Origin of the sequence: Anaerospora hongkongensis, from assembly GCF_004339805.1 — a bacterium.
Classification (GTDB): Bacteria; Bacillota; Negativicutes; order Sporomusales; family DSM-15969; genus Anaerospora; species Anaerospora hongkongensis.
In genome coordinates, this window is the sequence record NZ_SLUI01000008.1 from 1 (window position 1) to 57671 (window position 57671).

Annotated in this window: 54 protein-coding genes and 1 tRNA gene (1 of these 55 running past the window's edge); 2 read left to right on the forward strand and 53 right to left on the reverse strand. The window is 47.5% G+C overall.

The annotated features are described in order from the left end of the window. Positions 1-238: 238 nt before the first annotated feature. From EV210_RS12450 to gpr, 24 genes are all read right to left on the reverse strand, one after another. A complete protein-coding gene (locus EV210_RS12450) occupies positions 239-1363 on the reverse strand; it encodes an ABC transporter permease (protein WP_132080890.1) in 1125 nt (374 codons plus the stop codon). After that, positions 1360-2262: an ABC transporter ATP-binding protein gene (locus tag EV210_RS12455; RefSeq protein WP_132080893.1), complete on the reverse strand. Its 903-nt coding sequence runs from the start codon at positions 2260-2262 to the stop codon at positions 1360-1362. The genes EV210_RS12450 and EV210_RS12455 overlap by 4 nt, the downstream gene beginning before the upstream one ends. Continuing rightward, positions 2262-3161 (reverse strand): ABC transporter ATP-binding protein, encoded by a 900-nt coding sequence (locus EV210_RS12460; protein ID WP_132080896.1) that lies wholly within the window; start codon positions 3159-3161, stop codon positions 2262-2264. The genes EV210_RS12455 and EV210_RS12460 overlap by 1 nt, the downstream gene beginning before the upstream one ends. Beyond that, positions 3158-4129 carry an HlyD family secretion protein gene (locus EV210_RS12465; RefSeq protein WP_132080899.1) on the reverse strand — a complete coding sequence of 324 codons (972 nt, stop codon included), beginning with the start codon at positions 4127-4129 and terminating at the stop codon, positions 3158-3160. The genes EV210_RS12460 and EV210_RS12465 overlap by 4 nt, the downstream gene beginning before the upstream one ends. Continuing rightward, the gene (locus EV210_RS12470) at positions 4122-4721 is read right to left on the reverse strand and encodes a TetR/AcrR family transcriptional regulator (RefSeq protein ID WP_132080902.1); all 600 of its coding nucleotides are present in this window, start codon (positions 4719-4721) and stop codon (positions 4122-4124) included. The genes EV210_RS12465 and EV210_RS12470 overlap by 8 nt, the downstream gene beginning before the upstream one ends. Before the next feature lie 130 nt (positions 4722-4851). Beyond that, a complete protein-coding gene (locus tag EV210_RS12475) occupies positions 4852-5214 on the reverse strand; it encodes a hypothetical protein (protein ID WP_132080905.1) in 363 nt (120 codons plus the stop codon). 10 nt (positions 5215-5224) lie between these two features. Beyond that, positions 5225-6223: a flotillin-like protein FloA gene (gene floA / locus EV210_RS12480; protein ID WP_132080908.1), complete on the reverse strand. Its 999-nt coding sequence runs from the start codon at positions 6221-6223 to the stop codon at positions 5225-5227. Positions 6224-6241: 18 nt separating this feature from the next. Beyond that, complete coding sequence (locus tag EV210_RS12485) at positions 6242-7540, reverse strand: NfeD family protein (RefSeq protein ID WP_132080911.1); 1299 nt, start codon at positions 7538-7540, stop codon at positions 6242-6244. A 424-nt stretch (positions 7541-7964) separates the two neighbouring features. Beyond that, entirely contained in the window at positions 7965-8417 is a 453-nt protein-coding gene (locus EV210_RS12490) for a GatB/YqeY domain-containing protein (RefSeq protein ID WP_132080914.1), read from the reverse strand. A gap of 57 nt (positions 8418-8474) precedes the next feature. Next, on the reverse strand, positions 8475-8654 hold the full coding sequence (gene rpsU, locus EV210_RS12495; protein WP_132080917.1) for a 30S ribosomal protein S21: 180 nt from the start codon (positions 8652-8654) through the stop codon (positions 8475-8477). Positions 8655-8748: 94 nt separating this feature from the next. Then, on the reverse strand, positions 8749-9096 hold the full coding sequence (locus EV210_RS12500; protein WP_132080920.1) for a histidine triad nucleotide-binding protein: 348 nt from the start codon (positions 9094-9096) through the stop codon (positions 8749-8751). A 103-nt stretch (positions 9097-9199) separates the two neighbouring features. Further along, entirely contained in the window at positions 9200-10498 is a 1299-nt protein-coding gene (gene mtaB / locus EV210_RS12505; RefSeq protein ID WP_132080922.1) for a tRNA (N(6)-L-threonylcarbamoyladenosine(37)-C(2))-methylthiotransferase MtaB, read from the reverse strand. Positions 10499-10501: 3 nt separating this feature from the next. Beyond that, entirely contained in the window at positions 10502-11236 is a 735-nt protein-coding gene (locus EV210_RS12510) for a 16S rRNA (uracil(1498)-N(3))-methyltransferase (RefSeq protein WP_132080925.1), read from the reverse strand. Continuing rightward, a complete protein-coding gene (gene prmA / locus EV210_RS12515; RefSeq protein ID WP_132080928.1) occupies positions 11236-12174 on the reverse strand; it encodes a 50S ribosomal protein L11 methyltransferase in 939 nt (312 codons plus the stop codon). The genes EV210_RS12510 and prmA overlap by 1 nt, the downstream gene beginning before the upstream one ends. Before the next feature lie 25 nt (positions 12175-12199). Beyond that, the gene (gene dnaJ / locus EV210_RS12520) at positions 12200-13327 is read right to left on the reverse strand and encodes a molecular chaperone DnaJ (protein WP_132080931.1); all 1128 of its coding nucleotides are present in this window, start codon (positions 13325-13327) and stop codon (positions 12200-12202) included. 34 nt (positions 13328-13361) lie between these two features. Then, positions 13362-15215 carry a molecular chaperone DnaK gene (gene dnaK / locus EV210_RS12525; RefSeq protein WP_132080934.1) on the reverse strand — a complete coding sequence of 618 codons (1854 nt, stop codon included), beginning with the start codon at positions 15213-15215 and terminating at the stop codon, positions 13362-13364. A gap of 27 nt (positions 15216-15242) precedes the next feature. Beyond that, positions 15243-15806 carry a nucleotide exchange factor GrpE gene (gene grpE / locus EV210_RS12530; protein WP_132080938.1) on the reverse strand — a complete coding sequence of 188 codons (564 nt, stop codon included), beginning with the start codon at positions 15804-15806 and terminating at the stop codon, positions 15243-15245. A 15-nt stretch (positions 15807-15821) separates the two neighbouring features. Continuing rightward, a complete protein-coding gene (locus tag EV210_RS12535) occupies positions 15822-17408 on the reverse strand; it encodes a TCP-1/cpn60 chaperonin family protein (protein WP_132080941.1) in 1587 nt (528 codons plus the stop codon). A 77-nt stretch (positions 17409-17485) separates the two neighbouring features. Beyond that, the gene (hrcA, locus tag EV210_RS12540; protein WP_132080944.1) at positions 17486-18517 is read right to left on the reverse strand and encodes a heat-inducible transcriptional repressor HrcA; all 1032 of its coding nucleotides are present in this window, start codon (positions 18515-18517) and stop codon (positions 17486-17488) included. 102 nt (positions 18518-18619) lie between these two features. Next, the gene (gene hemW, locus EV210_RS12545; RefSeq protein WP_132080947.1) at positions 18620-19753 is read right to left on the reverse strand and encodes a radical SAM family heme chaperone HemW; all 1134 of its coding nucleotides are present in this window, start codon (positions 19751-19753) and stop codon (positions 18620-18622) included. Positions 19754-19755: 2 nt separating this feature from the next. Next, a complete protein-coding gene (lepA, locus tag EV210_RS12550) occupies positions 19756-21552 on the reverse strand; it encodes a translation elongation factor 4 (RefSeq protein ID WP_132080949.1) in 1797 nt (598 codons plus the stop codon). 77 nt (positions 21553-21629) lie between these two features. Further along, positions 21630-22094: a hypothetical protein gene (locus tag EV210_RS12555; RefSeq protein WP_132080952.1), complete on the reverse strand. Its 465-nt coding sequence runs from the start codon at positions 22092-22094 to the stop codon at positions 21630-21632. 26 nt (positions 22095-22120) lie between these two features. Continuing rightward, entirely contained in the window at positions 22121-23173 is a 1053-nt protein-coding gene (spoIIP, locus tag EV210_RS12560) for a stage II sporulation protein P (protein WP_243650538.1), read from the reverse strand. A 91-nt stretch (positions 23174-23264) separates the two neighbouring features. Next, on the reverse strand, positions 23265-24236 hold the full coding sequence (gene gpr / locus EV210_RS12565) for a GPR endopeptidase (protein WP_132080955.1): 972 nt from the start codon (positions 24234-24236) through the stop codon (positions 23265-23267). 179 nt (positions 24237-24415) lie between these two features. Here gpr and rpsT point away from each other — a divergent pair, with 179 nt between their 5' ends. Continuing rightward, the gene (rpsT, locus tag EV210_RS12570; RefSeq protein ID WP_132080958.1) at positions 24416-24682 is read left to right on the forward strand and encodes a 30S ribosomal protein S20; all 267 of its coding nucleotides are present in this window, start codon (positions 24416-24418) and stop codon (positions 24680-24682) included. Positions 24683-24729: 47 nt separating this feature from the next. Here the strand turns inward: rpsT and pta are convergent, their stop codons facing one another. The 5 genes from pta to EV210_RS12595 are packed head-to-tail and all read right to left on the reverse strand — an operon-like array spanning position 24730 to position 30399. Then, a complete protein-coding gene (gene pta / locus EV210_RS12575; protein WP_132080961.1) occupies positions 24730-25725 on the reverse strand; it encodes a phosphate acetyltransferase in 996 nt (331 codons plus the stop codon). An 18-nt stretch (positions 25726-25743) separates the two neighbouring features. Then, positions 25744-26385 (reverse strand): glucosaminidase domain-containing protein, encoded by a 642-nt coding sequence (locus tag EV210_RS12580; protein WP_132080964.1) that lies wholly within the window; start codon positions 26383-26385, stop codon positions 25744-25746. An 18-nt stretch (positions 26386-26403) separates the two neighbouring features. Next, complete coding sequence (gene holA / locus EV210_RS12585) at positions 26404-27450, reverse strand: DNA polymerase III subunit delta (RefSeq protein ID WP_132080967.1); 1047 nt, start codon at positions 27448-27450, stop codon at positions 26404-26406. Position 27451: 1 nt separating this feature from the next. Continuing rightward, a complete protein-coding gene (locus EV210_RS12590; protein ID WP_132080970.1) occupies positions 27452-29818 on the reverse strand; it encodes a DNA internalization-related competence protein ComEC/Rec2 in 2367 nt (788 codons plus the stop codon). 2 nt (positions 29819-29820) lie between these two features. Beyond that, entirely contained in the window at positions 29821-30399 is a 579-nt protein-coding gene (locus tag EV210_RS12595; protein WP_132080973.1) for a ComEA family DNA-binding protein, read from the reverse strand. A 155-nt stretch (positions 30400-30554) separates the two neighbouring features. Between EV210_RS12595 and EV210_RS12600 the strand changes: the two genes are divergently transcribed. Then, entirely contained in the window at positions 30555-31781 is a 1227-nt protein-coding gene (locus EV210_RS12600; RefSeq protein WP_132080976.1) for an aminopeptidase, read from the forward strand. 156 nt (positions 31782-31937) lie between these two features. Here EV210_RS12600 and EV210_RS12605 read toward each other — a convergent pair whose 3' ends face one another. The 24 genes from EV210_RS12605 to EV210_RS12715 all read right to left on the reverse strand — a co-directional run. Further along, positions 31938-32615 carry a GntR family transcriptional regulator gene (locus EV210_RS12605; RefSeq protein WP_132080979.1) on the reverse strand — a complete coding sequence of 226 codons (678 nt, stop codon included), beginning with the start codon at positions 32613-32615 and terminating at the stop codon, positions 31938-31940. Positions 32616-32663: 48 nt separating this feature from the next. Further along, positions 32664-33608 (reverse strand): selenium metabolism-associated LysR family transcriptional regulator, encoded by a 945-nt coding sequence (locus EV210_RS12610; protein WP_132080982.1) that lies wholly within the window; start codon positions 33606-33608, stop codon positions 32664-32666. Positions 33609-33756: 148 nt separating this feature from the next. Next, positions 33757-35076 (reverse strand): betaine reductase selenoprotein B, encoded by a 1320-nt coding sequence (gene grdH / locus EV210_RS12615; protein ID WP_132080985.1) that lies wholly within the window; start codon positions 35074-35076, stop codon positions 33757-33759. A 12-nt stretch (positions 35077-35088) separates the two neighbouring features. Continuing rightward, entirely contained in the window at positions 35089-36414 is a 1326-nt protein-coding gene (locus EV210_RS12620; protein WP_132080988.1) for a glycine/sarcosine/betaine reductase component B subunit, read from the reverse strand. A gap of 21 nt (positions 36415-36435) precedes the next feature. Further along, positions 36436-37827, reverse strand: a complete 1392-nt coding sequence (gene selA, locus EV210_RS12625; protein ID WP_132080991.1) for an L-seryl-tRNA(Sec) selenium transferase — start codon at positions 37825-37827, stop codon at positions 36436-36438. Between the two features lie 25 nt (positions 37828-37852). Next, complete coding sequence (gene grdD / locus EV210_RS12630) at positions 37853-39019, reverse strand: glycine/sarcosine/betaine reductase complex component C subunit alpha (protein WP_132080994.1); 1167 nt, start codon at positions 39017-39019, stop codon at positions 37853-37855. A gap of 4 nt (positions 39020-39023) precedes the next feature. After that, entirely contained in the window at positions 39024-40562 is a 1539-nt protein-coding gene (grdC, locus tag EV210_RS12635) for a glycine/sarcosine/betaine reductase complex component C subunit beta (RefSeq protein WP_132080997.1), read from the reverse strand. Between the two features lie 36 nt (positions 40563-40598). After that, positions 40599-41063 (reverse strand): glycine/sarcosine/betaine reductase complex selenoprotein A, encoded by a 465-nt coding sequence (grdA, locus tag EV210_RS12640; protein WP_243650550.1) that lies wholly within the window; start codon positions 41061-41063, stop codon positions 40599-40601. 58 nt (positions 41064-41121) lie between these two features. Continuing rightward, positions 41122-41439: a thioredoxin TrxA gene (gene trxA, locus EV210_RS12645; protein ID WP_132081003.1), complete on the reverse strand. Its 318-nt coding sequence runs from the start codon at positions 41437-41439 to the stop codon at positions 41122-41124. 35 nt (positions 41440-41474) lie between these two features. Further along, on the reverse strand, positions 41475-42407 hold the full coding sequence (trxB, locus tag EV210_RS12650; RefSeq protein ID WP_132081005.1) for a thioredoxin-disulfide reductase: 933 nt from the start codon (positions 42405-42407) through the stop codon (positions 41475-41477). A 19-nt stretch (positions 42408-42426) separates the two neighbouring features. Next, on the reverse strand, positions 42427-44295 hold the full coding sequence (selB, locus tag EV210_RS12655; protein WP_132081008.1) for a selenocysteine-specific translation elongation factor: 1869 nt from the start codon (positions 44293-44295) through the stop codon (positions 42427-42429). A 7-nt stretch (positions 44296-44302) separates the two neighbouring features. Beyond that, positions 44303-45334, reverse strand: a complete 1032-nt coding sequence (gene selD, locus EV210_RS12660; protein WP_132081011.1) for a selenide, water dikinase SelD — start codon at positions 45332-45334, stop codon at positions 44303-44305. 47 nt (positions 45335-45381) lie between these two features. Further along, positions 45382-46872, reverse strand: a complete 1491-nt coding sequence (locus tag EV210_RS12665; RefSeq protein WP_132081014.1) for a glycine betaine uptake BCCT transporter — start codon at positions 46870-46872, stop codon at positions 45382-45384. Then, a complete protein-coding gene (gene grdA / locus EV210_RS12670) occupies positions 46872-47354 on the reverse strand; it encodes a glycine/sarcosine/betaine reductase complex selenoprotein A (RefSeq protein WP_481157916.1) in 483 nt (160 codons plus the stop codon). Before grdA (EV210_RS12670) ends, EV210_RS12665 begins: the two co-directional genes overlap by 1 nt. Before the next feature lie 628 nt (positions 47355-47982). After that, positions 47983-48076, reverse strand: a tRNA-Sec gene (locus EV210_RS22655). A 321-nt stretch (positions 48077-48397) separates the two neighbouring features. Then, positions 48398-48607 (reverse strand): sulfurtransferase TusA family protein, encoded by a 210-nt coding sequence (locus tag EV210_RS12675; RefSeq protein WP_132081020.1) that lies wholly within the window; start codon positions 48605-48607, stop codon positions 48398-48400. A 3-nt stretch (positions 48608-48610) separates the two neighbouring features. Beyond that, a complete protein-coding gene (yedE, locus tag EV210_RS12680) occupies positions 48611-49678 on the reverse strand; it encodes a YedE family putative selenium transporter (protein ID WP_132081023.1) in 1068 nt (355 codons plus the stop codon). Between the two features lie 65 nt (positions 49679-49743). Continuing rightward, positions 49744-50601, reverse strand: a complete 858-nt coding sequence (locus EV210_RS12685; protein ID WP_132081026.1) for a radical SAM protein — start codon at positions 50599-50601, stop codon at positions 49744-49746. After that, positions 50598-51371, reverse strand: a complete 774-nt coding sequence (locus tag EV210_RS12690; protein WP_243650539.1) for a 4Fe-4S binding protein — start codon at positions 51369-51371, stop codon at positions 50598-50600. The genes EV210_RS12685 and EV210_RS12690 overlap by 4 nt, the downstream gene beginning before the upstream one ends. Continuing rightward, entirely contained in the window at positions 51364-52221 is an 858-nt protein-coding gene (locus EV210_RS12695) for a substrate-binding domain-containing protein (RefSeq protein WP_132081029.1), read from the reverse strand. Before EV210_RS12695 ends, EV210_RS12690 begins: the two co-directional genes overlap by 8 nt. A 698-nt stretch (positions 52222-52919) precedes the next feature. Then, positions 52920-54719, reverse strand: coding sequence for an ASKHA domain-containing protein (locus tag EV210_RS12700; RefSeq protein ID WP_132081032.1), 1800 nt, complete (start codon positions 54717-54719; stop codon positions 52920-52922). Then, the gene (locus EV210_RS12705; protein ID WP_132081035.1) at positions 54712-55743 is read right to left on the reverse strand and encodes a methylcobamide:CoM methyltransferase MtbA; all 1032 of its coding nucleotides are present in this window, start codon (positions 55741-55743) and stop codon (positions 54712-54714) included. Before EV210_RS12705 ends, EV210_RS12700 begins: the two co-directional genes overlap by 8 nt. Positions 55744-55869: 126 nt before the next feature. Beyond that, entirely contained in the window at positions 55870-56739 is an 870-nt protein-coding gene (locus EV210_RS12710; RefSeq protein WP_132081038.1) for a uroporphyrinogen decarboxylase family protein, read from the reverse strand. A 289-nt stretch (positions 56740-57028) separates the two neighbouring features. Then, positions 57029-57671 carry the 3' portion of a corrinoid protein gene (locus tag EV210_RS12715; protein WP_207900729.1) on the reverse strand. Its footprint extends 5 nt past the window's final position, so the window shows 643 of its 648 coding nt (coding positions 6-648); the start codon falls outside the window, past its right edge — the gene reads right to left on this strand; the stop codon is at positions 57029-57031.

Here is a 57671-nt window from a genome sequence, read left to right on the forward strand (position 1 = left end):
GTTTCAGTGAAACACCTAACATCTGGCGTTTATTTCATCTTACATTGTTCAGTTTTCAAGGAACACTTTGTTTTCGTTGTCATCGCTTGTCGCGGTGACAGCTTATTTATGTTAACATAACTGTTTTGTTCTGTCAACATGTTTTTTTCTGAAGCATTTGCTCCCCGAAGAGAGCTTATATAGAATAACACTTTACTTTTATACTGTCAACCTATTTTTGACTAATTCCCTTCAATTTTTATTCCAGCGTTTTTTTGAATCGGAAGATGCTAGCGGTAAAGACAGCAAAGATAAAAGCAATCAGTGCAAACAGCTGAGACCAAAGATATTGCAGGCCGATTCCTTTTAAGATAATTGCTCTGACAATTTCCAGAAAGAAAGTCAACGGAATAACATTGCCAAGTGCATAAAAGAACAGAGGCATTGCCTCACGGGGAAACATAAATCCGGATAATAAAACACTGGGCAGAAAAACAAAAAAGGACATCTGCATTGCCTGCATCTGCGTTTTGGCTAAATTAGAGATAAATACACCTAAGGACAACGAGGCTATAATAAAAACGGAAGCTAAGGCATATAAAAGTCCCAGGCTGCCGCGAACCGGAATATCAAAGACAACAATTCCTACGGCAAGTGCTAATGTAATTTGCACATAGCCGACAAAGATATATGGAATAATTTTGCCAAGCATTAATTCATGCGCTTTTAAAGGAGTAACAATCAATTGTTCAAGTGTCCCTCTTTCCCGCTCCCGTACAATAGCCATAGAAGTTATCATCACCATCGTCATGGTCAGAATGACGCCGATGATACCAGGCACCATATAATAAGCGGAAACAAAGTCCGGATTATACCAAGGACGAATCCGCACATCATAAGGCATTCCTGTTTGGCTGATTCCGCTTGCTTGCAATTTGGCTGCTATGATCTCCTGCGATTTGAGCAGTCCGATCATTTGCGCAGTACTAATTGCCGATGACGCCGACATAGAGTCAGAGGCATCAACAATAACCTGCACTTGAGCTGCTCTCCCATGCTTGCGGTTCTCCGTAAAATCCGGCGGAAAAATAATCCCCACTTTACTCCTTCCACTTTCAATCGCTCTTGTAACATCTTCATAGCTTGCTCCGGTATACTTGATGTCGAAGTAACCGCTTGCCTCAAACGAAGCCAATAAATCACGGCTTTCGTGCTGCAGCGACTGGTCAAATACGATTGTCGGTAAATGCTTGACATCGGTATTGATGGCAAAACCAAAAACAATCAACTGAATAACCGGTAAAGCGATCATCATCGCAAAGGTTATCCGGTCACGTCGCATTTGAATAAATTCTTTTATCAAAATCGCTCGCAAACGCCTCATACCATCAACTCCTTTCTATGAGAGTTAACAAAATACACGAAAACATCTTCTAAGGATGGGGAAATAATTTCATAAGGATATGGGGAGAAAGCTGCCAATTGATCTGCTTGAACCAAAACGTGCACGGCATTGCCTTGCACATAGGCATCGACCACTCCTTCTTTTTCCTGGATTGCCGTCAGCAGCTCCATGGAGTGAGTATCTTCAATGCGAATCAGCGTATCTGTTATTGCTTGCTTTAACCCGGTAGGCGTATTGGACGCAATTAATTTCCCTTCAAAGATAAAGCCAATATCATCACAGCGTTCGGCTTCATCCATAAAATGAGTAGTAACTAGTATGGTCGTGCCGGCATTCGCTAAATCATAAATGATTTCCCAAAATAACCGCCTCGATTTAGGATCAACGCCTCCCGTTGGCTCATCCAGAAAAACAATAGACGGTGAATGCAGGATTGAGCAGCCTAGTGCCAGCCGTTGTTTCCACCCCCCTGACAAATTAACCGTCAACTCGTTTTCCCGGCCATTCAAACCAGCCATCGCAATCATCTGACTGATACGCGCTTGTTTGTTCTTGCCAGACAGGTTATACATGCCTGCATAGAATTCCAGGTTTTCCTTTACGGTTAAGTCCTCATAGAGACTGAATTTTTGGGACATATAACCAATATGCTGTTTGATTTGCTCTCCTTCACGGGCAATATCATAGCCAAGTACCGTTCCTTTTCCGGCTGTTGGCGCCAGTATCCCGCATAGCATTCGAATCGTTGTCGATTTCCCCGAGCCATTAGGACCTAGAAAACCATAGATAGAACCTTTTTTAATCCGCATCGTAACCTTATCCACGGCTGTAAAGCTTTCAAAACGGCGGGTGAGATTTTCTGTTTCAATAATAAACATTAGCTCACCTCATCTGCTAAATATACAAATACATCTTCCAGCGTAGGTTTCACTTCCCGTATAGCAAAAGCGGAAATTCCTGCGTCCTTCAGAGCAGCCTCTATTGCGGTCTTGGCACTGGCCAGCTCTTTTACCACTACATGATAGGCTTCGCCAAAGGTATTAACATCAATAACAGGGCAAGCAGACAAATGCCGCCTGATATCTTTGCTCTCAGTCCGGATTTCCAGTATGCGGTAAGGATAATTTTGTTTGAGCTGCTGCGGAGTATCGCAGGCAACAACCTTGCCGGAATTGAAAAAGGCGATCCGCGTACACAATTCGGCTTCATCCATATATGGTGTCGAAACAACAACAGTCATCCCCGTTTTGTTTAATCCGTAGAGCATCTGCCAAAATTCCCGCCGGGACACTGGATCAACGCCGGTTGTAGGTTCATCAAGAAAAAATAGTTCCGGTTCGTGCATCAAGCCTGCTGCTAAAGCGAGTTTTTGTTTCATTCCCCCTGATAACTTATCTGCTAACCGGTCCTGAAACGGCCATAAGTTAGTAAATTTCAGGATTTCTTCCGCCTGCCGCTTAATCTCTGCCTGTGAAGCACCGTAGAGAGAACCGACCAGGCGAATATTTTCCATTACCGTCAGATCGCCATACAGACTGAATTTCTGCGGCACATAGCCGATATAAGGTTTAATCTGCTCCAGCTTTGTTTTGTTCATGACGGTAATAACACCAGCAGAAGCAGTGAGAATGCCGATAAGCATGCGCATAGTTGTCGTTTTTCCCGCACCGTCAGGACCGACAAAACCAAATATTTCACCTGCTTGAACAGACAGGGAGATATTCTTTACTGCTGCCAGCGAGCCGAATTGCTTGCTTACATTCATCATGTGTATCATGGAATTCTCACATCAGCCGGCATACCCGCTTTTAATATGCCGTCCGGGTTATCGACCCGTACTTTTACACCAAATACCATATTGGCACGTTCACGCTGCGTTAAGCTTTGCCGCGGCGTAAATTCAGCTGTTTGACTTATTTCGCTAATTACTCCGTGAAAAATGCGCTCAGGATACGAATCAACTTTAACCTGAACCTCTTGGTTCAACGAAATTTGACCAAGCTGCGTTGAGGCAATATACACCTTCACCCAGCATTCGGAAAGTTTAACAACCGTAATAATGGGATTACCTGCATTTACATATTCACCGGCTTCTACATTTTTACTTACAACCGTCCCTACTCCGGGGCTAATGACGGTTGTATCATTTACTACCGTCCGGCTTGCTTCGACGATTGCCTTATTACGCTCTACTTCAAGACGCTGTGCATCCACAACATCAATACGGTTGCCTTCCTCTACTATGCCCTGGCGGGATTGAGCGGCCATATAGGTCTGATAAGCAACGTCCCTGCCAGCCTTACTTGATTCTAATTGCTGGGCAGATATTGCCCCTTTCGCAAAAAGCTCGGCATACCTTTGATAATCGCTTTGTGCCTTATTGTATAAAACCCGTGCCGATACAACCGAGGTCAGGGCATCTTCTTTCTCCTGCGGGCGAGAACCTTTTTGCAAATCTGTCAGCTGAATTTCCGCTCGTTTATAAGCGGCTTCATCCCGCAGCAGCTGGGCATCTAAATCAGGCCGGGAAACACGGGCAACTTTTTGCCCCGCCTGGACTGAATCGCCTTCTTTCACCAGCAGTTCAACAAGCTGCCCGCCAACTTTAGGGGAAATATCAACGCGTGTTACCTCAATTGTACCGGTTGCGGTCATCGTTTCTGCTTCGCGATGATACAGTTTATAGGCTGTAGCTGCTGCCAGTACCAAAAGCAGCAGACCAATGGCGACAATTTTTTTATTCATCTTCCTGCCTCCTCTCCAATCCCCGCAGATACAATTCAATAGCCTGGCGAATATATTCGCCACCTTGATTTATCCCTAAGAAACTGTTTGCAACCGGCCGGGCAATAAAATAAAAATTAAGAATACTGGCTAATGCTAATGCCGCATAGCCGGGATTAATATTTGCTTTGAATTGGCCTGCCTGAATACCTTGCTCAACTGTTTGGTACAGGAATTGATAGAGCCTGGCAATATTAGGCCTGACAATTTCCGCAAAACAGTTAGTTGGGTTGGTCATTTCACTTTGGCCCAGTCTCAACAACCAGGGAAGTTCTTGATGAATGTCCGCCATTGTCCAGGCAAACGCTTCCAGTCTTGGCTTAGGCGCCAGCGCTCCGGGAATTGCTTCAATTCGCGCTACCGCTTGCAAGAACTGATTTTGCAGCACTTCTTTATAAAGACCTTCCTTGCCGCCAAAGTAATACGAAACCAAAGCACTATTTACATTAGCAGCCTTAGCCAGCAGCCGAATGGATACCGCAGAATATCCTTTTTCTGCAAAAAGCTGTGTTGCAGCTGATAATAAGCGTTCTTTTGCATCTTGTTCACTCATTAGGCACCTCGTTTAATCAATCGTTTAATTAAACGATAGCACGGATTTTTCTGCAGTGCAAGTTATATTTGCGAATATTCGCTAAAAACCGCACAAAAAAATGCCCTGCTTACTCGCAGGACATTTTCTCTTACTCTTTAGGTCTAGGTGACAATCCGCGGCTTGGCTTGATCGGCCGATAAGCCCGCGGTGGTTGTAAAATCTCAGCAAAGATATAGCCTGTTTGAATGTTGGCCATAGTAAGCTGCCCCTGCCAGGGAGATGGCTCTGCTGCCACCACTGGAATATGTACCTCCGGCGGCATAGCTGCCTTGGGAGTGACGGTATTGGGCTTAACAATGGGCAGCGGCTCAGCTTTTGGCGCATCCGGATATGGCTTATGCGGCATAGATTCCGGAATTGTAGGATACTCATACTTTTTCGGTTTCCGGCGGAAAAGTTCCGGTAAGATATAAAGCAGGGCCATGATAATGAGGAGATATTTCAATTCCACTACAGGTCACCTACTTTTTTTGCTCATCAATTCTGGCTGAAGTGTTAGGACCAGCTTTGGCGATAGTCTCCCTCATCTGGGTATCGGCAAGAACATTATTCATATTATAGTAGTCCATAACACCCATATGGCCTTCTTTTAGTGCCACTGCTAATGCCCGGGGTACTTCTGCCTGCGCTTCCACAACCTTCGCCTGCATCTCCTGGGTAAACGCTTTCATTTCCTGTTCTTTCGCTACAGCCATTGCCCTGCGTTCTTCAGCTCTGGCTTGGGCAATGCGCTTCTCTGCTTCGGCCTGATCTGTCAGCAGCTCAGCACCAATGTTGCGCCCTACATCGACGTCGGCAATATCGATTGACAAAATCTCAAATGCTGTTCCCGCATCTAAGCCTTTTGACAATACCGTACGCGAAATATGATCGGGGTTCTCCAATACATCCTTGTGATCGGTAGATGAACCAACAGTCGTGACAATACCTTCCCCTACCCGGGCAATGATTGTTGCTTCACCGGCGCCCCCTACCAACCGGTCAATGTTAGCCCGCACCGTAACTCTTGCTTTTACCTTTAATTCAATACCATTTTTTGCTACCGCAGAAACGACAGGGGTTTCAATTACTTTCGGATTAACGCTCATTTGTACCGCTTCTAATACATTACGGCCAGCTAAGTCAATAGCGGCAGACCGTTCAAAAGGCAGCGGAATTTGAGCACGATGTGCGGCAATCAAGGCATCTACCACGCGGTCAACATCACCGCCTGCAAGATAATGTGCTTCCAGTTGGTTTACATTGACGTCCAGGCCTGCTTTATTGGCTTTAATTAAGGGCATTACAATTTGAGCGGGGGGAACACGGCGCAGCCGCATACCGACCAACGTAAAAATTCCCACATTTACACCTGCCGCCAAGGCTGAGATCCAAAGACCCAGTGGTACAAAATGAAGAAATACCGCAGCAACAACAAAAAACAGTAACACACCGAGTATCGGGATTAACAGGATTGACATTTACATTCCTCCTTATATCTACTCCACAATGGGATGAACCACAATCCGATTGCCTTTGACACTTACCACTTTGACCGGAATACCAGCAGGAAGAAATCTTCCTTCAGAAACGACATCCAATTGTACACCTTTCAGTTCAATTCTGCCTGCAGGTCTTAATTGCGTGATCGTAATTCCTTCACAGCCCAGATAACAGTCATAGTCCTGGGCACTGGTATAACCGGCCTGCGTCGTCTCGCTGTCTTTCAGGATGAGCTTGGTCCAAAGCTTGCTGGATGGCAGGTATCTGGCAAGTACAGCAAAAGCAATAATGGCAACGACAAGACTGATTGTCATTGTAGTGACAGCCGACAAATTAGCACCTAAGCTGAGGAAAAAGCTTGCCAAAATACTAGCCAGCCCGGCTATACCAAACAAGCCTGTTCCCGGCACATACAGTTCTACGACCAATAAAATGCAGCCCGCCGCAAAAAGCAAGATTTCCAAAAGGCCTGCCACTCCTGTCAGCCACTGACTGCCGAAGAATAACACTGCTGCCACGATTGCGACCAACGCGCCAACTCCGGTTCCAGCAGTCTTAATTTCAGCTAGTACGGCAAGGAAAATCAGCGATAAAAGTCCTGATTTAATAGCTGGGTTGGACAGCCAGCCTGCCAGTCGGTCTGTCCATTGCGGCTGGTACTCCACTACGGTTGCATCACTGAAACCATAATGAGCCAATACAGCAGCACGGTCCACCGCAACAAAATCGGCAAAGCCGACATCTTTTGCCTGATAATCGGTGAGCGCCAGTATCTGCCCTGGTTCTGCATACCCGGGAAGTCCCAGGGATTTATCCACCATAGCTTCGGCAACTCTGGGGTTGCGTCCAGTCTTATTCGCTGTAGCCGCAAACTCCGCTTTCAGTGCAGCTACTGTTTTTTCAGTGGTTGGTATAGGCTCTGCTGCGCCAATACTGCCTCCCGGAGCAACCGCAATACTTTGATGAGCCAGAGCAATTAACGCCCCCGCAGACCAGGCTCTGTTTTTGATATAACAAATCGTCGGTACCGGCGAATCAATAATGACATCCCGCATTTGTACGGCGGCATCAACCAAACCGCCAAATGTGTCCAGTTCAACCAATATAGCCCGGGCATTATTTTTTTGCGCTTCCTGAAACGCACGCTGCAGCAAAGCAGACTGACCACCATCAATTTCACCCTTTATTGTCACAACAGCAACGGATGAAGCCGGTTCAACTGCAGCAGAAACACCGAGAGTTACCCATAGTGCCAGGCAAAGGAAAAGTAAAAAAATACGCCTGATTCGTTCCATATTTCACCTCCAATGGCCTATATACTATATTCGCGGCATAACCCGTCCTTTCCTGTTTTCCAGATAAAAACTGTTGACTTGTCGTTTTCTGTATGTTATTGTCATATTTAGTTCATGTTAGTTATTTATTTACTTTCCTAGCTGTATATGTACGACCTAGTATATTTCCTTGGACATGCAATAACCGACCTGTCTATCTCCGGCAATTTATCCAGTTATTGTCGTATTATCTTAAGCAAATATCGCGCTAATTATCAACTTTTTTTATAATAAAATTCATTTCAACCCTGAGCAATTATCACACTCATTACTGCAGACAATTCATGAACGCTAAAATAAGTCAGGTTTTTACCTGACTTATTTTTTATGCATTTATCCCTAGATAAAAACTAAAACCGGTATCCTGGTCGGATACCGGCATGTGTTAGTTATTGAGCATTTCGCGAACGATTGTATTGACCAGCTTACCATCGGCACGGCCTTTTACTTTCGGCATCAGGGCAGCCATCACCTTGCCCATATCCTTAGCAGTCGAAGCCTGTGTTTCTTGAACTGCGTCGGCAACAAAGACCCGTACTTCCTCTTCCGTTAATTGCTGCGGAAGGTAAGCCATTAAGACAGCAACTTCTTTTTCCAGGTTTTCAACCAGATCAAGGCGGTTTGCTTTCTCAAATTCGGCCATTGCATCCCGGCGTAACTTCAGTTCTTTTGCCAAAACATCAAGAACTTCTTCTTCGGCCAGCTCTTTTTTGCGGTCAATTTCAACATTTTTAATACTTGCTCGAACCATGCGGATAACAGATAGCCGGAGTTTGCCAGCTTCTTTATCTTTCATGGCCTGTTTCATGTCTTCAGTTAAACGTTCCTTAGTAGACATCAGCGATACCTCCGAGACTAGCGAAAAGCCATCAGTGTAGTCCTGCAGAAGAACTGTTTAAGCTTTAAATTTACGTTTGCGAGCCGCTTCGGACTTTTTCTTGCGTTTGACACTAGGTTTTTCGTAGTGTTCGCGTTTTCTCACTTCCGAAAGAACACCAGCCTTTTGGCAAGAGCGTTTAAACCTACGGAGTGCGCTATCAAGTGTTTCGTTTTTACCTACCTTGATTTCTGACATCTGATCTCCCTCCCTCCACACTGACCTTCAGGGAAGTGCAGTTACTTCTACATACACCTAAGTATTATACCTAATATGACAAACATTGTCAACATTAACCTGGAGGCCAGGTCATCGCCCGACCGCCGAGAATATGACAATGCAGATGATGTACAGTTTGTCCGCCGTTCTCTTTTGTGTTCATAACAACGCGAAAACCTTCATCCGCCAAGCCAGCTTGCTCCGCTATCCGCTTTATGGCAGACAGCATCTGTCCCATTACGAATTGATCCTCTGGTTCGATTTCCAAAATGCTGGCAATATGCTTTTTGGGAATAATGAGCACATGAACAGGAGCTGCCGGATTAATATCAGGAAAAGCAATCAGCTGCTCATCCTCGTATATCGGTTGAACGGGTATTTCTTTTGCTGCTATTTTGCAAAAAATACAATCTTGCTGCATACAGCACCTCCTGTCGCATCATAGTACCAATATCCCAGCTATATCCAGAATTATTCGTCCTAGAGTACAATAATCCTGCTGCCTGAGGAGCATTGTTCAAAATTTAATTCGTAATTTGTCCCCAAATACCGTCTTTGTAATCCTTCTCGACGGCTACACGGCATAATTTCCCCTGCAGGGTTTTGTCCCCCGGTGCATAAACGCGAATATAATTGCCAGACAAACCTTCCAGAATACCGTCTTTTTCACCCTCGAAGAGAACATCTATCACGCTTCCGATAAAGCGATTGTTAAAATCTTTCGCAGCCTTATCAGCGATTACTTGCAGTTGATGGGCACGCTCTTTCTTTTCCTGTTCACTGACCTGTCCGGCAAAATTTGCAGCAGGTGTACCTTCGCGCTTTGAATATGGGAAAACGTGAATGCGGGCGAACCGCATCCGCTCAATGAATTCCAGTGATTCTGCAAACATTTCTTCTGTTTCGCCAGGAAAACCAACAATGATATCCGTGGATATAGCAATATCGTCTACCTGACGGCGAATATTTTCAATCAGCTGCTCAAATTCAGCCGTCGTATAATGGCGGTTCATTTTTGACAATATGGTATCATGACCGGATTGCAGCGGCAAATGCAAGTGCGGGCACAGGCGCTTGTCAGTGTGCATAAGGCTGATTAATTGCTCGGATATTTCAATCGATTCTAGAGAACCTAAACGCAGCCTCATAAGGTCCTGTACGTTTAACACGGCCCGGATTGCATCCGTCAACTCAAGTCCATTATCGTGATCGCGTCCATAAGCCCCTAAATGAATACCTGTCAGCACAATTTCCCGGAACCCGGCTGCAATCATTTTTTCAGCTTCACCAACCACACTGCTTAGTGGTCGTGAACGCAGCGGTCCCCGGGCAAAAGGGATAATGCAGTATGTACAAAAATTAGTGCATCCTTCTTGAATTTTCAAGAAAGCTCTCGTCCGCCCCGGTATATGAAACAAAGGAATATCTTCAAATTGCTCGGCAGACATAATATCAGCAACAGCTTTTACTTGCTGCTGCTTTGCTGTTGCTTCTTCAACCAGCTCTACAATTTTCTGGCGATCCTGTGTACCAACAATAACATCAACACCAGGAATAGCTTCCACCTTATCCGGAGCAATTTGTGCGTAACAGCCTGTTACAACGATAGCCGCTTCCGGATTCAGACGCGTTGCCCGGCGAATTAACTGGCGCGATTTCTTTTCTCCCAGATGAGTAACGGAACAGGTATTGATGACATAAATGTCTGCTTTAGCAGAAAAAGGAACTACTTCGTAGCCCCGCTGCTTAAACAGACCCTCTATTACTTCTGTTTCAAACTGATTTACTTTACATCCCAATGTTGTAAATGCTACTTGCGGCACACTCTAGCCTCCTAAATCACCATGCTCGTACATGACAGCGGCAATAGCCGCCAGAGCGGCTGTTTCTGTACGCAATATGCGAGGTCCCATGGTAACAATTGCCGCGCCCCGTTCTTGCGCTAACTGTACTTCCCGGCTGCTTAAGCCGCCTTCTGGTCCAATAATCAGCAGATAATCATTGCCAGGCTTCTCCCGCAGAACCTGCTTTAAGCCTAACGGTACCTGCCCCTCATACAAAACAATAATTTGTGTTTCACCGCCAGTTGCCGCCAATAGCTTGGCCAAATCCTGAACAGCAGCAACGTTTGGCACAATGGTTCGCTGACACTGCTTAGCAGCTTCGGCAGCAATTTTTTGCCAGCGCTCACGGCGATTTTGCTGCTTAGCTGCATCATATCGTACAACACTGGTATCGGCTTCCATAGGAATAATTTCACTAATCCCCAGTTCGACCGCCTTTTGCACAATAAAATCCATTTTATCACTTTTCGGCAGCCCTTGCGCCAGCCGGATTGTAATCGGGGCTTCCCGTTCTTCCTCCAGCATAGTCTCCATCGATAGAAACACTTCTGTATCGCTTGCCTGTGTGATTCTGGCAACAGCAGCTTGTCCCACCGGATCAACAACAACAACCTGATCCCCTGCAGCCAGGCGCAGCACACGCAGCATATGATGAGCTTCGCCACCGGCGACGACCATCTTGTCAGCCAAACGGTCAGAAAGCAAGAACCGGCGCATTATACTTCTCCCTTGCGGGCAACAATAGCCGCCCAGCCGCCTTCTTCCACAACTTTTTCAATCACAAATTGATGATCCAGCATTGCCGCTGTTACGTCACTTAAGCGTTCCGTAATAATTCCGCTTGCAATAAACACACCGTCATCTTTCAAACGAGGCGGCAAATCCTGCAAGATTTGAATAATAATATCGGCTATAATATTCGCTACAATAATATCGGCCTGACCATCAACACCTGTCAACAGATCCCCTTGTACAGCAGTAACCGTTTGTTCCACATCATTCATGGCAACGTTTTCCTGTGCGACTTTCACCGCAACCGGATCAAGATCAATTGCATGTACAGAAGCGGCACCAAGTTTTGCAGCAGCTACAGCTAAGATTCCGGAACCGGTTCCTACATCAAAAACCGTATCGCCTGTTTGCACCAATTCGTCGAGCAAACGGATGCATAACACGGTAGTATGATGCGTGCCTGTACCAAAAGCCATGCCGGGGTCAAGCTCGATAATAATATCATCAACCGCGGGGAAGTATTCTTCCCAGGAGGGCTTTATAACAATATGCTCGCTTACCTTCACCGGGTGGAAGTAATCTTTCCAGGCACTGGACCAATCCTCATCCTGCACTTCCACCCAATTTATCAAGCCGCAGCCTTTATTTAAATTATGCAATTCCAGTTCATTAACTTTTTGCTCAAACAAGCCTAGCTTGTCATCCAGCTGGTCATCAACAGGAAGATAAGCCTTAACCGTTACGATTTCAACGTCGGCAGGCTCCGGTATTTCGCAATAGTCCCAGGCCCCTGAGCTGCGATAGGCATTGATCAGTACAGGGTCCTCAATAATTACGCCGCTGGCACCCAAATCATGAAAAATATTAGCCACCGCTTCGGTGGCCTCATGTGTTGTTTGGATACTAATTTCCGCCCATTTCATTTTAGATCGCCCCTTTTATCAAACGTTATACACCAAAGGCGTCCTTCACTTTTTTAAAAAAGCTTTTTTGCTCTGGATTAGTATCTTCACCGCCATCTTTGGCAAACTCCAGCAACAATTCTTTCTGCTTATCTGTTAATTTCTTAGGCGTAATGACTTTTACCTTTACATGTTGATCGCCACGGCCTGAACCACGCAGATGGGGCACACCTTTGTCTTTCAGTCGGAAAACAGTAGCCGTTTGCGTACCTTCAGGAATTCTGAGCTGTACCTTGCCGTCAAGCGTCGGCACTTCAATTTCATCCCCAAGCGCTGCCTGTACAATGGTAATTGGCACTTCGCAAATGACATCATCGCCTTCTCTAGTGAACAGTTTATGCGATTTAACAAAAATATAAACATACAAGTCCCCTGGCTGACCGCCGCGGTTGCCTGCTTCCCCTTCGTGAGCCACTCGCAAGCAGGAGCCATTATCGACTCCGCCGGGGATTTTAATTTTGATCTTCCTTCTCGCCCGTACTTTTCCTTTGCCATGACATTCTTTGCAAGGCGTTTTTACAATTTTTCCTTCTCCACGGCAGCGATCACAAGGGCGAACATTTACCATCCGCCCGAAAGGAGTGTTTTGCACAACTTGCTGCTGACCGGTACCGCGACATTGCGAGCAAGTTTCAGCCTGAGTTCCTGCAGCCGCACCCGATCCGTGACACACGCCGCAGTCCTCTGTTCGGGGGACCTGAATTTCGGTTTCCATGCCAAAAGCTGCCTGTTCAAAGGTTATCTCCAGATCATAGCGCAAGTCGGCACCGCGTTCAGGTCCTGACTGCCGGCCGCCGCCAAACCCGGATTGACCAAAAAACATATCAAAAATATCACTGAATCCGCCAGCTCCGCCAAAGCCGCCGCCAGGAGCGCCGCCGCCGCCTTCAAAGGCGGCATGACCAAATTGGTCATATTGGGCGCGGCGCTCAGCATTAGACAGCACTTCATAAGCTTCGTTGGCTTCTTTAAATTTCTCCTCGGCCTCACTCGGGTTATCGCGGTTGACGTCAGGATGGTACTTGCGAGCCAATTTACGGAACGCCTTTTTAATTTCATCATCTGACGCCGTTTTGGCCACACCTAGCACTTCATAGTAATCTTTTTTACTCACTGTTACACCATCCCAAACTGATATTTAAAGTTGCTTATTTTTTCTTTTCATCATCGACAACTTTATAATCGGCGTCAACAACGTTGTCATCTTTGCCTGCTCCTTGTGAACCGCCGGCAGCATCAAATCCCGGTGCCCCTGGCTCGCCCTGGGCTCCCTGTTGATTATATACGGCAGACGTCAACTCATAAAGCGGTTTGGTTAATTCTTCAGTGTCAGCCTTGATTTTTTCGATGTCGGTACCTTTGAGGGTTTCTTTCAGTTTTTCAATAGCAGCCTGCACTTTTTCAACCAGCGCTTGGTCTGCTTTATCGCCCATATCTTTAATGGTCTTTTCTGCTTGATAAACAAGGGAGTCGGCGCTGTTGCGGGTTTCGATCTCTTCTTTGCGCTGTTTGTCTTCGGAAGCATGAGCTTCTGCTTCTTTTACCATTCTCTCAATTTCATCTTTGTTCAGTCCGCCGGAAGAAGTAATGGTAATCTTTTGTTCTTTACCAGTTCCCAGATCTTTAGCCGAAACATGAACAATACCGTTGGCATCGATATCGAAGGTTACTTCGATGCGAGGTACACCACGGGGAGCTGGAGGAATGCCGGAAAGTTCGAATCGTCCCAGAGTTTTGTTATAGGAAGCCATTTCGCGTTCCCCTTGCAGCACGTGAATATCAACGGAAGGCTGATTGTCGGCCGCAGTTGAGAACGTTTGGCTCTTGGATGTAGGAATCGTCGTATTTCTATCAATAATTTTAGTGAAAACACCGCCGAGAGTTTCGATACCCAGTGAAAGCGGAGTAACATCAAGCAGCAGTACGTCTTTTACTTCACCAACGAGTACACCGGCTTGAATAGCGGCACCAACTGCAACTGATTCATCAGGATTTACACCACGGTGAGGCTCTTTACCCAGGAACTTCTTGATAGCTTCCTGCACAGCAGGAATACGGGTTGAACCACCGACTAAAATAACTTTATCAATTTCTTTGGAGCTTAAACCGGAATCATTTAATGCCTGGCGGGTAGGTGCCATCGTAGCTTCTACCAGGTCGGCAGTCAGTTCATCAAATTTCGCCCGGGTAAGATTCATATCCATATGTTTCGGGCCGCTGGCATCAGCTGTAATGAACGGCAGATTGATGTTCGTAGTCAGTACGCCGGACAATTCAATTTTGGCTTTTTCCGCCGCTTCTTTTAAGCGCTGTACTGCCATACGGTCCTGGGAAAGATCTACGCCGTTTTCGCGTTTGAATTCAGCAATCATCCAGTTCATAACCCGCTCGTCGAAATCATCTCCGCCAAGACGATTATTACCGTGAGTTGCTTTAACTTCAAATACGCCGTCTCCCAGTTCGAGAATGGAAACGTCGAAAGTACCGCCGCCCAAGTCAAATACCAAAATGGTGTGATCCTCGCCTTTGTCAAGGCCGTAAGCCAGAGCAGCCGCCGTAGGCTCGTTAATAATACGCAATACTTCCAGACCGGCAATCGCACCGGCATCTTTTGTTGCCTGACGCTGGCTGTCAGTAAAATAAGCTGGTACCGTAATAACTGCCTGCGATACCTTTTCCCCTAAGTAAGCTTCTGCTTCTTGTTTTAATTTTTGCAGAATCATGGCAGATATTTCCTGCGGGGTATAATTCTTATCATCGATTTTTACAGTATGATTAGTACCCATATGCCGTTTGATTGAGTGAATCGTACGGTCAGGATTTGATACAGCCTGGCGTTTGGCCAGCTGTCCTACCAAACGTTCACCGGTTTTGGAAAAACCAACAACAGACGGTGTCAGACGTGCGCCTTCCGCATTTGGTATAACTACAGGTTCGCCGCCTTCCATTACAGCGACAACCGAGTTGGTAGTACCTAAGTCTATTCCTATTACTTTTGCCATTATTCTATTCCTCCTTAAATTTGCAAACTAATTATTGCTTACCACTTTTACCATGCTGGGGCGAATTACTTTATTACGGACCATATAGCCCTTTTGAAATTCCTCAACAATCAATCCGTCCGCCTGATCCTCAGCCTCAACCCGCATAACGGCTTCATGCTGCTGGGGATTGAAGGTTTCGCCTACCGCCTGGACAGGCGCAAGGCCCAGCTGCTCAAGCGACTGGAATAATTGTCGATAAATCATTTCAACACCGGAACGAAAAGAAACAACATCCGCGTTATCTGTTGCAGTAGATAATGCACGGTCAAAATTGTCAATAACCGGCAGGAGCTTTAGCAGAATTTCCTCGGTAACAATACCGGAAAGCTCTTCTTTTTCCTGACGCGTGCGACGGCGGAAATTATCAAAATCAGCTTGTAAACGCTTAAGGCGCTCTGCCATTTCCTCATGAAGGCGATTTTTTTCCGCTATTGCAGCCAGCATTCGTTCTACATCAGACGACTGAAAGCAAACTTCCTCAGCCGGTGTTTCCCCCTCGGCTTCCGGGTTTACCTTCTTCACTTCTTCTTGCTCTAATTTCTCAGTCATTCACTTCACCTCTATTTAAAAATCAGGCATCCCGGCCGTTGCGGCGTTGCTTTGCCCACTATTAGCACCATCTTCTTTTTTCTTTATAATGGTATCGATTCTAAGAATTGCTACAGCGACTTCACCTGCTGCCTTTATGGCATGCAGCTTAACAGGTACCGGGTCGACAACCCCTAAGGCAAGCATATTGGTTACAGCACCCGTGTCACAGTCAATGCCCAGATAATCGGCCTGCTCAGCCAGCTGGGCGGCGACCGCCTCTTCCACTTTTTCCAGTGGGTTGAAGCCGGCATTCTCCACGATCTGCGACAGCGGCCTTTTTAAAGCATTAACCACACAATCAACGCCATACGCCGCCATCCCCTTTAAATTCTCCCGTGATTTTTCAACTTTACGGGCCAGGGCAATCTCAATTGAGCCGCCCCCCGGAACATAACCGCCCTTTACCGCTGCCTGCACACTTGAGGCCGCATCTTTTGCAATGCGCATCCTTTCACCGACTACTTCCTCGGTGGCGGCACCGACTAAAATCGTTGCCATTGGCTTGCCTTGACCGCCTAGTATACGGATGTGTTCCAATTTTTCATCTTCATAAACCCGTTCGGCAAAGCCCAGATATTTTTCCAGGTCTGCCGTGTCTTTCTTAAGCCCCGTACGCTTAATCATACGAGCTCCGGTATGCTCAGCCGCCCTGCGAAGATCTTTAGCCGCTACCCGCTGAACAACTACAATACCGGCATCCGCTAAAATTTCTTCGGCATCGCTATGTACACCGCGGTCCACTAAAACGACATTAACTCCGAGATCAACAATCTTTCTGCTGTTTGCCTTGAATTCATTTTGCAGCTCTATATACCGCTTAAATCCGGCTTCAGTGCTTAAAGCTTCGTCACCTATTTCCTCCGGTTCCAAAGCATCATCAATTAAAAGCACTTTGGCATTTTGTACCGATTCGGGCATTTCTTTATTCATGCGCTCTTTATCGACAATAACGCCTAAAAATACTTCATTGGCAGCCCCTTCCTGGGCTGTGATGATATCCGCCAGCTTGAAATTATTTTCTGCCAGCTTTTCCACACCAATCAGCCGGGCAGCTTTTACGACCAAATCGGCAATATCCTGGTGTTCGCGTCCTGCTATCATGGCAATATTGGACAAAATCGGATCCTGTAAATCCTCTACACGCCGGCAGTTAGCCGCTACGTGCTCCAGTGCCTGCGCAATGCCAAATTTCACACCTTCAATCACCCTGGCAACAGGCACTCCCCGCAGCACCTGATTAACACCTTCCGCTACCAGACCACCGGCCATAATCGTCGCAGTTGTCGTTCCATCGCCAACCTCGGCTTGCTGTGCCTTAGCCGTATTAATCAGCATTTTGGCTGCAGGATGATTGACATCCATTTTATCAAGAATCGTCACGCCATCATTTGTAATAATAACTTCACCAAAGCGGTCCACCAGCATGGTGTCCAGACCTTTGGGACCAATTGTTCCTTCTACGGCTGCAGTAATCGCCCTTACAGCATTGGCATTAGTAATCAGCGCCGCTAAGCGCTCATCAACTTCTGCTCCGCTGCCGGCCGCCTGCTTGAGATTCATGTCGGATCCTCCCATACCTAGATATGTATTCTCTTTTCGGGCAGACTATACCGTCTGCCCGTTTTTGCTAATCCACTTTAAACACCGTATTTTTTCAATACATCACCCAAGTGACGCTGCATAAAGCCAAGCACACCAATAATCTTACCATACTCCATACGGGTAGGCCCTAAAACTGCGACCGTTCCGACTATCTGACCGTCAACCCGGTAAGTCGCCTGAATTACACTGCAATCCTGTATACCGGAAAACTTGTTTTCCTGACCGATCGTAACGAGTAAGTGATCAGTTTCCTGCCTATGCAGAATATCACTCAGCAGTTGTTCTTCTTCCAGCATGGAAAGCAAGGCTTTTACTTTATCAACATCGCGGAATTCCGGCTGCTCCAGCAATTGGGTAGTACCACCGGTATATACACGATCTTTCCTGTCGCCAGCAATGGCACTTCCCAGTACCTCTAAAGCCGCTTTATAGATGAGGGAATCAGACACAACTTCCTGCTTGATTTCTCGTAAAAGTGATAATCTTATGCGATCCAGCGGTAAGCCCGCCAACCTGTTATTGATCCGCTCTGCAATGCTTTGCAAATCTGTTAGCGATGTTCCTTCGGGAATATCAATTACCTTATTATCGACAAAACCCGTATCGGTAACAATGATGACAATTGCCCTGCGCTCATCAAGCGGCAGAAATTGCATGTATTTGAAAACACATTGTGACATTTGCGGCGCCAGCACCAGCGACACATTGCGGGTCATGCGGGATAGTATCTTGGCAGTTTCCTGAAAAACCCCCTCAATCCGCCTGGCCTTTGCCTCATACCAGCGATCAATCAACAGAATTTCCTGGTCACTGATCGTCGGTGGAGCCAATAAACAGTCTACATAGAAACGATAGCCCTTGGCCGAAGGAATCCGCCCTGCCGACGTATGGGGCTGCTCAAGATAACCCAGCACCTCCAAATCGGACATTTCGTTGCGTATGGTAGCCGGACTAATCCCTAAATCATATTTTCGGGCAATGGTTCTTGAACCAATCGGTTCCGCGGTTGAAATATAGTCGTCAATGATCGCCTGCAGAATTTTACGTTTTCTCTCGTCCAAAAGCATTCACCTCCTATTGTTAGCACTCTATCGCAGGGAGTGCTAACACCTAATTAAAACATATCACTCCTTGCCGCACATGTCAAGATGCCTTCCTACCTTTATCTGTTAAGGTAAGAAGGCTTGAAAGGCCAAGTTGCCGTATTTCATCCCCAGAGGGGTCAATTTTACTGATTCTTTACCTACATCAATCAATTTTTTAGCAGCCAGCTCCGCCACCTGCCTGGAAAAATGCTGCGGAAATTGTTTCTCAAAGTATTGATAAAAAGCTTCGTACGATATCCCGGCTGCTGTACGAAGCCCTAAAAAGCAGAACTCAGCCATTTGCTCTGCCACATCGGGTTTTTCCTGATATTCAACAGGCGAACCTCCGCTATTAATCTGTTCGATATACGTACGGACATCACGGGTATTTGCCAGGCGCTCACGGTTAAGGAAGGAATGTGCGGCCGCACCCAGGCCAAGATACGAAGAGTAGTTCCAGTATTTTAGATTATGCCGGCATAACTGCCCCTGTGCGGCATAATTGGATATTTCATACCGTTTATAGCCGCACTGGGGCAGGAAACGGACCGCTTCTTCATACATAGCCTCCTCCTCCTCTTCAGCGGGCAGCAGTAAACGCTCTGCGGCCAGACGATGGGCAAAAGGGGTTCCTTCTTCTACTTTTAAACCATAAACGGAAATATGCGGAACAGCCAGATCAACGGCCTGCCGGAGGCTGTCTTGAAAGTTTTTTAATGTCTGCAGCGGCAGCCCATACATTAAATCAATATTAATATTGGAAAAACCAGCCTGCTGTGCTGCCCGTACGGCAGCAATCCCTTCTTCGGCGCTGTGAATCCGGCCTGCTTCCTGCAGCAGAATATCGGTAAACGACTGTACCCCGAAGCTCATGCGGTTTATTCCATGCGCCCGCAAGTCCGCCAGGATGCCGCCATCCACCGTTCCAGGATTTGCTTCCATAGAAACCTCTGCATCAGGAGTAACGTGAAAATTTGTCTGTACTGCTGTAATCACTTGCAGCAGCAAAGGCAGCGGCAACAGCGTCGGTGTCCCGCCGCCAATATAGATGGTATCAACCTCATGACCGGAAAAAAGAACACCTTGGCCGATGATTTCCCGGCACAAGGCGTTGGTATAGCTTTCGTATAGACTCTCCATATGAGAGTAAGAAGGGAAATCACAATATAAACATTTTTGCTGACAAAACGGGATGTGTATATATAGCCCTAATTGCATGGCTAATCCATTTTCAAGATCGCCATGAATGCTTCTTGCGGGACTTCAACACTTCCCACTTGTTTCATGCGTTTCTTACCTTCTTTTTGTTTTTCCAGCAGTTTGCGTTTCCGGGTGATATCACCGCCGTAGCATTTTGCCAGCACGTCCTTGCGCATCGCTCGCACGGTTTCCCGGGCAATTACCTTATTGCCGATAGCTGCCTGGATAGGAATCTCAAACATTTGCTTCGGAATAATTTCCTTCAGTTTTTCAGCAAGTAATCTTCCCCGGAAAGTGGCCTTATCTCGATGGACGATCACACTTAATGCGTCAACAGCCTCACCATTAAGCAGAATATCCAGCTTAACCAGTTCCGACTCCTGATAACCGATCAATTCGTAATCCAAAGAAGCATACCCGCGGGTAGAGGATTTCAGACGGTCAAAATAGTCGTAAATAATTTCGCTTAACGGCAAATGATACGTAATGGTAACCCGGGTGACATCCAGGTATTTCATATCTTTGTATTCGCCCCGTTTCTCCTGGGAAAGCTCCATAACTGCGCCAACAAGGTCATTGGGAACGATAATGGTAGCTTTCACATAGGGCTCTTCAATATGATCAATTTCCTGAACTACCGGCAACTTTGACGGATTATCAATTTCCAGCATTTCGCCGTCTGTTTTATAGACCTTAAAAATAACGCTCGGTGCGGTTGTAATTAAAGTAAGATTGTACTCCCGTTCCAGCCGCTCCTGAATTACATCCATATGTAATAGTCCGAGAAAACCGCAGCGGAAGCCAAAGCCAAGCGCAATGGACGTTTCCGGTTCATACGCCAAAGAGGCATCATTTAGCTTAAGCTTATCCAACGCATCACGGAGCGAATCATAATCAGCGCTGTCTACCGGATACAGGCCGCAATATACCATAGGCGTTACTTTACGATAACCAGGCAGCGGTTCGCTTGCAGGATTGTCAAGCTCTGTAACCGTATCACCGACACGGGTATCTTTCACATTTTTAATACTAGCGGCAATAAAGCCCACTTCTCCTGGACCAAGTTCGGTAACATTGGTCATGGAAGGCCTGAAAACACCGACTTCCGTTATTTCGAATTTTTTCTCCGTCGCCATCATCAGTACTTTCGTACCGGGGCGTATATACCCATCCATTACGCGGACATAGGCAATTACTCCTTTATAGGAGTCAAAATGCGAATCAAAAATCAGTGCCTTAAGCGGTTTATTCCGCTCACTTTTCGGGGGCGGGATTTTCGCAACAATTGCTTCCAGTACTTCCTCAATACCAAAGCCGGTTTTAGCACTAATCAAAACCGCATCCGAAGTATCCAGTCCGATTACATCTTCAATTTCTTGTTTTACCCGCTCCGGTTCCGCGCTCGGCAAGTCAATTTTATTGATAATCGGAATAATTTCCAGATCATGCTCCAATGCCAGATACACATTGGCCAGCGTTTGAGCTTCAATTCCCTGTGCCGCATCGACAATCAGAAGCGCGCCTTCACAGGCTGCCAAGCTGCGGGAAACTTCATATGTAAAGTCTACGTGTCCTGGCGTATCAATCAAATTCAGCATATAGGTCTGCCCATTCTTAGCCGTATAAGACAAGCGGACCGATTGTGCCTTAATTGTAATTCCACGCTCACGTTCTAACTCCATCTGGTCCAATACTTGGTTTTCCATCTCACGAGCAGAGAGAGCACCGGTAAATTCCAGCAGCCGGTCAGCTAATGTGGATTTACCATGGTCAATATGAGCAATGATGGAGAAGTTTCGAATATGGGATGTATTCATAGCGGGGCTCCTCTCAGACTACAATAGCAATTTTCAGTGATTTATTATAGCATTTCCCCCCTATTACCTGCAAGCATTTACCTGAATTGCTCTTTAAGCCAGTGTAATTGGCTTTCTTCAAGCGGTCTGATTTCCCGCAGATATCCGCTTAAATTCTCTTTGGTCTGGAACGCCTTCTCCGTAAACTGTCCATACCATACATTCAGCCAATAGATGGGACGTTCAATATTAAAGTATAAGACCGTAGGTATGGTTACACGGCTGCCGCTAACCTGAAGGGTTATATCCTTGGAGGAATTGCGGATTGCCGCTACGGGAATCTGCCCGCTGATCCTGATACCGTTTCCCAGGACGTGAGCAGAGTAGCCGCCATTCTCACGCCGTACATTAAAGGAGCGCACATAGGGACTCTGCATCGTCATATCATTCAGCTGATGTTCCGCGGCGGCAACACCTAACATAATAAACACAAGCATGGCGATAATGCCTCTGGACAATATCACAACTTCTTCTGCGGGCATGCGATTCAGAATAACTATCACCTCTAAGCTCGGTAACCTATTTTTCTTTATTCTTTGTTTTCGGCCATAATTTCCGCTAAAATATCACCAAGCAGTTCCACTGTCCGCATTGCTTCTTCTTTTGAGTTCTCCTGGCAGCCTACTTCCAGCAGCAAGGCACGGGGATGCAGATGCTGATTAAAACGCCAGTCAACTAACTGAATTCCCTTTGAGACACCGGGAAAGTACTGATTCATCTTTGCATCAATCAGCTTGGCAAAGGCATGATTCTGCTGCCAGTGAGGCTGCACCAGATCCGGCTGCCCTTTCGCTACCACAATAGACATACGGGCAACAGTTACACCGGCCACCGTTGCAATGGAATTTTCCCGTTTATCGGCATCACGATGGATATCAAAAATCATTTGCATCGAAGGATTCTCCGCCAGCATTTCCTTTGCAGTAATTTCCGACGGTCCATAAGCCTTCATAAAACTGGGGTAGTCATGAATATTCTTACTTACGACCGCTTTATAACCACGTTCATCCAAGCGTTTAGCCAGCGCATCGCCAACTTCAACTATTTCGCCGCGCTGTCCGCCAGGACGATGCGTTACGCCTGAGCTTGGAATAAAAGACTCGGCCGTATGCGTAAAATAAATGCCCACAACCGGTTTTCCTGTCGTTAAGTTGCTCTTAAAATCAAACTTAGGAAAATTAGGAACCGTCATCGCACTTACCGTTGACTCCGGCTTGATTGCCGCCAATAAGGGGATTTCGACCCGAAACAAAGAGCGAGTATCTTTAATATCCACATTGGCAAGAAACATTACGATGCCTCTAATGACACTTTGAGCTGTTACCTCTGTCTTAATGGTAACAGGCGGCACACTGGAAGAGCCTGCTAGTCCAGGTATTCCCGAGAATAGCACGTCCTTCCAGTTCGGCCATAATTGCTCCCAATTCCGCTTGCTGCCGACAGCATCGTTTACGTTGTCGCTCGAGAGCGCTCCTGCGCTTTTGATTCCATACATCCCCGAGATGACTATTATCATTGCCATAACAACAACTGTTACGGCAATCATTTTTGATTTTTGGTTATATCTGCGCCGTTTTCTCAAGTTCTTTCCCCCTGCCCTATTGTTTACATACAATGTATATGCTTTCGGGCAGAAGGATATTACCACAAGAGAAACAGTTTACGGTCAGGACTTAGTGCAAGTATAAATGAATATTTTCATAATCAATATTCGGATGCAGCGCCTGATTAATACCACCGGCAATAATGTTGGCAATATCTTGAATCAAACGGTCAATTTCTTTAGGGGTAACCATCAGATCTCCCAGTGCATCGGGAAGTACTTGCCGTACAATCATGCCCCGGTCTTGATCAGACAAATCTGCCATGCTTTTAAAATAGCGGGCAAAAGCGGCATGTTCCTGCATAGTATCAATCGTATCCATGGCGATTGTGGATGCATGAACAACAGTCGGTACGCCGATTGCAATAACCGGCACGCCAAGCGTCTCCTGGCTTAAGCCGAAACGCTTATTGCCTACGCCTGACCCTGGATGAATTCCCGTGTTGGCGAGCTGTACTGTAGTCAGAACCCGGTGGCTGGAGGCCGCCGCCAAAGCGTCAATCGCAATTACCGCATTGGGCTTTACTTTATCTACGATGCCATGAATAATTTCTGCTGTTTCCATACCCGTAATTCCCAGTACTCCAGGAGCAATCGCACAGACGGAACGGACACCATTTTTCAGTTCCGGTGACAGCATTTCCTGCAAATGCCTGGTAACAACCACTTTATCTACCGCACGCGGTCCCAGAGCATCCGGTGTCACATTCCAGTTGCCCAGCCCGACAATCAGCACGGTAGCATTGCGCGGCAGCTCGGCCATGCTTACCAATTCTTGCGCAAGATGCTTCATGATTTGGTCTTCAAGCGGTGTATTTTTATATCGCAGCCCTTGTGCTTCGACCGTTACATAACGTCCTTGTTTTTTTCCCATCATTCTTTCCGCTTCCGGAGTGGTGATATTAACACGGGTAATCAAAACATCATCATTTTCGGCTGTTTCCACAACAACACCGGGAACATCTTCCCGAACCTTCCGGCTAAGCATTTCTCTTGCTTCCAGCGCAAGATCCGTCCGGGGCGTAAATATTTCGTTATTCATGAATTTCCTCCTAAAATAACAATATTTCTGTAGGCTATCGTTACCAAAATAACACCTTCCTATACCATAATGAAGCATAAATAACCAGTTCCATAAATAAGTGGTAATTGTTGCTTGCATTTTTTAAAGGCCCATGCTAAAATATTTTAGGTATAATGGTCACAAGGGAGGTGAAACAATTGCCGAATATCAAATCCAGTGAACGCAGTGTAAAAACTGATGCTGAGCGTCGGGCAAACAACTTTGCTGTAAAATCCACCATCAAAACCGTTACCCGTAAAACGGTGGAAGCCGTTGGGGCCGGCAAAGCAGACGATGCTAGCGCCCTCCTGACCAAAGCCAGCAGTGTTATTGACAAAGCAGTCGCCAAAGGCGTTATCCATAAAAATGCCGCGGCCCGTAAAAAGTCCCGCTTGGCTCGTAAGCTAAACGCGATCGCCAAATAAGCAACAAACAAATACCCCTTGTCCAAAAATTTGGACAAGGGGTATTTTTATTTGCCGCTTTGTGCCTGAACGGCGGTAATAGCGACTACACCGACAATATCTTCCGCCTTGCAGCCTCTGGATAAATCATTAATCGGTTTTGCCAGTCCCTGAGTTATCGGCCCGTAGGCTTGTGCCTTCGCCAGTCTTTCCGTTAGCTTATAGCCGATGTTCCCCGCATTCAAATCGGGAAATATCAGTACATTGGCCTGACCGGCAGCTTTGCTGCCAGGCGCTTTTAACCGGGCGACCCGCTGTACCAGTGCGGCATCGACCTGCATTTCTCCATCAAGCAGCAGCTCAGGCGCCTTTTGCCGGGCTAATGCTGCGGCCCGAATCACTTTTTCGGTAAGCTCGCTTTTCGCACTGCCAAAGGTTGAGTACGATAACATGGCCACCACCGGTGTTAAATCAAGCAGACTATTCATACTGTGCGCTGAAGCAATAGCGATTTCAGAGAGTTCCTCTGCATTAGGATTCTCATTTAAGGCGCAGTCAGCAAACAATAATGTACCATTATGTCCATATTCACTGTCAGGAACAACCATAACGAAGAAAGTGGAAACAAGTTTTGCCTCCGGTGCGGTCTTGATGATCTGCAGTGCCGGCCGCACCGTATCTGCCGTTGAATGAATTGCCCCGGAAACCAAGCCGTCCGCATCATTTTGCTTAAGCATCATCATCCCAAAGTAAACCGGGTCTTTCACTTGTTCTGCTGCCTGTTCCAATGTTATCCCCTTGGATTTACGCAGCTCATAGAAAGCTTGGGCATATTCCTGTCCTTTTTCCGCATGCTCACTATCAATAATAATTGCTTCGGCCAGGTCCAGGTCTCCCGCTGCCTTACGTATTTCATCCTTGTTTCCTATTAAAATAACATTGGCAATCTGCTCTTGCAAAATGATGCTCGCCGCCTGCAGCACCCGCAAATCAGTCGCTTCAGGCAAAACAATATTCTGTTTGTCGGACCTGGCTTTTTGCTTCATCTGCTCAATAAAACTCATAACCTTACCGCCGCCTTTTTATTTATCTTCTTCCAGAATACGCGCGTGAATTTTTAATATCTTCTGCCCATAGGTTTTACCCGGCACTGCCCACCTGCCATTTAAATCCGTCCAGGTTATAGCCTGGCCGAAATACTTCCCGGTCTTCACCAATTGGTAACGGGGGTCAACAATTGGTCCTTGCGGTTCTGCCGTCGAAGCGTATGCCAACAAATGCTGTATTTGAGCCGTCACACCCTCTTGAGCTGAGCCAAACCAATGTCCCCGCACTTTATTGCCGGTAGTACCTATACCGGCATAATTATTCTGCAGGGGCACTACATCACCGCCATAACGAAAATGACCAGTTTCATGAATAGCCTGGGCAAAAGCAACATCGGGACGGATATTTTCCAGTACGCCTTGCTGCCAGTAATACTCTACCAGCGTTTCAATGGGAACAGTAATGAGGGGAAACGGGTTGACCCGCTGCATGTAGCGGATACATTGTTCCTTGGTAGCCAGCGGCTCTCCTAGTATCGACAGATCAAAACTGCCTTCACTCTGAATCAATTCCGTTTTTGCCATAGCAGGCACCTTTGCTGCAGGTGTCAAGCTTGGCAACAACAAGCCGGCAGCAGCCAACAGTACCCAGGCAATCCGGTTGCTTAGATTAATCATGCCAGCCTCCTCTCCTTATTATAGACATAACTCAATAACAAACTGCTCAAGCACTTGTCCATTTGTTTTTCCCGTTTTTAAATCGCGGTCAGCAGCAGCTAAGCGGAGAATACCTGCCTTAAGCTGTTCTGCCGAAAAGCTCCGGCTCTGGCGAACCAGTTTTTCACCGATAAACAGGGGAACCTTAAATTCATTAGCAACATCCTGCTGCGAAAAACCCTGTTCGACCATCAGCTTAGCCTGCCATAACTGGCGGACCTGCCTTGCCAGTAAAGCCAGCAGGCGAAAGGGAAACTCACCTGTAGAAAGCTGTTCGCCCAGCAGCTGCAGCGCCCTTGCCGCTTGCTTCTGGCTTAAGGCTTCCAGCATAACAAACACAGAAACCTCGGGCACTACGGACAGGATTTTGATAAGATCATCGCGGGTAATCGACGGCTTTGCCTTTGTGTACAAACTTGCTTTTTCCAGCTCACCTGCTAAAAAGCCCAATGATACCTGCGGCATAATGCTGACAATATTCAGCAAGTGCTCCATGGCATCAGCTGTTAGTCTTTTATTATGTTCCGCTACTTTTGCTGCAATCCAGGGCTTTACATCCTTGACCTTCAAGGGGGCAAACTCAGCAACTGCGCCGTGTTTTTCAATTGCCTTAACAAGCTTCTTACGCTTATCAATTTTATCGCCGCCAAGAAAAATTATGTGACTATACTCCGGCATATTGGCAAAAAGCTGGATTAACTTCTCTGAGGCGGCATCTGAACCTTCTTCGCCTGCTGGCTCTGTCTGACCGGAGGTTTTACGGGCCCGGAATAGCGCAGTGCTGCGCACTAAAATAACATTTTTACTGCCGAAAAACGGAACCGATTCGCTTAAGCGAATCAGTTCTTCGCTTGAAGGTTCATTTTCAAAAACCATTAACCCAGTCTCCCACTCATCCGGTGGCAGCAGCGCATGAATAAGTTTTTGTTCTACTTCCTTGATTAGATAAGCTTCTTCCCCATACAACAAATATATCGAAGCGATTTGATTGCGATTAATTTGTTCCATAATTGCCGAATAATTCATCTTAGGGCCTCCGATACGTCACTGATTGTACATAAGGCTCAATAAACAGGTCTGTCCCATTAGTTTTCATCAGAACAGCTCCACTTACATCGGTCCGGTATGTACGTACGTTTGCTTGCTCCAATTTATGCAAAATCTCTTTATGAGGATGACCAAAACGGTTCTGGTAGCCTACGGAAATAACGGCATAGCTGGGTGCCGCCTTTTGTAAAAATGCGTCGGAAGTCGAAGTTCGTGACCCATGGTGTGCTACTTTGAGCACCGTACACGGGGTCAAGCCGTTTGCAACCACTTCTTCTTCCTGCCGGTTCTCGATATCGCCGGTAATTAAAAAACTGTGCTGCCCATAAGATACACGAATAACACTTGATGACTCATTGCCGCCATGGCCTGTTCCAGCGCCGGCATGAACCACTTCAATTCCCAGTCCGTCTAACTTTATCGTTTGTCCCCGTGCGGCAGGAATAAGGACACCATGACCTTTTTTTCGCAACAAGGCCTGAAGACTGTCAGAGAAAGCTTCGGGAGCAACGATACAATTGCTGACCGGAATAGCTGCCGCTATCGCTGCGGCACCACCGGCATGATCCCGGTGGCCATGCGTAAGGATGAGAAAATCAAGCTTCGTTATCCCTTGGTGCTTTAGGTAGGGAACAACAACCCGTTCCCCTATATCAAAGCTGCTGTTTTCGCCGGTTGTGCCGCCTGTATCCACAAGGATTGCTTTCCCGTGAGGACTGATAAACAGGGTCGCATCCCCCTGGCCGACATCAATGAAGTGGACCGCCGCCGTTTGTGTATGCCATAGGACACTAATCAGCAAGCAAACCGTCAGTATAACACTCGCCGCCCGGTAAGGCCATCGTACAAGCACAGCTGCCGGTGGCGGCAGACCGCTGGGAAGATAACCGTAGCACCAGGTCAGAAAAAGATAATACAGTATGCCTTCCATTAGTCCAAAGGGCGGCAAATAGAGCTGTAAACCCGCAGCGACAGCAATGGTTCTATTTAACTGCACTGCCAAACCAGTCCCCAGGCTGCAAACAACCAGCAGCACTTTGGCAGCCAATGGCAGTACCGGGCTGCAGACGCAAGCCAGCAAACCAAGGATAATCACCAGCTCAATTACGGGAATCACCAGGATATTCGCAATAAAAGAGCTTAGCGAAAAGCTGTGAAAATACCAGGCCAAAAAAGGGATAATACCAGCCTGAGCTGCAAATGTCACGGCCAGCGCAGAAGCCAGCCACCGGGGCAGAAAGTTTAACTTTGCTGCGGTTTTAGGGTAGAAAAATACCAACCCGGCCGTGGCGCCAAAGGAAAGTTGAAAGCTGATGTCATAAAGCAAAGCCGGCTGCCAGGCAAGCATAATGAGCGCCGCCAGAGCCAGCACATTAGGACCGGATGATTCCCGTCCCGCCAGCACTCCAAACAGTCCGGCAACTCCCATAATCGCCGAGCGGATAACCGGTGGTGTCAAGCCTGCCAAAAAGGCATACAGTAAAATCATACTGCCTGTTAACAGCATGGCCAGCTCCGAACGTATACGGCCTCTTTCTCCTAACCATAACATAACAGCTGCCACCAGAGCAATATGCGAACCGGATACGGATAATATGTGAATAATCCCGGTAGCAGAAAACTCCTGCAGCACCTGCGCGTCAATCGTATCATAACCACCGCCGAATAAGACTCCGGTAAGGATTGCCGCATCGCTCGCAGGCATCGTTTGCTGAAATATTTCGCTTAAACGGCTTCGCCAGCGGTCTGCCAGTTTTTTTGCCGTTAGTTTCAGAGCAGGTTGAATACGGATGCTGTCACTGCTGACCGTCATACGGGCGGTAATACCTTGTCTCTTTAGCGCAGCCACCGAATCAACAGCTCCGGGATTATTATAGCCATGCAAGCCATCGATTGTCCCTGTTACCTCTATCTGATCGCCAATCGTGCCTGTATCCGCCGCCTGACGCACGGAAACCATAAGCTTACCGGTCCCGTTTATCACCTGTCCGGAGGTTTGCAGCTGCTCGACAGCTATAATATAGCGGATCTTTTTTACGCCATCAGTCAGTGTGATTTTCGGTGTATCAGCTATCTGCCCGCTCAAGCTGACATGCTGGCCGATATACTGGCTGCAGTCCGTTGGCGGCAGCTCGTCATCCTGCGTAAAGCGAACCATGCCCAAAAGGCAGAAAAGCAGCACCAGGCACATAACAGATCGTTTGCCATTCATCCAGAGCTGGAAAATCACTGCCCCTAACACAAGAGCAGTCACGATATATAGATAACCGATATTCCAGGAAACCAGACCAGCCAGACCTATTCCCATCATAAAGGCTGCCGTAAGCAGCAGAAGCGAGAGTTTCATCGTTACAAACTAATTTTATTCACAAGCTTATTAAATTTAGCTTCGCCAATACCCGGGATCTTCTTCAACTCTTCCAGGTTCCTAAAAGCTCCATTAGCCTGGCGGTATTCAATAATTCGTTCTGCCATTGCCGGTCCAATGCCCGGCAGCTTATCCAGTTCATTTTTATCGGCTGTGTTAATACTAATTTTTTCCTGCCTGGTGCCTGTACCATCACCAGCTTTAGAACCGGCAGCCGCAATGGGAACAGCAACATGGCTGCCGTCCTTTACCACCTCTGCCATGTTTATGCGGTTTGCATCCGCATCAGGAGTCAAGCCTCCGGCCAGATTAACTGCATCGAGTACCCGTAGCCCTTTATTCAGTTCATACATCCCTGGTTTGTTAATCCCGCCGCTGATATAAACGATCACCGTATCGGCTTTCCCTGCAGCTGCCAATTCATTTTGGCCTGCTGCCTGACTGCTAAATTGCCCTGCCGTAACTATGGTGTTTTTCTGCCACCAGCTGTACAGTCCCGCCCCTGTAATGACCAGTGCAATTACCAGTGCGGCTAGTAATTTCTTCTTTGCTCCGTCCACTAGTTTTCACCCGCCCAAATACGCTCTTTTTTCCTTTTTCTCCAATATTATCCAAATTCCTCTATTTTTCGTGAGAATCCTTTCATATATCTGCGGTCCGCCGGGTAAAATAATATGATAAAATAAGACTATAAAATAAATGGGATGGTGGCCTCATGAATCATGCCGATTTAGAAAAATATGCACGCCTCGTCATTAAGACCGGCGTCAATCTCCAAAGCAATCAAACCTTGGTTCTTTCTTCACCGATCGAATGTGCCCCATTTGCCCGTCTGATTACAGCAGCAGCCTATTCAGCAGGTGCCCGCGATGTTGTCATCAACTGGGTTGATGAACTTTCCGCCAAAATCCGCTATCTTCAGGCTCCGGAAGAGATTTTTGATGAGTTCCCGGAATGGCGCAAAGATTTTTATTTATCGTATCTGCGAGGCGGAGCCGCTTTCGTCAGTATATCCGCGGCAGATCCGGAGCTCTTGAAAGATGTTAACCCCGAAAGAATCGTCAGGTCCCAAAAAGCCAGTAATACTGCGTTAAAGGAATACCGCGAAAAAATTATGAGCCATGAAAATTCATGGTGTATTGTTTCCGTTCCCACTGCTGCCTGGGCCAAAAAGGTGTTTCCTGCAGTCTCCGAGGAGCAGGCAGTAGACTTATTATGGGATGCTATTTTAAAAGCGGTTCGGGTTCCTGCCGCAGATCCCGTAAAAGAATGGGATAGCCATAAGGCTAAGCTTAGAGAGCGCCGGGATTTTATGAATAAGAGTAAATTTAAGTCCTTACATTATCAAAACCGCCTTGGCACCGATCTTACAATCGAACTGCCGGACAATCACATATGGATGGGTGGATCGAAAAACAATGCCAAAGGGATTGATTTTGTTGCCAACATCCCGACAGAAGAAGTATTTACCCTGCCGAAAAAAACAGGTGTAAACGGTACTGTCTTCAGTTCGAAGCCATTAGTTTACAATGGCAACTTAATTGATCAGTTCAGTTTAACGTTTAAAGAGGGAAAAGTAATCGACTATAAGGCAGAAAAAGGTCAGGAAATACTGAAAAAACTGTTAGAAACAGATAAAGGTTCCTGTTATCTGGGAGAAGTAGCCTTAGTTCCTTATGATTCGCCTATTTCCAATGCACAAATTCTCTTTTATAATACTTTGTTTGATGAAAATGCGTCATGCCATCTGGCCTTTGGCAAGGCCTATCCAACCTGCATAAAAGACGGGAATAGTTTATCAGGAGAGCAATTAGAAAAACTGGGTGTTAATGATTCGTTAGTCCATGTTGACTTTATGATTGGCACGAAAGATCTTACCATTACAGGAATTACCGCCGAGGGAAAACAAATCCCCGTATTTGCGAACGGAAATTTTGCGTAACTGTATAATAAAACAGGTTAATTGATCTGCTTAGCTCTCAAAGCAAGGCAGTCAAACAGAAAAGATGGCACCCGGCAATAGCGGGAAGCCATCTTTTTATTATATATGAGAATGTTATATCGATAGGCAGCCTGTTACGGCTGCGTAGTTGCTGGCCTATTTATTGCCGGTGAACGTTGCATCAACATAATTGCGCATATGCTGCATAAACTCTTCTAAAATCAGCGGTGACTGATTTGTTTTCAAGGCATTCAAAATCCGCAAATGTTCCTGTGCTTTCTCCTCAAACGTGCCTAACGACACAATGTCCTGATTCATTACAATCAGCAGCTGATAAAACAGCCCCTCCAAAATCTGGGCCCGGCGGCTGCTTTCCGAGACAGTCCATAAGTAACGGTGAAAAGATAGATCCAATGTATTTAACAAAAAAACCTTGTCTTCATCTTTACTGCATTGGTGCTCACCATTTTTCATCTGCTGCGTTAAATTGTGCAGTTCCTGAAAGTCTTTCTCCTGCAGGATGTGTTGAGTGGCAAGCTGATGCAAGATTTGCAGCTCCAATGTGATACGAATCTCAAATACTTCTAAAACCTCTTTCGGGCTCATTTCCAGGACCTGATTCCCTCGCCTCGGTGAAAAAGAGACAATTCCTTGCTCATTCAGAATGCGCATCGCTTCGCGCACAGGAGCCCGGCTAGTATTTAAGGCGCTGGAAATATCGGCTTCAATCAACTTATCGCCGCTTTTCAATACGCCAGACAAGATTCTATTCTTGACATAAGAAACAACAATATCGCTCAGGCTTTGCTTCTCGTAGGTGGGCAGCATCATCATGCCATGGGTTCACCACTTTTCACCAGATTTGCTATTAATTATACCGCACTAAATCTGCTGTGTACAGAGCGACTCCGGCGGCGTTTTCCACAATCCGGAGGAGTATCCCTCCAAGTAAGCAACAAAAAGCTTTTGCACCGGCGACAAAACCATTTCTTTTTTGAAAACAACATGCAGTTCCCGGGAAAAGGCCTGCTGATCAAGATCATAGACCTTGATTTGTCCACTCTTTTCATACGCGCTGGCAGCGACTTTGGAAACAAAGGATACTCCCATACCATGGGACACGGCGGACAGAATACTCTGGGTATCATGGAGGTAAGCCACAATATTTAGATTTTGTACGCAAACACCCTGCTTATGCAGCAGCTGCTCCATTTCCACGCGCGTACCAGAGCCGTCCCCGCGCATCACAAATGGTTTATTTCGCAAAAATGCCGGCAGATCGCGATACATTTCGCCTTTATTTACAATCATCGACCGGGGAGTGATCATAACCAGTGTATCCCGGTAGAAAGGTATTGTCAGCAGACGGCGGGAGTTGACGCTTGTGCCTACAATGCCAAAATCATAGCGGTATCCTAAAATTCCTTCGATGACCTGCAGGCTGTCTGCCTGATGAACATCAAACACAATGTGGGGGTAATCTTTTTGAAATACTGTAATAATCTCCGGCAAAAGAAACTGGGCAGGTACGGAAGAAGCTAAAATACTAATTTCGCCACTCATTTCAGGATCGACTCGATTGACACTGTTGATCGCCTCATCGCGCAGGGCAAGAATGTTTTTTGCACGGTGAAACAAATCTTTGCCGATTTGCGTCGGATAAACTGCCTTAGTCGAGCGGATCAGCAGCTGAGCGCCGATTTCACTCTCCAAAGAACTGATATGCGCACTAATCGTCGGCTGCGACAAGTAAATCATGTCAGCTGCCTTGGAAAAGCTGTTATGCTGAACTACTGCCACAAATACTTCCAGTTGTTTCATCTCCATATTGGCTACCTCCCGCTCAATTACCCGCTAATACAAAGCATTCCGCTTTCTGTTCCATATTCCTGCCGACGGGAACGAATTGGCTTGTTCTCCAGTATGCCATGCACTCCGCCAGGTTTAATACCCGACGGAGTGCAATGACCATCCGTTAGATTTTAACCTCAAAAAGTCTCGGCTCTTCAAGGTGCGTAGTTAAGGCATCCAAAGCAACACCTACCCGGTGGCGGCGCAGCTTATGCTGCTCATCCTTAGGAGTAGCTGGGTTGCCAAGCGGATAAGGAATGGAAATAGTCGGAACCAAACGGTTTACGCCTACCGTTTTAGCAACAGGAATCAAGTTCGCCATTTGCACGATGGTAATCCCTGCACGTTCGATTTCTTTGGTCATCGTTGCACCGCAACGTGTACAAGTCCCTCAGGTGGAGGTTAATATTGCGGCTTGTATACCGTCATTAATCAGCTCCTGCGCAATTTCCCTCCCCATGCGGGCGGCCTCGGCCTGAGTAGTTCCAGTGCCGACTGTGCTGTAAAAGTATTTATACACGCCGCCGATCTTGCCTTCTTTGGCATACTCTTGCATTACATCCAGTGGAACAATGACGTTAGGATCATTATTGGCGGCAGCAGGGTCAAAACCGGCATGAATTGTCATATACTGGCCCTTTTGCAAAGCATCCAGTTCCTCAATATTATACTTACCCCACTTGGTGGCAGAAGCGGATTGAATGCGGTCAGGATTGCCCACAGGCACGATGCCCCCTGAGGTGATGAGCGCGACTTTCCTATTTGCCAGCTCCTGCGCCGAAAGAGCGGGAGCGATGGGTGCACGGTCCGATTTCGGAATCGGCAGTTCCGTTTGGTATGGTTCACCGTTTACCTTTTTCAGCAGCATATCGATTACCCGGTCGACAGCTTTAACCGGAGGATTCAGCCAGACCTGCTCCCGAATGCCACGGCCAAAATAGCCTTCTTCCGCAGCTGAACGGAGGGGTTCCTTCGCCAAAAGACGTTTCGCAAAATTGGCCATTGCGGCTACGTCCTTTCTCATTGCAGCGGCGCTGGCACCGCCCTTAAAAATGTACATTTCCTTTTTATACATTTCCACGCCGGGATTTTCATCGTTCATAGAGGTAATAGCGGGAACGCCAAATCTCTTTTGCACAGCTGCGCAGATATGACCGCAGGCTGCCCCGTAGCGTCCAGCCCGGAAAGCGGGACCGGCAAAAAAGACATCGAATTCCTTACCCTCTAAAAAGGCCAGGATGCGCTTGATTGCTTCTTCTGTGTTGGAACCAATGAAATTATCACCGCAGATAATCGTATGCGTCAGCTTCATTTTATCGCCCAGGGCGGCTTGTAGAGCAAGACCCGGCCCAACAGCACCCTCACGCAGTTCCGGCTCATGATCGGCAAATTCTTCGCCGCCGATCTGTCCGAAGAACTGGTTAATATACAGGATCGTTTTCACACTTTTCCCTCCTTAAAATTCCATCATAGTTTTGGAAGACCAGCCAACAACCTGATCACCACAGAACATGGCATTATTCTCCATAATAATGGAACCATCAGGGCGTACCGAAGGCCCTAGCACCTCGTCGTTGCTCCAGCCGCCGGAAAGTCCATCCCGTCCGAGGGCTTCCAGTTCACCCAGCACCGTTTTCATTGGCGGCAATTTGATTAAACTGGATACATTACCGCAGGAAACAATGGCGTCAGCCTTTTCGTCCAGCGATACCAGCGGCTGGCTGGCACCGTCCCGTCCGGTGCATTCATTGGTCAGGCCGACCGTTTTGACACCGGCATCCTCCAGAGCGACAATGCAGGCAGTAAAGTCGGCATCCGGGTTACCATACCCCTCTTCGACGACAATCGCGCTGTCGGCTCCTATACTTTTTGCCATTTGCGCAACGAACAGAGCAGAGCGTTCTTTCTGTTCCAGCGCCACATTCAGGTTGGACATAATTATGCCCAGGAAATTCAGTGTCTTGCCATGCTCCTGATACAATCTTTTAATCATCGGGAAATTCTGAAAATCATAGGTAGACCATTTGGAGGAACAAGGCATAAAGGAACCGGAAATCATCGCGCCATCCAGCACTTCATTGGGATGCATAAAGGTAGGCAGCATATGATTGCAATCCCAGCCGTAATTAAGATCGTTATAGCCCATTTCCTCCATTTGCGATTGCGGCTGCAGCACCAGTACAACACTGGGCAGACTGCTTACTGCACTATCGCGCTTGGTAATCGGAGCAAGCTCATAAACCTCTGTCTCTACCGGCTGTAAATCCTTCGTGCACGTACCCAGATATTCTGCCAAACGCATACCGGCCCAGCGCAGTGCCCGGTTTTTCTTTTGCTGCTCGTTTTGTTCAAATGTTTCGTCCGTATCAGCCACCAGCACAAGGTTTTTTAGTTGGGAATAAAATGTGTACTTGGCTCCTTCGCCACTCATATCAATTAAGCCGTCCTGAAAGCCGCCCCAGTGCTTCCCTACCACCAGCACACTCATGTCCTTCAGAGCATGGGTAGTGCCATTTCCAGCCGGCATCAGCTTTCCGGTTACTCCGGGAAAGACCGGGCCGCCGCCAACACGGTACCTGGGCTCAATGGCTTCTTTTACCGGCACCAGGCGAACCTCATCTCCCGGTTTTACAATATGCAGTTCGGCCTCAGTGATATGGCTGTCTTCTTTCACCACCGCCAGCGCTTCCTGTTTATTAACTGTCAGGATGCCGTCGACGTACTCTGTTTTATCGCCGAACTGTATGTCCCTGACATGAAAATTCACGATATCGAGTTTCATTTCAACAGTCCTTTCGTGTTATCATTTATCCCTAAGTTCGCTGATAATCGTTTCTAGACAAAGAACAATATCCGCAAATTCCTCAGTTGCTACCGTACACAAATCCAATTGCAGGCAGTCATCCGTTATCCGGGCAATAATTGGAATACCATTTTCCCTTAGCTTGCTTTCCAGCCTGTTCGGAGACAGCTCCTCTATCTGAATAGCTACCGCATATGACGTTAGTTCCACAGCCGGCAGGGAACCGCCGCCTATTCGGGCCGCGCTCTTCACCACACTGCAGCTGCATCCCACTTTAGAAAGTAACCCTGCGAGTTGTTCCGCCTTTTCCCGGATAACCTCCGGTGGCTGCGTCATCATCCGTAACGTCGGAATGGATGTGACCGCCCGGGCAGGATCAAGATACTGGCGCAGTGTGACTTCTAATGCAGCTAATGTCAGCTTATCGATGCGCAGTGCCCTAAGCAGATGATTCTTTTTCATAGCATCAATAAAAACTGATTTACCTATGATAATTCCCGCCTGTGGACCACCCAGCAGCTTATCGCCGCTAAAACAGATAAGATCGGCGCCTTGTCTGACACACTGTTGTACGGTTATCTCTCCGGTTATGCCGTAAGGAGCCAAATCTACCATTAGGCCGCTGCCCAGATCGTAGATAGAGGGCAGCTGGTTTTGCCGGGCGATTTCTGCAAGCTCCCGCATTGCTACCTCTTCCGTAAAACCAATAATTTTATAATTACTGGTATGTACTTTCAGTAAGGCGCCGGTATGCTCAGAAATTGCCGACCTATAATCGGAAGAATGGGTTTTGTTCGTCGTCCCCACTTCCACAAGCTTACAGCCGCTGGCAGCCATAATATTGGGTACGCGGAAGGAGCCGCCGATTTCGACCAGTTCCCCCCGGGAGACAATTACCTCACGTCCCTTGGTAATAGAGTCCAGTACGAGATAAACGGCAGCGGCGTTGTTGTTCACAACCAGTGCTGCTTCAGCGCCAGTCAAACGGATGAGCAAATCCTCCACATGTTGATAACGTGAACCTCTGCTGCCATCAGTCAAATCGTATTCCAAATTGGAGTACCTGCAGCCCACACCGGTCAGCACCTTTGCGCACTCTTCATCTAGACAGGCTCTGCCTAAATTAGTATGGAGAATAATACCGGTAGCATTAATGACAGGGCGTAAATGCGGCTGTGACTGCCTTTTCAGTTCCAGCCTGATACCGGTAAGTAACTCTTCCTGATCGCAGCAGTCCCGTTTACCGGCTACAAGGCTTTTACGGTAACAGCCAAGTTCTTCCTGAATTACCGCTTTTACCAAATTGCGCGGCAAATCGCCGGCTTCGCTTTCTATCCGCCTCAGGAGATCATCCATCCTAGGTAACGTGCGCAGGCATTGCTGATTGGTCATGGAAAGGCCTCCTTGCCCAAAGTAGTTATTCGCTGATATATCCTTTCGCCCGCAAGATGCTTCTTGCCGGTACTATTTTGGCTTCTGGAAGCAAGATAACCGGTCCCGTGCAGCCCATGCCGCTTTCGGCATAAATGCCTTGCTGCCATAAAGCCCGGACTGCATCTTCTAAGTCCAAAATTTCGATTCCGTGGATCTCCGCAGTCACCACTTCTTTTGGCGGCGCCGCTATTGTTGCAGACGCTTCCACCGTGTTCTTCTGCACCCGGCAGCCAGCCAGTACCGCATCAAGTCCAGCCCGTTTGGCCGCAGCCAATTCCTGCGCTAGTACCTGTTGGTAGTTGCCTCGCACCAACTCAGCCGCAAATTCAATAGCACCTTTTACCACAGGAGCACCGGAAGCGCGGGAAACAATCAGGATTAGCTTATCAAAATTCTCCCCCATACCCGGCCCATATCCATAGCCCACAGATTCATAATTGCCGCCGGTATTGTAAGAGGAAAATAGCTTCATTAATATGTTGCCTGTCAGTGAATCGGCAACCATAACATCACACGAGCCCATAAGTAAATCATTGCCCCGCATGATGGCACCGCCGTCGCTCCTGCCCGATGTGGCAAACCGGATGGGATAACCGCCGGCTTGCAGCCGCTGCAGTTGAATTTCAGCTTGGCGGGCACCATCAATATTCAGCAGCCCCACTGTCGGTTCAATTACTCCGCAGGCCTTGGCTGTCGCGATGCCATACATAGCATTGCGCACAAGCCCCTCTACCCGGTCGAGTGCTGTGGTTCCGGTAGTAGTGGCAATAAACATTTCCCGCCCCTTTGCCGGAGTAATCACCCGTCCTACCGTGGAAACCCCGATAGGAAAGGGATAATGCATGGTCACACCGCCTTGAACTGCACCGCTGGCCAGCAGGCCTTCCAGCGCCTTATGCCCCTCTTCTTCAGAAGCAACGCGCACTGTTTCAACGCCGGGGCAGCTTTGATCGTGTGTCCCGATAACCTTCACATTGATTCCCTGTTTTGCCGCCATGGCAGCAGCCCGGTAAAGCTCCTCTTCGCCATGCTCACTGCCGAGAGCGGTAAGCGCGATAGCAGCATGAGGTGATTGTCTGCCGGTTTCCAGCATATCTGCCATCTCCAAAAATGTACCGGCTAAGATACGGTTAATCTCTTTATCGGCCATCGTGCTATCCCTCCAGCTTTCCGGCAAGGTGTCCAGCAAACTCCCGTAAGGATGCGGCCATTAGCTGCTTCACTCTGGCTTCGGTAATACCGGCTTCCGGAGATACGCCGCTATTTTTCTGCAGCACAAAAGAAATCCCGTCAAATAAGTTCGTCATGCGACCTAAAAATAAACTTCCTTTGCCTACGAACATGGCTCGCTCTATTTTGCCCGCCAGCATTTCCTGCCGGGCAAAGCCCAGATAAGGAACGCCTGAGGGGATATGCCCCTGCGTTGGTGCCCAGCCGGCCATACCGTGTTTTTCTACAAAGGCAGTCAATTCCGCTTTCTGGATTTGCCCCTTCATTGCAGCCAGTGCACCAATCATTTTGTAATTTGCCTCAGGCACATTCCCGGCACCGGCCGGTTTTGTGATATCCGGATTTTGCATTTCCAGCGAATATTTATCCACATCAGTCAGTTTTAGTCCGGCTTTCTCCAGCGGCGCAAAAGTCAGTGACGAAATCACGTTCTGCGGCGATGAACCGGTACCAACGGTATGACGGCCAAGAATATCCGTGTTAAGTTCCGGACTGACACCATCATTTTTCGATATCAGCACCGCAAATCCAGCCACACAATCTTCCAATATCGGCAGGCCCTTTTTCAGATGGTCCTTGCCGTTCATTCCCAGCTTGGCTGTGGAGCCGCCTGCAGCTACCACCACATGATTAAAGACGCCGGCTTTAACCAAAGAAGCCCCCTGCACCAGTGCATGAGTAGGACCGGCGCAGAAACCACGCACATCACTGCCGGTGGCATTGATAAGTCCTGCCATTTCAGCCGCAGCTTTGGCGAAGTTACCGCCGCCACGCTGATTCATGTCACCGCAGGCTTCCTCAGAACACTCAATCACATAGTCTATTTCTTCTTTATTCACACCGGTCTGGTGGATTAAATGCAGTACAGATACTACGCAGGATGCCTTGGAAACCAGGTTTTCAAAAATAACATGGGCCGACAGGGAATCATCAATATCATGGGCGGCCTTTACGCAGCCAATTACTTCACCCTGGAAATAAATCGCCTCAGCATGGGCATTTTGAATCAATTCGGCAATCTCCGCAGCAGCAGCAGGCTTATCAAAGCCTGCCAGCATATTATTATCCACCAGCGGATGCGCTTCCAGCTTAGACTTAACGCTTTTGCTGAAGCTTTCATTCAGCTTAACCAGGTCAAATACATCGCAGATTTTCATCATGCCGATAAATTCATCTTCCGGCATAATTTCTCCGAATATCCCCTGCCGCTCGGCTTCCACCTGTTGTTCATACCAGGGCATTGGCAGCGCAGCTAATGCTTCAGGAGTCATATTCCCGATATAAACCTGATTAGGCGGATAAGACAAACATGTCTCATAAGCACGCAGACTCTTGCCTATTTCTTTTAGGTAACTAGAATCAGGATCTATTTTCCTCTGAGTAGTCTGGGTCGTGCCATTATGAATGACCATATCCGGCGTATGTGCCAGAAAATAGCTCGCCCCCTTCAATACACTGTACATGGAAAACATCCTTTCTATTAAAGATTAGAAATTGCACTAGAATTTGCAGTACTGGTCACGAATAGAACTCATTTCCTGAACAATGCTGTCTACATCCAGCACCATTTCCATCATACTGATCTGTTCTTCATACACCTGGGGATCGACCTCGTCCTTCACTTCCGGCTCACATACATGGTATACTCTCAGTCCCAACTGGACTCCCGCCAATGGACCTGCAAAAGTGGGGTCACCGGCAGTTACGGTCTCGGCTGCTAAGCCTGCCGCTTCTCCCTCGGCTGCGCCGAGCAGAACGACAACATTGTCTGCGCCGAATTCCTCCGTAAACTCCTTAACCCGCTTTTGGTTTTCCAGATCCATGGCCCCCGCAGCAGTTCAGACAAAGCATTCTGTTGATGAGAATACTACGTCTGCACCCGCAGTTTTTGCGCAAAGCGCGATTGCGGGTCCGGGGATACCATCTCTGTCGCCGATAATGATGACTTTTTTGTCTTTCAGCAACATTCCTGACTCCTCCTCATGTAATTTTATTTAATCAGCTGCAGCAGAGCCGCAGCTGCTAAATATACTTTTTGAGCATTTGTTCCACATTCTCGGGAGTTGCCGCCTCTTTTATCAGTTCCTCCACTTTGACACCGTCTTTATAGATCGCAATCACCGGCAAGCCTAAAATCTTCTGACCAATAGCCAGCCGCCGGGCAGCAGTCGTATTAAGTTTCGTAAATTTAATTTTATCGCCGTAGGCTTCCTCCAGTGCTTCAATATAGGGCAGTAAGGCTTTGCATGGTTCGCAGCCGTCACCGAAAAAATCTACCAGCACCGTTTCTTGGGCTTTTAATACCTCTGTTTCAAAGCTTTCTTTGTCCACTACTAACATAACAGCACTCTCCTTTTTTACTACCGGCATGCCGGTTAGTGTTCTAAATATTTTTCCGCCATCATGGCGGCTATCGCCCCGTCTGCCGCAGCGGTTACTACCTGGCGAACTTGTTTAACCCGTATATCACCGGCAGCAAATACGCCAGGAATATTGGTTTCCATGTTTTCATTGGTAAGGATATATCCATCGTAGATAGTAATAGCCTCAGCAAACACAGCTGATTGAGGCAAGAAGCCGATAAACCCGAAGACCCCAAAAGTACCATCCTCTTCAGGAGCCAGAATCTCAAATTCTTCACCGGTTCTCACATTTTTAACCGTCATACCTTCCAGCAAACCATCACCTTTTAACTTGGTGATAACCGTGTCCCACATAAAATGGATTTTGGGATTTTTGTGCGCCTTCTCCTGGATCGACCTGGCTGCCCGCAGTTGGTCACGACGGTGAATAATCGTTACCTTGCGGCCGAACTTAGTCAGATACATCGCCTCTTCGACAGCAGTGTCCCCGCCGCCAACGACATAAATATCCATATCCTCAAAAAAATTACCGTCGCAGGTAGCACAATAGGAAACACCCTTGCCAATTAATTCCCGCTCGCCCTCGCAGCCTATAGGACGAGGATACGCGCCGGTGGCAATGATTACTGTCCGCCCGAAATACTCGCCTTTCTTACCTGTAAGAACTTTGACCTCACCGGAAAAATCTACCTGAACTATCGTATCCCGGACACGTTCCACCCCAAAGTTTTCCGTCTGCCGCGTCATCCGCGCGACCAGAGAGCTGCCTGATTCCTCTTCTATGCAGCCGGGATAGTTCTCCACCTCAGAGGTAATGACAATTTGTCCGCCGTCCTTCTCCTTCTCAATTAACAGAGTGGTCAGCCGGGAACGGCCTGCATATAATCCGGCGGAAAGCCCCGCAGGGCCGGCACCGATGATCAAGACATCGTATATTTGTTGCATGATTATCTCCCTTCCTTCTTCACAGCAATACCCGCTCTTCCCCCTGACGGCTCGTAAATTTATCGCGGTCCATTTTTTCCAGCAAAAGCAGCGCATATTTCCTGCTGGTTTGCAGTTTGTCCCGGAAATCAGACAGTCGGATGGCGCCGTGTTCACCAGCCAGTTGAGCCGCAAGTGTTTTTGCTTTTGTATACAAATCGCCCAATAGGATAACATGTCCGTCCAAGGACACAAAGTCAGATTGCAGCATCGCTTCCAAAACAGCCTGCCTGTCTTTGTCACTGCCGGCAAGCTCAGCGTTGGCAAGAGGGGCATAGCCGGCTTTTTGCACGGCGGCCAACATCTCATCGCGAATGCTTCCCAGTTTTTTTGAAAATACCGGTACAAATCCAGCTTGAAAAATCATCGTACCTTTTTGGCCAATCCGCCCGGTTTCTTTCATCCAGCCCAAAAGCCATTCAAACTCTCTGGGCCGGCTGGAAAATTCCAGCCGTGCCTGTAGTTCAGCCTTGGTAATCCCGGCGCGCAGCGGAAATTGAGCATGATAAGCTTCGAGAATGCTAATGGTCTGTATCAGTAAAGCTTGCAGGGCTTCAATGTGAACACTACGGTTTTCGAATACGAGTATCCGGCCTGCCTCCAGCAGTAACTGCCACTGTAATTCAGCTGCTTCCACGTTGGACGCCAAAGCAATAGCTTCCTTATCAACGAACAGGCTCTCTTTTGCAAACGCTTCCAGAACTTGCTGAGGCGTGCCTTTATCCTTAATCTGCATGATAGCCAGCGCCTGATGCTCGGTATAACCGGTTCGTTTTGCTGCCGGATCGACTATCCAGCCGCCGCCGATTGTTTGAACAGGGGTCAAGCTCCGCAGCACAAAGCGGTCAGATTTGCGGGCTATGACGGAAGTATCAGTTAAGAGCTTTGCATAGCACGTCTCACCGGGGTGAATTTGCCTGCAGCCCATCGGAACAACTTTAGCCACTACCTCAGCCGCTCCCAGATACAATTTCAACCGTTCCAGCCGTTTAACCGGCTGACTGGCATCAGCAGCAATGGAAAGCTGGACATCCAGGGTACACGTGGCTTGCACCGACCCCCGTCTGGCAACCACGCAGCCCCGGTGAGCCTGCTCTACCGCCACACCGGCTAAATTGAGTGCCGTCCGCTGTCCGGCATGAGCCGTAGCAACTGCCTGTTCATGAATTTGAATCCCCCTTACTTTTACGGGAATCCCCTGAGGATAAATTGCCAGCTCATCATTTACGTCAATCAAGCCTTCCGTCAATGTACCGGTAACTACCGTACCAAAGCCCTTTACGGAGAAGATACGGTCAACCGGCAGCCGGGCAGGCTTGGCAACGGCTTCCCGCCGCACCCCAGCTGCCATATGATCCAGCAGGGTCTTCAATTCTGCAATGCCCTGGCCGGTAAGAGAATCCACCTGAACCACAGGCGCTTGCCGCAAAGCTGTGGTTGCCAGATACTCTTTGGTATCCTCGACCACCAATTCCCGGAAATCGTCCTCTACCATGCCAATCTTTGTAATGACAATAACAGCTTGGGTAATCCCCAGATACTGCAGAATATGAATATGCTCCCTGGTTTGCGGCATAACACCCTCGTTGCCGGCAATAATCACCATCGCAATGTCGATACCGCTTGCACCGGCAAGCATATTTTTAATAAACCGTTCATGTCCGGGCACATCGACAAAACCCGCTGTCTTCCCACAGGGAAGCCTGCAATAAGCAAACCCCAGATTAATGGTGATGCCGCGCCGCTTTTCCTCGGCCAGCGTATCTGTGTCAAAGCCGGTTAGAGCCCTTACCAGAGTAGTCTTGCCGTGATCGATGTGCCCGGCTGTTCCAATTACAATGCTCTCCATCTCAACCTCAACCGTAAACGATAATATTTTGATCCATCCGATCCACCACTTCCCCTACCATACAGGAAGCAACAGTCAGGGTGCTCAGCTCTGCCAGCAGCGCAGCCGCATCCTCTGCGGCCACGCTTAAGAGCAGTCCGCCGGAAGTCTGTGGATCAAATAAGATCTCTTCCATTGCCGGGGCAACATTGGTAAAGCTGACTTTCTCCTGCAAAAAAGTACGGTTTTTCTGTCCGCCGCCGGTAATCAGAAATTCCTCCGCCAGACGCCACGCTTCCGGTATATACAAAACCTGCCGGCTGTCTACGCGGATTGAATAGCCGCTTGTTACCATTTCATTCAAATGCCCCAGAAAACCGAATCCGGTTACATCCGTACAGCTGTGGATGTTATAGCGGGCTGCGATTTCAAACGCATACTTATTGAGCGTTTGCATCCCGTCCACAGCCTGTTCGAAGCTTTCACGGGACGCCTCTCCTGCCTTATACGCAGAAGTCACCATTCCCACGCCGAGAGGCTTTGTCAGCAAGATCCGATCGCCAATTTGGCAGCGGTTGTTATACATAATCCGGTCTGGCTGGACAACACCGGTCACCGAAAGGCCATATTTGGGTTCTTTATCATTGATGGAATGGCCCCCGCAAAGTACGCCGCCGGCTTCCTGCACTTTTTCTGCTCCGCCGCGAAGGATTGCCCCGAGAATGGCCGGGTCCTCATCTTCCGGGAAACAAACAATATTCAAAGCAGTTTTCACCTGCCCGCCCATGGCATAAATATCGCTAAGCGCATTGGTGGCAGCAATTTTGCCAAACAAATAAGGATCATCAACCATTGGCGGAAAAAAATCCAGGGTTTGGATCATCGCCAGGTCATCCCGGAGACGGTATACTGCACCGTCGTCAGAAGTGTCAAAGCCTACCAGCAAATCGGGGTCATTAAAAGTAGGAATATTGGCAACGGCATCCTTGAGAAGCCCTTGCGGCAGCTTGGCGATGCAGCCCCCGCAAGAAGTAAACTTATTCAATTTTCTAATATCCATAACGGTTCCTTTCTGCCTGTTATACAGCGTTAGGTTTTATTTTGATGCTACGCATCTTCCTCTTTCAGGGCTTTATAGATGCAATAGCACATAACCAGCATAATCAGCATGAACGGAAAAGCCGCGGCAATGGAAGCTGTCTGTAATGTTTTAATGGCTGCAATACCGCCAACCAAAACCAGCATGATCGTAACAGCACCTTGCGTAATCCCCCAGAAGCTGCGCAATTTTACACTGGGGTTCATTTCTCCGCCTGAAGTCAGCATACCCAGCACATAGGTTGCAGAGTTTGCTGCCCCTGCAAACGAGGCCACGATCAGAACAATCGCCAGTGGAGCGGTAAGTGCATAAAACGGCATGTGTTTAAGCGTAACAAACAGTGCAGTGGTATAATCCGCTTTAACGGCTGCCTGAATAGCCCCCTTGGATAACTCATCCAGATAGAATGCAGCTCCACCGTATATTCCCAGCCAAATGAGGCAAAACCCGGCTGGAAGCAGCGTAACTGCAAAAATGAATTCACGAATACTGCGGCCCCTGGAAACACGGGCTATGAATTGGCCGACAAACGCCGCCCAGGCAATATACCAGGCCCTGTAGAACACCGGCCATGCCTGAACCCAATCCGTATTCCCCATCCACAGGCTCTGTGCGATGAAATTTTGCAGGTAATCGCCAAGCGCATGGGTAAAAAGATTTAATTGAAAAATCGAACCACCGACGAGGAAGATAAAGATCATGAACACAATCGAAAGCCAAACCTTAATATCGGCAACTAGCTGCATAGCCTGATGTAATCCTGAGACAGTAGCAACTGTAAAAATCACAGTCATCACCGCTATGATAATGGCAATCATCCCGGGCGACGACGGGATCCCCCAGATAAACTGCAAACCGGAGGCAATCTGATTAGCTCCTAATCCTAAGCTGGTAGCGATACCAAATATAGTGGCAAATACAGTAAGAATATCAATTGTCTTACCGATTGGTCCGTAAATACGATCACCAATGAGCGGGTAGAAAACCGAACTGATCAGGCACGGCAGACCTTTTCTGAACTGGAAATAGGCCAGGGCCAAACCACAAAGCGCATAAATTACCCAGACATGGACACCAAAATCGTTAAATGCAATTCGCATGGCTAAAAACATGGCTTCTGTGGTATTACCTGTTCCAAGGGGAGGGGACATATAATGCATCATGGGTTCTGCAATCGACCAAAAGACCATGCCAATTCCCATCCCACTGCCGAAGAGCATGGTAAACCACTGGAAATCACTAAATTCCGGTTTCTCATCATCCCGGCCGAGCTTGATACTGCCATAACGGCTAAGGGCAATACTATATAGAGTAATCATAAAGACAAACACTGACATGAGATACATCCAACCGAAATTGCCGGTTAAAAATGCCATTACCGTATTTGATGCTTTTCCCATCTCAGCAGGCAGAACAATACTAAACGCAACAAACAATAAGGATATAGCTGCAGAAACATACAGAACTGTGCGGTTTTGCGAGCCTTGGACATTTGCCATTATGTTCCATCCCCTTCCTTAAATATGCAGTACTGATCGCGAATGGATGTCATTTCCTGAACAATGCTGTCTATGTCCAGCACCATTTCCATCATACTGATCTGTTCTTCATACACCTGGGGATCGACCTCGTCCTTCACTTCCGGCTCACATACATGGTATACTCTCAGTCCCAACTGGACTCCCGCCAATGGACCTGCAAAAGTGGGGTCACCGGCAGTTACGGTCTCGGCTGCTAAGCCTGCCGCTTCTCCCTCGGCTGCGCCGAGCAGAACGACGACATTGTCTGCGCCGAATTCCTCCGTAAACTCCTTAACCCGCTTTTGGTTTTCCAGATCCATGGCCCCCGCAGCAGTTCAGACAAAGCATTCCGTTGATGAGAATACTACGTCTGCACCTGCAGTTTTCGCACAGAGCGCGATTGCAGGTCCGGGGATACCATCCCTGTCGCCGATAATAATGACTTTTTTGTCTTTCAGCAACATTCCTGACTCCTCCTCATGTAATTTTATTTAATCAGCTGCAGCAGAGCCGCAGCTGTTAAATATACTGCAGCACCAAAAGCCATGTTAGCAAAGTTACCGTTCCAGGCTTAACTTTGCTAACATGGCTAAAAGCAACACGAAAAGCTGTCAATGTAAACATAAACACTGACAGTAAATGTACCTCTCTATTGAAGCAGGCAAAAAAAGTACTAAGCGCTAAAAACGACAAAACCATCGTCGCCAAAACATACAGCATAGAACGAATTGGTGAACTTTGACCGCACGATTTGAACAGTTTTTTAAATACTTTTAGTCCCGACCGGACCTCCGCCGACAGATCTGCTATAAACACTTTAACCCGCTTAGGGTTTTTCAGATCACCAGCGCCTGAATAGCCTCAGACAAAGTATTCTGTCCACGACAGTGCTGCAGCCGCACCTAGGGCTTGCTCACGCCATGTGCCCGCGTGTAAGTGGATTCGGTCGCAGGCGTCACTTCTAATCATTTTTTTGTCATTCAGCAACATACTCGACTCCTCCTAACTATTCTTGCAGGACACCGATACTTGCTTATCCCTTTTGTAATTCCGCATCCACTTCATTTGTGTTGTCATCGCTTTTTGTTGTGGCGGAAGTATATGGGAATCGAACCCACCCACGACTGTTTGGCCGCAACACGGTTTTGAAGACCGGTAGGCACACCAGTGCCTCTCTACTTCCATATTTATTTTGTCGTTTGTCGACAATTGACTCTTGTGAAAATTCTAACAGTTAAACAATTTAAAAGCAATACTAAAAATTCTAATATTTTTTTCTTTTCTATTAAATAGATATAAAAAGAAGAGGATATCTCATATTCTCACAGGATTGCTTATTATTTCAGCATTAGTCATAATTGCTGATAAATAACAATCTTCCTGGATAAGATATCCATTAACGCTTTGTTAGAACCAAACCGGTTTATCAGTTTAATTCCTATTCATTTTTATTGGCCCTAGCACTTTTCAGGCTATTAGACTCGAAATAAAGCAGTTTGTGTTTTTACTTGCGGATTACCAAAGAAAAATCACTGCCATTGTTAGTAATGCATTCCACCTGGTACTTTTGCGAATTAGCAAACCGGATAATACTCTCCCGGGCGGCTTGATCATCGACAGCAAGCAGCACCGTGGCTGCCTGTTCCAACGCTTTTTTGGCCTCCTGCAGTGGAATCGGGCAGCTCAAGCCCCGCAAATCCAGCTTTTTTTCCATGTGTTATCCCTCCACAGTTATCAGTCTCTCTCTAAAAACAACGCCAATCCCTGCCGTGACAATAATTCCGGCTACCGTGGCTATCTGCCCGTTTACCGCTACACCTGCAGCACTGCCTGCAGCATTGAAGCTGTGAGCGATACCGGCACCGGCCAGCATGCCCAGTAAGCAAAACAGTGCGTCAACATCGCCTTCACCGGTCATGATGATTTGCCGGAGCGGACAGCCGCCTGCCAGAACAGCAGCTAAGCCGGTAAGGAACAGTCCAAGAAAATTCCATAAGTGCATCGTATGCGCAAGCGGCTGACCATCATAAGACAATTTGAAAAAGCCAAAATACTGGTTGCCGATAAGTGCGGCCAAAAAGATAACTGCATATATTTTAAGCTGATACGTGTCCCGCACCATGAAATAATTGCGAAAACCACCGCTTAGACACATCCGCGTCCGCCAAGCCAAAGCTCCGGCTGCAAGGCCAGAAATCAAGCTGACGATAACAGGCGCATGAAAGGAACCGGGTCCAGTAGTGCTGAATTTCAGAAACACCGCATGAGTCCCCACTCCTACCGTCAAAATAACCGCAGCTACTGCAGCCAGATAGCCTGCAGCTGCCCCGCTGCCGGTAAAGGAGCGGGAGCGCCCCAGATTATAACCATTTTTGAGAAAGACGATTCCGGCAGCAATACCGGCAACAAAACCGGCTAAGCCTGTCAGACCGTTCAAATCTCCCCCTGCTATCCGCAGTATCCCACGCAAGGGGCATCCTAAAAACACCAGCGCGCCAATCATCATCATTGCTCCCAGCACAAAGCGGATCAGCGGATTCGATCCTCCCCTCGGCCGAAACTCGCCGCTGAATTTTGCCAGACTGAAAGACCCCAGAATAAAACCTAAAATCTCTGGTCTGGCATACTGCAAGGCTGCCGCCTGGTGTATTCCCAGCGCTCCGGCAATATCCCGCAGCTGGCAGGCAGCACAAAAGCCATAATTCCCTGGATTTCCTGCTTTTACTAACAAGACCGCCCCTAAACCAAACACAATTCCGGTTACAATAATGGTCATCCAATACATAATAAACCTCCTTATAAACATTTAATTCTGCAAAATTTGTTTATCAGTGATCCTGTGGCCTTGTCTCACAGAGCAGATACTGCCCCTACAGGTTCGACAGCACCAAGCAGCCCAACGGCATCTGCCCGGCAGCGCCGGCAATGATAAATTTGGGGAATATGCCCGCTAACTGATTTCCGTATTGCTGCCATTTCACAATCAGAGGGAGTCCTAATGTCCATAAAAGGGGTGCCGCTTACCGGAATTAAGGGTATACAATTCATAGCATCCACTCCCCATTCTGCTGCCTTTCGTGCGATAGCAAGGACATGCTTGGTATTGATACCGGGAAGAATGACCGTATTGATCTTGACTGTCAGGCCTCTTTTTTTCAAACCAATAACAGCTTCCTCCTGACGTTCAAGAAGGATTTTTGCGGCTTCATGCCCTTGATATGTCTGATGATCGACAGTGACCGAAGCGTAGATTCTCTGCCCGATACAAGGATCAACAGCGTTGACCGTTACAGTGACGTGACTCACTCCGGCATCGGCTAGTTCATCAATATGGCCGGGCAAATTCAATCCATTTGTAGATAAGCAAAGCAGATGCTCCGGGTATACGGCATGGACCGCACGTAATGTTTCCAGCGTCCGCTCCGAATCGCACAGAGGGTCTCCGGGGCCGGCGATACCGATCACCGCGATATCTGATCTCCACTCCAGATACCGGCTTAAAGCCGTCAGTGCTTGCGGCGGAGTAAGGACCCTGCTGGTAACTCCCGGCCGGCTTTCATTGACACAATCATAACGACGGTTGCAGAAGTTGCACTGAATGTTGCAGTTTGGTGCCACCGGCAGATGAATTCTCCCCCAGTGCTGACTGGCTGATCTGTGAAAGCAGGGATGCTGGTCAAGCGAGCGTTTTTCGTGAGCTTTGTTCATTCGCTTTCCCTCTTTTTAGCGAATTTTATGGCCTGGACCGGACAAATCTGCAAGCAATCACCGCAATTCGTGCAATTCGTTTCATCGGGCCGGGTTCCCATTTCGCAAACCCGCCGGCACGCGTCGCAGTCATTGCAGGCACTGGTTTTAAACACACGGAAAATCGCCATATCCTTGAAAAGCTCAAGTAAGCCTCCAGTGGGACAAACAAACCGGCACCACAGATTAGCAACAAAAAGGCCCGCTGCTGTCAGCCCCAGAATAATAGCCGTGCGAACCAGCCAGGCAAAGGAAGCGTGCTGAAAAGAAAGCCGGATCGAATCCCAGAATTCGCCGACCCGGATGGGTACCATCATCCTGGGATTGTCCATCCCAATCCAGATAATCGCAACCGCAGCCAGGCTAATAACCATCCCTGCCGGAGCAACCCGGATAAACCGGCTGCGCTCACGCAGCTTGTACAGTGACAACCTGCCAAGCATTTGATTGACAAACCCGCCGGGACAAAGCCAGCCGCAAAAAGAACGTCCGGCTAGCAGAACCGATAGCGGCAAGAGCAACCAAAAGCCCCAGAAAATACTTGTAATCCTGCCCCAGCAAGTGATTACCGGACAGGACTGGCAATTCACGAAAGGAACCAGGAAAGGGCAGCGAAAAATACCGTAATAAGCCCATTGCCCCAAAATAGCCAGCATGGCCACCTGCGTCCCTCTGCGCAGCTTCGTCAAGAAGGATTCCCCCTGTTTTATCCGCTCTGTTTGATTAGCCATCTTTTACCCCCAGTTTTTCGACAAGCGTCTGGCCCTTGTCCGAACTAGCAGGAATGAAGCCATGCCGCTCAAAAATTGCCTGTCCCTCAACAGAGCAGATAAAATTCACATAATCATCCGCCAGCGCACGGTCCTTGGCGTATTGCATTACCCCAATAGTAAAGGTGAGCGGACCGGGGGGAAAAAGCGCTTCCGGAATAGGCAGTACTTCTACTTGCCCGGCAAATGCGGCCTGGCGGGTAAGACGCCGTTCCACAATAGAGGCTGCCCCCTCACCATTTATAATTGCCGGCATCATTTTGATAACACAGCTTTCCTTCTCTATCATATTTTTGAGAACCGCCTGATCAATACCCGCTTTTTTCAGTATGCCCATGACAGCGTCGCCCCCCGGCGGTGAAGCTCCCAGCGGCAGAATGACCTTAACTCCCGGCTTGGCAAGATCCTGCACCGATTGGATTCCAGCCGGATTTCCTAATGGTGTTACTAAGACATACTCGGTAAAACACAGCGGACGGAAATAAAGCATCTTGTTGTCAGACCTGAGAGTTTTAGCCAGTTGCAATACCCGCCCGGCAAAAACTTCCGTTACCGCTCCCCCGATGAGCGATTTCCCCAGGGCGCCGGCAAAGGCCCCCGTGTAATTAATCTTAATTCCGTTTCTCTGCTCATACAGGCTGTTTGCCTGTCCAAACGCTTCAGCCAGTCCGCCACAGGACCATACCTGCAGCGAACCGGCCTGAAAACGGGCTGCCTGCAGCAAACCTGGCACCGCTGCAGCAGTAGCAAAGGCAGCGATGCCGGCATTGAGAAACGATCTTCTGCTTATTCCCTCTTTTTTATCGCCCATGATTAGCTCCTTTTATTAACTAGTACTCTGTTACCTGGCTTCATCCAGCATCCCGAGAATATCTGAATATAACTGGCCGTATCCAGGCAGTGCCCGGATTCTTAGCCGGGGTAAATCCACGGGAATCGTCGCCATGATAGTAAGACACAATCCGCCAAAAGTGCTTGCTTACCGATCCATTTTTAGTACTGTAGTTATGTATTTCTACTAATAACAAGCTTATCTGTGTGTTATCCTAACACAGATAAATTAAATACACTAATCGTGTTTTTCGATTAGCAAAATCAATCCCAATTGATAATTGCTATAATCATCACAATAATTAAAAAATTTCGCTTTCTCTTTTTCCTGTTATTGATGCTTTATCCATATAAAAACTCCCCAGTTTGACAAACAGTTTTGCTCTCTAAACTGTCTGTCAAACTGGGGAGTATATCAGTAAGACCGCTTACAAGGCGCTAACCTTTTTATGTACGCAAAGTTGCAACAAGCGCTCTGGCTTTAACGGCAAAAGTAGTGCCGACTTGTTACTACTTTATTGTTTGTTCCAGGAATTTTCCGGTTAACACCTTCAGCAAACAGATCTATATCAGCTGCACTGTTACCGACACAATAGGATTGTCTTGTCGCACACTTTTACAAAGTCCGTTTCTGAGCAGTAAAGTTTGTGTAAAGCATGGGCCTGCTAGCCTGCCGATTTATTGGGCCTTCTTAAATTGCAGGCACTCGGCAAACAGTCGCTCATATCCTTCTACTGCTCCCAGTTCGATATAATCCATCTTTTGGGCCAATGCTTCCATCTCTTGCTTTACTTCAACAGACATAAGCGCCATATAGGCTCCTGTTTTCGAGGAGTTCCCCACATAATAAATCTTATCCTTAACTTCTTCCGGTAAAATCTCCGTTCCCACCAAACTATCGACTGGCAAATGGGCTCCGAATTGCCCCGCTATCAAGATTCTATCCAATTGATTTATCGAAAGCCTGGCCTGCTTTAACAGGGCATGAAATCCTGAGAGAATTGCGCCTTTGGCCATTTGAACCTGCCGGATGTCTCCCTGAGTAATCCCTAAGGTTTCCTGACCATTGCTTAAAACAAATTCCCGCTTTTTGCCCTCCACCCGCAGCAGCGGATACCGATAATCACTTTCGTCCAGTTCTTCTTTTTTGATAAAGCTGCCATTTTTTTTCACCAGGCCGATACGAAGCAATTCTTTTACAATCGCCAGAATACCACTACCGCATAGACCTACCGGCGCCTCATCACCGATGACCTTTAGCTTAATCCCGCCGGGAGTAATTGCCGCATCTTCTATCGCCCCCACTGCTGCTCTCATGCCACAGCTGATATTCATTCCTTCCAGGGCAGGACCCGCAGCACAGGAGCAGGACATCAGGCGGCCGTTTTTAGCTAAAACAATTTCGCCGTTGGTGCCGATATCGATAAACAGGAGATTCTCCCTGCTTTTTTCCAGCTGACAGACATAGGCTCCGGCAACGATATCCCCGCCAATATACGAAGATACCGACGGCAGACAATACACCCTGGCGCCCGGAGCTCCCTGTAACCCAATATCTTGTGCAGATATATTTTTAGCTTTGACAAAAACCGGCGCATAAGGGGACCGTCCTATAGGTGCCGTGTCAATACCCAGCAGAAAGTGCAGCATCGTACAATTGGCAGCTATTGAAATTTCATAAATGTTTTGCCTGCTGACAGCCGCCCTGATGCACATGTCCTCAATCAGCGAATTCAACCCGTCAACAACTACCTTCTGCAGTTCTTGCTTACCGTGTGCCGGGTTTTCCAGGCTATAGGTGATGCGGGTTAGTACATCAAGGCCAAATTTTTTTTGCGGATTCAGCATGGAAGCAGTTGCAAGCTCATTGCCGGTTATCAGGTCAATCAACGCAGTTACCACCGTTGTTGTCCCAATATCCACTGCCACTCCATACATAAGCCCTGTTGTATCACCTGTCTCGATCCCGATTAAGTCCGCACCGTTAAAAACACCGGTAACCGTTCCTGCCCCGGTGTCCAAATGCTGCAGCAGGCGCCAATCCAAGTCTGCCTTGCCCAAGGCACGGCAGAGCGAATTTTCATAGGAGCAGGGATTTTGCAATGTTGGCTTTTCGAGTTGCAAGACTTTTTTGCCAATCCCCGGATTCATGCAAAAATCCGGCATATAGCCGGCTGTCAATATTTCATGTTTTCTTTCAGTTTGCAGTGTTTCAAGCTCAATATCCTCTTCCGGCACTACCAGACAGGCCAGTCTAACACCTGCAGCCAGTTCTTCCTGTTTCAAAAGCTGTTTTTCCGTCTCGGAAACAACAGGCAAATTCCCCTGCAACAGTCTGATCTTGCATTTGCTGCAGGAGCCTTTCCCGTTGCAGGGATTATCCACAAAGACCCCATTCTCCCTCAGGAGCTGCAGCAAATTTTTGCCCGTTTCATAGGGAATTCTTTTGCTTGCATTCTTAATAAGAAGATCAGGCATTGCTCTTCGCAGCTCCTTTAGTGATAGTTTCCAGCATTGATTGAACGTTTTTTAAGGGGGATTTCATCCCCAGCCCGCAGGCAGGAGAGATAATATTGACTCCGTCCTGTACACATCGCTCAGTCAGTGCAGCAACTTTTCCTGGTTCGCCAAATTCAATGGCATAGGTACTGACATTCCCCATCAGCAGCCTGTCTCCCAGATTTTTTCTGGCTTCCTGCATGCTGACAATAGCATCAAAGCTCAATACATTACTTTTTATTTGGGCAGTTTCTGAATATACCTTGCGCATTTGTCCGCATATGTGGACAATAGTATATTTATTCTCACTGTGAATGCTGTCGACAATTCGATTAATATACTTCACGGCAAATTCTTCGAAAAGCTTAGGACCCAATATTTCACCCGTACCACTGGGATCGGAAATGGCTATAATATCCGCCCCAGCCTCTATTTGCCGCTTGGCGAATGCGATCAAATGGCTGGTGACAAACTCCAGAAACTCATGGGCCTTAGCATTATTTTTTCTTAATTCCTTATAGAAAACAACGGGCTCCATCAGGGAACTGGCCATGCTGATGGGACCTGTTATATTTCCGATAATCGGTACATCATTCCCCTTGGCTTTTAGTAGTTTAATGGCCTCAACAACTACGTCCGCTCTTCCCTCCCGGCTATTTGCTGCAGTAAGCTTCTCCCACTCATTTACAGAGGTGATGGCATATTCTACAACATGGGGCTCATAATAACTTGTTCCCAGATTTACCTTTGCTCCCAAATTTTCCGCTTCAATAGTCATACAAAAGGGAACGCCATAATTTTCGAAGCAACCCTTTTCATAAACCGCCGTTGCTAAGTCCGCCATCATTCCTGCATTTGTATGAGCCTCCGGGAAACGAATTCCCGCCGCTTCCATTAGCTCCGCAGTAATCATATTCATCATTCCCCCGGGACAAATGCAGGGAGGTCTGTCAACCTGTTCTTCTCTGAAAATCTTATGTAACCGTTCCTTAGGCAGTAACACAGCTCAACCTCCTTTATTCAGACAACTTAAGCAAGCCTTTAATCATTTTGGCTGCTTCAACGAACCGGACATAAAGCTGATCACCGGCATAACGATAACGCTCGTTAGGGTGTCCTGTGATCATTTTTAAAGCAGCTCAAGAGTTTTAACGATCCCGTTTTGCAAGACAAACGCTCTATTTTTAATGCACATTTGTCCAACAAATTTTGTTTTACCAACTATTTTTTGACAAGCCGAAAAATAGCCTACAGGCTCCTCCAGATTAATGTCCTGCCAAACGGCTTTCTCTGTCCCCAGCAAGGCAAAAGCAGTTTTCGGGCAAAGCAGCATGAGGCTTTCATTGGCAAGGATTTTTTCTACTTGTTTTAAAAAAGGATAAGTAAAAAACTCTACCGTTTTTGCCGCCATCTCAGGTCCCAGAATATTCACGCCGCCTGTTGAATCACCATAACTGAACATCGTGACTCCTGCTTGCTGCGCCGCCTCCACATAGCGCAGCAATTCTTTTTGCAACTTAACAAAAATAAGCTGCATCTGCTCCGGTTGTTTACGAAATATCCTGAAAATATGTCGGGGTTCCATTACCATATTCAGAATCGTAAAAGGGCCGGAAATGTATAAAACGACCTGCTCTCCCGACTCCCGCAGTGATCTGCAGGCCTTTAGCACCTCGGCGATACGTCCCCGTGAATAGTCTATCTCAGGCAAGTCCAATAATTCTTCAGCTGTAGCACAAATATAATCTGCCCCTCTTGGACCGGCGCTTTCATCTCCATATTTGACCTGTCCGCCCAGTGCCTCGCCTTCAACCGTATGACAAAAGGGTAATTCACAGAATTCCGTTTTATCATAGTTTTTTAAGGCTTTAGCCAACTGGACCATACCCTGCCACGTTTTATAGGCCTGAGGAAATTCTAAATCCAGGCCCTGTACAGCCTCCCTATTAATTCCCACAGAATTAACATAGGTACACTGATAATCAATAATTTTACTCATACGGCCTTCCTCCCGGCTAACTGCCAAACCACTCTCGGCTATAACTCTTTATTTTGACTACACTCTCATACATGTATAGTGGAATTCTTCTGCAGCCTATGGTGATATCCTATCATAGATAAGGAAAGTGCACTAATTGTGTTTTTCAATTATACAATTCAACATCAATCAATAATTGCAACAAGCTATTTTATTAAAAGCGAAAACCTCCTAAATAAGAAGACAGGTCTTCCCCTTACCGGGTACAGCCTGTCTTGCTCAACAACATCACTACATCTTTTCTTTACTGTTATCCGACTAATCTATCCACCACTTTCACGGCTTCGACGGCATTTACAGCGTATCCGTCAGCTCCTATCTTATCGGCGAAGGCCGCTGAGATGGGGCCGCCGCCGACAATAACTTTCACACCTTCACGCAAGTTTGCCTGTTGCAGTAGGTCAATGACTTTTTTCATATTACCGGTGCTGGTGGACATCAAGGTTGCTAGTGCAACTACACTTGCTCCGGTGTCTTTCACACAATCGATAAAAGCAGCGGCCGGAACATCACGCCCTAGATCAATAAGCTCATAGCCGGACGTTTCCAGCATAATTTTTACGATATTCTTGCCAATATCGTGGGTATCGCCTTCGACAACACCAATGACTACCTTGGCCTTTTTTTGATAATCCTGGCTGCTTACATGCGGGTTTAAAACATCCAGGCCGTTATACATTGCATCAGAACAAATCAGCAGCTCTGGTATGAAGTACTCTTCATTCTCGTATAAGTCGGCAGCTTTATTCATCCCCTCTACCAAACCATGCAAAATGCCGTCAATCGCTGGATAACCGGCATTTATATAAGCCTGTGATACTGGAATGACTTTTTCATCTTCCATTTCCACCACGCATGCCGCTAATAATTTTAATAATTCTTCCTTGTCAGTC

Coding starts and splice junctions, on each gene's coding strand:
- EV210_RS12690 (WP_243650539.1), bottom strand. CDS start 51,371: ATGGCTAATCAAACAGAGCGGATAAAACAGGGGGAATCCTTCTTGACG.
- grdD (WP_132080994.1), bottom strand. CDS start 39,019: ATGGCCGATAAAGAGATTAACCGTATCTTAGCCGGTACATTTTTGGAG.
- lepA (WP_132080949.1), bottom strand. CDS start 21,552: ATGAATACATCCCATATTCGAAACTTCTCCATCATTGCTCATATTGAC.
- EV210_RS12500 (WP_132080920.1), bottom strand. CDS start 9,096: ATGCAGCAAGATTGTATTTTTTGCAAAATAGCAGCAAAAGAAATACCC.
- EV210_RS12490 (WP_132080914.1), bottom strand. CDS start 8,417: ATGTCTACTAAGGAACGTTTAACTGAAGACATGAAACAGGCCATGAAA.
- EV210_RS12685 (WP_132081026.1), bottom strand. CDS start 50,601: ATGAACAAAGCTCACGAAAAACGCTCGCTTGACCAGCATCCCTGCTTT.
- EV210_RS12470 (WP_132080902.1), bottom strand. CDS start 4,721: ATGAGTGAACAAGATGCAAAAGAACGCTTATTATCAGCTGCAACACAG.
- grdC (WP_132080997.1), bottom strand. CDS start 40,562: ATGTACAGTGTATTGAAGGGGGCGAGCTATTTTCTGGCACATACGCCG.
- EV210_RS12460 (WP_132080896.1), bottom strand. CDS start 3,161: ATGATACACATGATGAATGTAAGCAAGCAATTCGGCTCGCTGGCAGCA.
- EV210_RS12450 (WP_132080890.1), bottom strand. CDS start 1,363: ATGAGGCGTTTGCGAGCGATTTTGATAAAAGAATTTATTCAAATGCGA.
- EV210_RS12605 (WP_132080979.1), bottom strand. CDS start 32,615: ATGATGATGCTGCCCACCTACGAGAAGCAAAGCCTGAGCGATATTGTT.
- EV210_RS12510 (WP_132080925.1), bottom strand. CDS start 11,236: ATGCGCCGGTTCTTGCTTTCTGACCGTTTGGCTGACAAGATGGTCGTC.
- gpr (WP_132080955.1), bottom strand. CDS start 24,236: ATGAATAACGAAATATTTACGCCCCGGACGGATCTTGCGCTGGAAGCA.
- EV210_RS12600 (WP_132080976.1), top strand. CDS start 30,555: ATGAATCATGCCGATTTAGAAAAATATGCACGCCTCGTCATTAAGACC.
- EV210_RS12695 (WP_132081029.1), bottom strand. CDS start 52,221: ATGGGCGATAAAAAAGAGGGAATAAGCAGAAGATCGTTTCTCAATGCC.
- EV210_RS12675 (WP_132081020.1), bottom strand. CDS start 48,607: ATGGAAAAAAAGCTGGATTTGCGGGGCTTGAGCTGCCCGATTCCACTG.
- dnaK (WP_132080934.1), bottom strand. CDS start 15,215: ATGGCAAAAGTAATAGGAATAGACTTAGGTACTACCAACTCGGTTGTC.
- EV210_RS12710 (WP_132081038.1), bottom strand. CDS start 56,739: ATGAGTAAAATTATTGATTATCAGTGTACCTATGTTAATTCTGTGGGA.
- EV210_RS12465 (WP_132080899.1), bottom strand. CDS start 4,129: ATGAATAAAAAAATTGTCGCCATTGGTCTGCTGCTTTTGGTACTGGCA.
- EV210_RS12535 (WP_132080941.1), bottom strand. CDS start 17,408: ATGAATCTCAAGCAGGCGGCCGGCAGCGGAGCAGAAGTTGATGAGCGC.
- EV210_RS12590 (WP_132080970.1), bottom strand. CDS start 29,818: ATGAAACTCTCGCTTCTGCTGCTTACGGCAGCCTTTATGATGGGAATA.
- EV210_RS12485 (WP_132080911.1), bottom strand. CDS start 7,540: ATGGAACGAATCAGGCGTATTTTTTTACTTTTCCTTTGCCTGGCACTA.
- holA (WP_132080967.1), bottom strand. CDS start 27,450: ATGAATTATTCGGCAATTATGGAACAAATTAATCGCAATCAAATCGCT.
- yedE (WP_132081023.1), bottom strand. CDS start 49,678: ATGTATTGGATGACCATTATTGTAACCGGAATTGTGTTTGGTTTAGGG.
- grpE (WP_132080938.1), bottom strand. CDS start 15,806: ATGACTGAGAAATTAGAGCAAGAAGAAGTGAAGAAGGTAAACCCGGAA.
- trxB (WP_132081005.1), bottom strand. CDS start 42,407: ATGCAACAAATATACGATGTCTTGATCATCGGTGCCGGCCCTGCGGGG.
- EV210_RS12700 (WP_132081032.1), bottom strand. CDS start 54,719: ATGCCTGATCTTCTTATTAAGAATGCAAGCAAAAGAATTCCCTATGAA.
- EV210_RS12665 (WP_132081014.1), bottom strand. CDS start 46,872: ATGGCAAATGTCCAAGGCTCGCAAAACCGCACAGTTCTGTATGTTTCT.
- EV210_RS12455 (WP_132080893.1), bottom strand. CDS start 2,262: ATGTTTATTATTGAAACAGAAAATCTCACCCGCCGTTTTGAAAGCTTT.
- pta (WP_132080961.1), bottom strand. CDS start 25,725: ATGAGTTTTATTGAGCAGATGAAGCAAAAAGCCAGGTCCGACAAACAG.
- prmA (WP_132080928.1), bottom strand. CDS start 12,174: ATGAAATGGGCGGAAATTAGTATCCAAACAACACATGAGGCCACCGAA.
- selB (WP_132081008.1), bottom strand. CDS start 44,295: ATGGAGAGCATTGTAATTGGAACAGCCGGGCACATCGATCACGGCAAG.
- EV210_RS12620 (WP_132080988.1), bottom strand. CDS start 36,414: ATGAAACTCGATATCGTGAATTTTCATGTCAGGGACATACAGTTCGGC.
- EV210_RS12580 (WP_132080964.1), bottom strand. CDS start 26,385: ATGATTAATCTAAGCAACCGGATTGCCTGGGTACTGTTGGCTGCTGCC.
- hemW (WP_132080947.1), bottom strand. CDS start 19,753: ATGCAATTAGGGCTATATATACACATCCCGTTTTGTCAGCAAAAATGT.
- floA (WP_132080908.1), bottom strand. CDS start 6,223: ATGTCAATCCTGTTAATCCCGATACTCGGTGTGTTACTGTTTTTTGTT.
- hrcA (WP_132080944.1), bottom strand. CDS start 18,517: ATGCTTTTGGACGAGAGAAAACGTAAAATTCTGCAGGCGATCATTGAC.
- trxA (WP_132081003.1), bottom strand. CDS start 41,439: ATGTTAGTAGTGGACAAAGAAAGCTTTGAAACAGAGGTATTAAAAGCC.
- rpsU (WP_132080917.1), bottom strand. CDS start 8,654: ATGTCAGAAATCAAGGTAGGTAAAAACGAAACACTTGATAGCGCACTC.
- EV210_RS12610 (WP_132080982.1), bottom strand. CDS start 33,608: ATGGAGATGAAACAACTGGAAGTATTTGTGGCAGTAGTTCAGCATAAC.
- selA (WP_132080991.1), bottom strand. CDS start 37,827: ATGACCAATCAGCAATGCCTGCGCACGTTACCTAGGATGGATGATCTC.
- selD (WP_132081011.1), bottom strand. CDS start 45,334: ATGGATATTAGAAAATTGAATAAGTTTACTTCTTGCGGGGGCTGCATC.